Annotated in this window: 48 protein-coding genes and 4 pseudogenes (1 of these 52 running past the window's edge); 14 read left to right on the forward strand and 38 right to left on the reverse strand. The window is 63.0% G+C overall.

Features of this window, described 5'->3' with window-relative positions; all coding sequences use genetic code 11:
• Nucleotides 1-150 precede the first annotated feature (150 nt).
• Both EG244_RS13255 and EG244_RS13260 read left to right on the forward strand, forming a co-directional pair.
• Nucleotides 151-1257, forward strand: a pseudogene (locus EG244_RS13255) (IS3 family transposase).
• A gap of 340 nt (nucleotides 1258-1597) precedes the next feature.
• Entirely contained in the window at nucleotides 1598-3166 is a 1569-nt protein-coding gene (locus tag EG244_RS13260; RefSeq protein ID WP_124965475.1) for a PucR family transcriptional regulator, read from the forward strand.
• Between the two features lie 40 nt (nucleotides 3167-3206).
• Here the strand turns inward: EG244_RS13260 and EG244_RS13265 are convergent, their stop codons facing one another.
• From EG244_RS13265 to EG244_RS13305, 9 genes are all read right to left on the reverse strand, one after another.
• On the reverse strand, nucleotides 3207-3959 hold the full coding sequence (locus EG244_RS13265; RefSeq protein WP_124965476.1) for a fumarylacetoacetate hydrolase family protein: 753 nt from the start codon (nucleotides 3957-3959) through the stop codon (nucleotides 3207-3209).
• Nucleotides 3960-3985: 26 nt separating this feature from the next.
• Complete coding sequence (locus EG244_RS13270; RefSeq protein ID WP_124965477.1) at nucleotides 3986-4804, reverse strand: sugar phosphate isomerase/epimerase family protein; 819 nt, start codon at nucleotides 4802-4804, stop codon at nucleotides 3986-3988.
• On the reverse strand, nucleotides 4801-6009 hold the full coding sequence (locus tag EG244_RS13275; protein ID WP_124965478.1) for a UxaA family hydrolase: 1209 nt from the start codon (nucleotides 6007-6009) through the stop codon (nucleotides 4801-4803). Before EG244_RS13275 ends, EG244_RS13270 begins: the two co-directional genes overlap by 4 nt.
• 14 nt (nucleotides 6010-6023) lie before the next feature.
• Nucleotides 6024-6311: a UxaA family hydrolase gene (locus EG244_RS13280; RefSeq protein WP_124965479.1), complete on the reverse strand. Its 288-nt coding sequence runs from the start codon at nucleotides 6309-6311 to the stop codon at nucleotides 6024-6026.
• Complete coding sequence (locus EG244_RS13285; RefSeq protein ID WP_124965480.1) at nucleotides 6311-7924, reverse strand: dipeptide ABC transporter ATP-binding protein; 1614 nt, start codon at nucleotides 7922-7924, stop codon at nucleotides 6311-6313. The genes EG244_RS13280 and EG244_RS13285 overlap by 1 nt, the downstream gene beginning before the upstream one ends.
• A 1-nt stretch (nucleotide 7925) precedes the next feature.
• Entirely contained in the window at nucleotides 7926-8738 is an 813-nt protein-coding gene (locus EG244_RS13290) for an ABC transporter permease (protein WP_124965526.1), read from the reverse strand.
• Between the two features lie 23 nt (nucleotides 8739-8761).
• Nucleotides 8762-9733: an ABC transporter permease gene (locus EG244_RS13295; protein ID WP_124965481.1), complete on the reverse strand. Its 972-nt coding sequence runs from the start codon at nucleotides 9731-9733 to the stop codon at nucleotides 8762-8764.
• A gap of 109 nt (nucleotides 9734-9842) precedes the next feature.
• Complete coding sequence (locus tag EG244_RS13300) at nucleotides 9843-11408, reverse strand: ABC transporter substrate-binding protein (protein ID WP_124965482.1); 1566 nt, start codon at nucleotides 11406-11408, stop codon at nucleotides 9843-9845.
• Between the two features lie 44 nt (nucleotides 11409-11452).
• Nucleotides 11453-12688, reverse strand: a complete 1236-nt coding sequence (locus EG244_RS13305; RefSeq protein WP_124965483.1) for a M20 family metallopeptidase — start codon at nucleotides 12686-12688, stop codon at nucleotides 11453-11455.
• A 391-nt stretch (nucleotides 12689-13079) separates the two neighbouring features.
• On the opposite strand from EG244_RS13305, the pseudogene EG244_RS13310 reads away from it, so the two are divergent.
• Nucleotides 13080-13387, forward strand: a pseudogene (locus tag EG244_RS13310) (transposase); the annotation flags it as partial.
• Nucleotides 13388-13512: 125 nt separating this feature from the next.
• On the opposite strand, the pseudogene EG244_RS13315 reads toward EG244_RS13310, so the two are convergent.
• The 9 genes and pseudogenes from EG244_RS13315 to EG244_RS13355 form a co-directional block, all read right to left on the reverse strand.
• A pseudogene (locus tag EG244_RS13315) lies at nucleotides 13513-14063 on the reverse strand (transposase); the annotation flags it as partial.
• Between the two features lie 3 nt (nucleotides 14064-14066).
• Nucleotides 14067-14703 (reverse strand): annotated as a pseudogene (locus EG244_RS13320) (IS481 family transposase); the annotation flags it as partial.
• Nucleotides 14704-15026: 323 nt separating this feature from the next.
• Nucleotides 15027-15365, reverse strand: coding sequence for an indolepyruvate ferredoxin oxidoreductase subunit alpha (locus EG244_RS13325; RefSeq protein WP_124965484.1), 339 nt, complete (start codon nucleotides 15363-15365; stop codon nucleotides 15027-15029).
• A 1-nt stretch (nucleotide 15366) separates the two neighbouring features.
• The gene (locus EG244_RS13330) at nucleotides 15367-16146 is read right to left on the reverse strand and encodes an enoyl-CoA hydratase-related protein (RefSeq protein WP_124965485.1); all 780 of its coding nucleotides are present in this window, start codon (nucleotides 16144-16146) and stop codon (nucleotides 15367-15369) included.
• Nucleotides 16143-17306, reverse strand: a complete 1164-nt coding sequence (locus EG244_RS13335; protein WP_124965486.1) for a CaiB/BaiF CoA transferase family protein — start codon at nucleotides 17304-17306, stop codon at nucleotides 16143-16145. Before EG244_RS13335 ends, EG244_RS13330 begins: the two co-directional genes overlap by 4 nt.
• The gene (locus EG244_RS13340) at nucleotides 17303-18670 is read right to left on the reverse strand and encodes an FAD-dependent oxidoreductase (RefSeq protein WP_124965487.1); all 1368 of its coding nucleotides are present in this window, start codon (nucleotides 18668-18670) and stop codon (nucleotides 17303-17305) included. The genes EG244_RS13335 and EG244_RS13340 overlap by 4 nt, the downstream gene beginning before the upstream one ends.
• Before the next feature lie 51 nt (nucleotides 18671-18721).
• Nucleotides 18722-19522 carry an ABC transporter permease gene (locus EG244_RS13345; RefSeq protein ID WP_233589008.1) on the reverse strand — a complete coding sequence of 267 codons (801 nt, stop codon included), beginning with the start codon at nucleotides 19520-19522 and terminating at the stop codon, nucleotides 18722-18724.
• Nucleotides 19522-20313 carry an ABC transporter ATP-binding protein gene (locus tag EG244_RS13350; protein ID WP_124965489.1) on the reverse strand — a complete coding sequence of 264 codons (792 nt, stop codon included), beginning with the start codon at nucleotides 20311-20313 and terminating at the stop codon, nucleotides 19522-19524. Before EG244_RS13350 ends, EG244_RS13345 begins: the two co-directional genes overlap by 1 nt.
• Nucleotides 20314-20315: 2 nt before the next feature.
• A complete protein-coding gene (locus EG244_RS13355) occupies nucleotides 20316-21380 on the reverse strand; it encodes an ABC transporter substrate-binding protein (protein ID WP_124965490.1) in 1065 nt (354 codons plus the stop codon).
• Nucleotides 21381-21520: 140 nt separating this feature from the next.
• Here EG244_RS13355 and EG244_RS13360 point away from each other — a divergent pair, with 140 nt between their 5' ends.
• Nucleotides 21521-22423 carry a LysR family transcriptional regulator gene (locus EG244_RS13360; RefSeq protein WP_124965491.1) on the forward strand — a complete coding sequence of 301 codons (903 nt, stop codon included), beginning with the start codon at nucleotides 21521-21523 and terminating at the stop codon, nucleotides 22421-22423.
• 33 nt (nucleotides 22424-22456) lie between these two features.
• Here the strand turns inward: EG244_RS13360 and EG244_RS13365 are convergent, their stop codons facing one another.
• Entirely contained in the window at nucleotides 22457-23893 is a 1437-nt protein-coding gene (locus EG244_RS13365; protein WP_124965492.1) for an NAD-dependent succinate-semialdehyde dehydrogenase, read from the reverse strand.
• A 346-nt stretch (nucleotides 23894-24239) separates the two neighbouring features.
• Nucleotides 24240-24938: a DUF421 domain-containing protein gene (locus EG244_RS13370; RefSeq protein ID WP_124965493.1), complete on the reverse strand. Its 699-nt coding sequence runs from the start codon at nucleotides 24936-24938 to the stop codon at nucleotides 24240-24242.
• 127 nt (nucleotides 24939-25065) lie between these two features.
• Here EG244_RS13370 and EG244_RS13375 point away from each other — a divergent pair, with 127 nt between their 5' ends.
• A complete protein-coding gene (locus tag EG244_RS13375) occupies nucleotides 25066-25626 on the forward strand; it encodes a carboxymuconolactone decarboxylase family protein (protein ID WP_124965494.1) in 561 nt (186 codons plus the stop codon).
• 500 nt (nucleotides 25627-26126) lie between these two features.
• On the opposite strand, the gene EG244_RS13380 is transcribed toward EG244_RS13375, so the two are convergent.
• The 12 genes from EG244_RS13380 to EG244_RS13425 all read right to left on the reverse strand — a co-directional run bounded on the left by EG244_RS13380 (nucleotide 26127) and on the right by EG244_RS13425 (nucleotide 36032).
• On the reverse strand, nucleotides 26127-26966 hold the full coding sequence (locus EG244_RS13380; protein WP_124965495.1) for a 2OG-Fe(II) oxygenase: 840 nt from the start codon (nucleotides 26964-26966) through the stop codon (nucleotides 26127-26129).
• 536 nt (nucleotides 26967-27502) lie between these two features.
• The gene (locus EG244_RS13385) at nucleotides 27503-28090 is read right to left on the reverse strand and encodes a sigma-70 family RNA polymerase sigma factor (protein WP_124965496.1); all 588 of its coding nucleotides are present in this window, start codon (nucleotides 28088-28090) and stop codon (nucleotides 27503-27505) included.
• Between the two features lie 324 nt (nucleotides 28091-28414).
• On the reverse strand, nucleotides 28415-28798 hold the full coding sequence (locus EG244_RS13390) for a hypothetical protein (RefSeq protein WP_124965497.1): 384 nt from the start codon (nucleotides 28796-28798) through the stop codon (nucleotides 28415-28417).
• Nucleotides 28799-28903: 105 nt separating this feature from the next.
• On the reverse strand, nucleotides 28904-29206 hold the full coding sequence (locus EG244_RS13395) for a hypothetical protein (RefSeq protein WP_124965498.1): 303 nt from the start codon (nucleotides 29204-29206) through the stop codon (nucleotides 28904-28906).
• Between the two features lie 30 nt (nucleotides 29207-29236).
• Nucleotides 29237-29749, reverse strand: coding sequence for a superoxide dismutase family protein (locus EG244_RS13400; protein ID WP_124965499.1), 513 nt, complete (start codon nucleotides 29747-29749; stop codon nucleotides 29237-29239).
• A gap of 60 nt (nucleotides 29750-29809) precedes the next feature.
• On the reverse strand, nucleotides 29810-29980 hold the full coding sequence (locus tag EG244_RS20435; protein ID WP_158617306.1) for a hypothetical protein: 171 nt from the start codon (nucleotides 29978-29980) through the stop codon (nucleotides 29810-29812).
• A gap of 140 nt (nucleotides 29981-30120) precedes the next feature.
• Nucleotides 30121-31944 (reverse strand): sensor histidine kinase, encoded by a 1824-nt coding sequence (locus EG244_RS13405; RefSeq protein WP_124965500.1) that lies wholly within the window; start codon nucleotides 31942-31944, stop codon nucleotides 30121-30123.
• 98 nt (nucleotides 31945-32042) lie between these two features.
• A complete protein-coding gene (locus EG244_RS20690) occupies nucleotides 32043-32240 on the reverse strand; it encodes a hypothetical protein (RefSeq protein ID WP_199737968.1) in 198 nt (65 codons plus the stop codon).
• Nucleotides 32241-32275: 35 nt separating this feature from the next.
• Nucleotides 32276-32812 (reverse strand): response regulator, encoded by a 537-nt coding sequence (locus tag EG244_RS13410; protein WP_124965501.1) that lies wholly within the window; start codon nucleotides 32810-32812, stop codon nucleotides 32276-32278.
• Nucleotides 32813-33111: 299 nt separating this feature from the next.
• The gene (locus EG244_RS13415; RefSeq protein ID WP_124965502.1) at nucleotides 33112-33780 is read right to left on the reverse strand and encodes a CoA transferase subunit B; all 669 of its coding nucleotides are present in this window, start codon (nucleotides 33778-33780) and stop codon (nucleotides 33112-33114) included.
• Nucleotides 33781-33783: 3 nt separating this feature from the next.
• Nucleotides 33784-34515 (reverse strand): 3-oxoacid CoA-transferase subunit A, encoded by a 732-nt coding sequence (locus tag EG244_RS13420; RefSeq protein WP_124965503.1) that lies wholly within the window; start codon nucleotides 34513-34515, stop codon nucleotides 33784-33786.
• A gap of 83 nt (nucleotides 34516-34598) precedes the next feature.
• Nucleotides 34599-36032 carry an aldehyde dehydrogenase family protein gene (locus EG244_RS13425; protein WP_124965504.1) on the reverse strand — a complete coding sequence of 478 codons (1434 nt, stop codon included), beginning with the start codon at nucleotides 36030-36032 and terminating at the stop codon, nucleotides 34599-34601.
• Between the two features lie 104 nt (nucleotides 36033-36136).
• On the opposite strand from EG244_RS13425, the gene EG244_RS13430 reads away from it, so the two are divergent.
• Both EG244_RS13430 and EG244_RS13435 read left to right on the forward strand, forming a co-directional pair.
• Complete coding sequence (locus EG244_RS13430) at nucleotides 36137-37036, forward strand: helix-turn-helix transcriptional regulator (RefSeq protein WP_158617307.1); 900 nt, start codon at nucleotides 36137-36139, stop codon at nucleotides 37034-37036.
• Nucleotides 37037-37303: 267 nt separating this feature from the next.
• Nucleotides 37304-38782 carry an aldehyde dehydrogenase family protein gene (locus tag EG244_RS13435; protein WP_124965506.1) on the forward strand — a complete coding sequence of 493 codons (1479 nt, stop codon included), beginning with the start codon at nucleotides 37304-37306 and terminating at the stop codon, nucleotides 38780-38782.
• 42 nt (nucleotides 38783-38824) lie between these two features.
• On the opposite strand, the gene EG244_RS13440 is transcribed toward EG244_RS13435, so the two are convergent.
• Nucleotides 38825-39661, reverse strand: a complete 837-nt coding sequence (locus EG244_RS13440) for a helix-turn-helix domain-containing protein (RefSeq protein WP_158617308.1) — start codon at nucleotides 39659-39661, stop codon at nucleotides 38825-38827.
• A gap of 106 nt (nucleotides 39662-39767) precedes the next feature.
• Between EG244_RS13440 and pobA the strand changes: the two genes are divergently transcribed.
• On the forward strand, nucleotides 39768-40940 hold the full coding sequence (gene pobA / locus EG244_RS13445; RefSeq protein WP_124965508.1) for a 4-hydroxybenzoate 3-monooxygenase: 1173 nt from the start codon (nucleotides 39768-39770) through the stop codon (nucleotides 40938-40940).
• 1 nt (nucleotide 40941) lies between these two features.
• On the opposite strand, the gene EG244_RS13450 is transcribed toward pobA, so the two are convergent.
• Nucleotides 40942-41871, reverse strand: coding sequence for a LysR substrate-binding domain-containing protein (locus tag EG244_RS13450; protein WP_124965509.1), 930 nt, complete (start codon nucleotides 41869-41871; stop codon nucleotides 40942-40944).
• A gap of 90 nt (nucleotides 41872-41961) precedes the next feature.
• On the opposite strand from EG244_RS13450, the gene pcaD reads away from it, so the two are divergent.
• The 6 genes from pcaD to EG244_RS13480 all read left to right on the forward strand — a co-directional run bounded on the left by pcaD (nucleotide 41962) and on the right by EG244_RS13480 (nucleotide 46147).
• Nucleotides 41962-42747 carry a 3-oxoadipate enol-lactonase gene (gene pcaD, locus EG244_RS13455; RefSeq protein ID WP_124965510.1) on the forward strand — a complete coding sequence of 262 codons (786 nt, stop codon included), beginning with the start codon at nucleotides 41962-41964 and terminating at the stop codon, nucleotides 42745-42747.
• Nucleotides 42744-43124, forward strand: coding sequence for a 4-carboxymuconolactone decarboxylase (gene pcaC / locus EG244_RS13460; protein ID WP_124965511.1), 381 nt, complete (start codon nucleotides 42744-42746; stop codon nucleotides 43122-43124). Before pcaD ends, pcaC begins: the two co-directional genes overlap by 4 nt.
• On the forward strand, nucleotides 43121-43849 hold the full coding sequence (gene pcaH, locus EG244_RS13465) for a protocatechuate 3,4-dioxygenase subunit beta (protein ID WP_124965512.1): 729 nt from the start codon (nucleotides 43121-43123) through the stop codon (nucleotides 43847-43849). The genes pcaC and pcaH overlap by 4 nt, the downstream gene beginning before the upstream one ends.
• Nucleotides 43850-43852: 3 nt before the next feature.
• Entirely contained in the window at nucleotides 43853-44452 is a 600-nt protein-coding gene (gene pcaG, locus EG244_RS13470; protein WP_124965513.1) for a protocatechuate 3,4-dioxygenase subunit alpha, read from the forward strand.
• 53 nt (nucleotides 44453-44505) lie between these two features.
• Nucleotides 44506-45564 (forward strand): 3-carboxy-cis,cis-muconate cycloisomerase, encoded by a 1059-nt coding sequence (locus EG244_RS13475; protein ID WP_124965514.1) that lies wholly within the window; start codon nucleotides 44506-44508, stop codon nucleotides 45562-45564.
• Nucleotides 45565-45733: 169 nt separating this feature from the next.
• Nucleotides 45734-46147, forward strand: a complete 414-nt coding sequence (locus EG244_RS13480) for an acyl-CoA thioesterase (protein ID WP_124965515.1) — start codon at nucleotides 45734-45736, stop codon at nucleotides 46145-46147.
• A 165-nt stretch (nucleotides 46148-46312) separates the two neighbouring features.
• On the opposite strand, the gene EG244_RS13485 is transcribed toward EG244_RS13480, so the two are convergent.
• From EG244_RS13485 to EG244_RS13500, 4 genes are all read right to left on the reverse strand, one after another.
• Nucleotides 46313-46954, reverse strand: coding sequence for a response regulator transcription factor (locus tag EG244_RS13485; protein WP_124965516.1), 642 nt, complete (start codon nucleotides 46952-46954; stop codon nucleotides 46313-46315).
• On the reverse strand, nucleotides 46941-48299 hold the full coding sequence (locus EG244_RS13490) for a sensor histidine kinase (protein WP_124965517.1): 1359 nt from the start codon (nucleotides 48297-48299) through the stop codon (nucleotides 46941-46943). Before EG244_RS13490 ends, EG244_RS13485 begins: the two co-directional genes overlap by 14 nt.
• A gap of 48 nt (nucleotides 48300-48347) precedes the next feature.
• Nucleotides 48348-48851 carry a hypothetical protein gene (locus EG244_RS13495; protein WP_124965518.1) on the reverse strand — a complete coding sequence of 168 codons (504 nt, stop codon included), beginning with the start codon at nucleotides 48849-48851 and terminating at the stop codon, nucleotides 48348-48350.
• A gap of 223 nt (nucleotides 48852-49074) precedes the next feature.
• A protein-coding gene (locus tag EG244_RS13500) for a leukotoxin LktA family filamentous adhesin (protein WP_158617309.1) crosses the window boundary here: on the reverse strand, nucleotides 49075-57671 show its 3' end. Its footprint extends 8662 nt past the window's final position; 8597 of the gene's 17259 nt are visible here — the last part of the coding sequence; its start codon lies off the right edge, out of view; the stop codon is at nucleotides 49075-49077.

Genomic DNA, 57671 nt, shown 5'->3' on the forward strand with positions numbered 1-57671 from the left:
CAATGATTTTTCGCTACCGCAAGCAATTTAGTAGGTCCTGAGCCTGGCTGAGAGAGGAGCGGAAACGGATGAAGGCGAGCAATTTTTCGGAGTTCGTAGGGACCGGGGCCCCAGTGGGGCCGCGTAAGCCCGTAGAACCAGAAAGCGTTCATCATCAAGCAGGGTGAAGAAGGAACTCCGGTTGCGGAGATCTGCCGTAAGGCAGGGATCAGCCAGGCGACCTATTTCAATTGGAAGAAGAAGTATGCCGGCCTTTTGCCGAGTGAGATGAAGCGCCTGAAGCAACTCGAAGATGAGAATGCGCGACTTAAGAAGATCGTGGCGGACCTGACGTTAGATCGGGAGATGCTACAGGACGTGATCCGGCGAAAGCTCTGAAGCCTGGTCGCATGCGCGAACTGGTTCGCGGGATGTGCAGCGATTGGGCGGTGTCGATCCGACAGGCTTGTGGGGCCATCGGATTTGATCGCTCGACGTTCCACTACCACTCCCGCCGCACCGATCAGGCAGCTGTCGCAAAGCTGATCAAAGCGATCTGTGAAACTCGTGTTCGATATGGCTATCGACGCGTTCATGTCTTGTTGGCCCGTGAAGGCTGGGGCGTCAATGTCAAGAAAGTCTGTCGCATCTACAAGGAGTTGGGCATGCAACTCAGGCACAAGACGCCAAAGCGCCGGGTGAAGGCAAAACTGCGCGATGATCGTGCTGTCGCCGTTGGGCCGAACGAGGTCTGGGCGATGGAGTGAGGAGGATAACAAAACAGTCCGGGGGACTGTTTTGCCGACGAACGTGCACGATCAATTGGCGACGGGCAGGAAACTGAGGGTCCTGACTGTCGTAGACACCTTCTCGCGCTACGTGCCGGTTCTGGACGTCCGCTATAGCTACCGCGGCGAAGATGTGGTCGCGACGCTCGATCGCGTCTGCCGCGTCACCGGGTATCCCAAAACCATCCGCGTGGACCAGGGGAGCGAGTTTGTCTCGCGGGACATGGACCTCTGGGCTTACCAGCGCGGGGTGGTCCTTGACTTCTCCCGGCCCGGAAAGCCCACCGACAACGCATTCATCGAGGCATTCAACGGCAGGTTCAGGGCCGAATGTCTGAACCAGCACTGGTTCCTGACACTTGCGGACACGGCAGAAAAGTTGGAGGCTTGGCGTAGATACTACAACGAGGAACGGCCACACGGTGCGATCGGCAACAAGGTCCCGATCATGCTGACGAAATCAGGGGGTGTCATCAGCCCGTCACCCTGAGCGAAGCCGGAAAACTCTGCCTCCGGGCGGTCCATAGTTGGGTAGCGGATCAACAACAACCGGGCGCAAGTCGCGGCCGGAGGAAAGTTCAGTGGCAGGTCACAGCGTCTCCGCGATAAGGGGAAGCCCCATAACGTCGTGATCATTGCAATCGCCAGGCGGCTCGTGGCGATTGCGAATGCCATCCTCAAATCAACACAGAGATGGAGCGCCTGATCCGGAGAGAAACACAGTTGCCAGGCTCAGCCTGTTACTTTTTGTTAACGGACTGACTGGAACCGGAGCCCTGACCAAGGCAGGTTATATCTGCACCTGAGGGAGGGCGCGCGCAGTGCTTCGTTTGAACGATATCTTGAAATGGGAAATGCTGAAGGGCAGCCATATCCTGGCCGGCGACAGGATGATCCGCAATGCCGTGAGATCTGTGACGGTGCTCGATGCCCCGGATGCTATGAACTGGGTCAAGCCACAGGAGTTTGTTGTCACGACGACCTTTCCGCTACAAAGCGACCCAACAGCCCTGGTGGCTTTGCTTGAAGGGCTTTCGCAGCGCAGCGCCGCAGGGCTTGGGGTGAAACTCACCCGTTATTTGCGGGACATCCCTTCAGAGGTCCTGCGCCGCGCTGATGACCTGGGCCTCCCGATCATCTCCCTGCCCGGATCCCTGGCCTGGAGCGATCTGATCCACGCTATTTTTTCCCGGCTGCGCGACAGCGCTGAAGACGCCGAGCTCGGCGTACTGTATCGCACATTCTCGCAGTATCGCAGCCTTCCTGTCAGCTTTGAGGCGATTTCCCATCTGTTGGGGGATTTTCTTCGCGCGCCCTTCCTGCTGCTTGCCGAGACAGAAAGCGGCACGCGCGTGACCGATCGCGGTCTTTCTTATCAGCAACTGTCAGAGTGGCGGGCATTGCTCACGACTTCGGAACATATGCCTTCAGACGGGCCTGATGCAGGACCTAAGTCCCTCCGACCCGACGGATTGCCTTTGATTTCCGTGCGCGAAAAACTCTCTTCAGGGGCAATGGCGCTGGTGGCGATTGAATCCCCCGACAGCCCTGCCGCAGGACGGACTGATCTGGAATGTCTGCGTCTGGTTCGGCCTCTTTTGCAGGAACTGCTGCGCAATGAAGCGGACCAGTCAAAGCTTCAGAACTCCCGGCTGAACCCGTTCGAGCGCGCCTTCGCGGAAGTCGCGGATCCCTCCGTGTCTCTTCCCCTGCGCGAAGAGCTTGCCCGGTCCGTTAACACCTCTGAGAGCCGCTGGCGTTTCATTGAAGCGAGGCTCTTTCTGCACGACAGGCAGAAAGAGCCGATCCTCGATTTTCGTCTGCAGCAGTACATCCGGCGCCATGAGCTTTGCTTCTGGAGCAATCATGCCCAGGACGGGCATTACCGATTTGCTCTCTGCGCGAGGCAGGAACTGCAGGTGGATGAGGCCATTCTGCGCGGTCTGACGGATCTTTTTACCCGCCATTGCAGCGGCGCAGAGGCGCCGCAGTTTGCGCTTGGTGTTTCCCGGCCAGGCGCTTTTCGCGATGCCCTGTCCCTGATGCACGAAGCGGAAACTGCCCTCGCGCTTGGTTCCCGGCTCAGCGGGCCCAACCGGATGACGAACTACCGCGACGTTCTTTTAGCGGATGTGCTGAGTGATCCGGCGGTGAAAACCGCACTGCACCAGGCCTTTCATGCCGAGCTTTCGCCGCTTGAGGGCGCGGCAGAGTTACGCGAAACGCTGCGGGTGTGGCTTGATGAAGGAGAGAGTTTAAGCCGCACAGCCGCACGGCTCGGGCTCCATGTCAATTCGGTCCGCCACCGGCTGGACCGCACCCGCCGTCTTCTGGGCTTTGCTGATTTCAGCACCGCTGACAAAGTCAGATTGTTTCTGGCGCTGCACCTCCGGCCCTGAGCGTCCGCGCAGGGCATCCACCCTGCGCGGCTGATATCTGTCAGACGACCGTGTTTACAAGGGTGCCGATGCCGGAAATCTCCACCTCAATGCGGTCCCCGGTCTTCATCGGGGCCACGCCCGAAGGGGTGCCGGTGATGATCACATCGCCAGGTTCAAGCGTCATTATACCGGAGATGAATTCCACGATAAATCTGGTGGGGAAGATCATATCGGCGGTGGTGCTGTCCTGACGAACCTCGCCGTTCTGCAGCAGGCGGATCGTTTGATTGTCGGGATCGAGATCCGTCTCGATCCAAGGGCCCATGGGCTTATAGGTATCAAAGCTCTTGGCGCGAGTGAACTGCTTGTCTTTGAGCTGTAGATCGCGGTTTGAGACATCATTGGCGCAGGTGTAGCCCAGAATATAGCCATCGACCTCCGCAGCAGAGATATTACGGGCCCGCTTACGGATCACAATCCCGACCTCGGCTTCGAACTCAACGCGCTGCTCATGGCTGTCGAGCACGATTACGTCCTCTGGCCCGATGATCGCCTGGGGCGAGCACATGAACAGCATGGGCTCTTCGGGCAGAGCAAGGCCGGATTCACGCGCGTGCAGCACGTAGTTCAGACCAACACAGACCAGTTTGCCCGGTTTGACCGGCGCCAGCAGTTTCACATCTGTACGCGCAATGGGCGCGCCTGTCGGGGTCAGCGCTCCATAAGGCCCCTCGGGCAGGCACCGCAGGGTTTCGCCCTCAAGGATGCCCCAGTTTTCAGCGCCATTATGGCTGTAGCGAATGATCTTCATGATAATGCCTGTCTGTCAGATAGAGATTAAAGGCCGCGCGCGGCGCGGTATTCAGCGAGCCAGCGGGCCGACTGCCGCATGGCGCTCATTGCGTCGGGGCTCTGGAAATGCTCGGCGGTGATCCAGCCGTCGAAGCCGGTCGCACGCAGTTCATCAAGCGCTGCGCCAATATCCCAGGTCCCCTCCCCGCAGGCGAGGCGGTCGCTGTCGGTAATGTGGTAATGCCAAAGTCTGTCGCCTGCCGCCGCGAGGCTCTCAGCATGGGCCTCACCCTCAATCGTGATATGCGCCATATCGAGCATCAGCCCGACATTCGGACGCGCGACCAGATCGGCGAAGTCGCAGGCCGCAGCCGTGCTCGTGAGGTAATTGGCGTAGAGATGATTGACCGGCTCCAGAACCACCCGCGTGTCCGGCCGGGCATCGGCAACAGTCCGGAAGGCATCGAGGATGAGAGCTTCGGTCGCATCTGCCGGCACGTCATCACGGTAGCGGCCGCGCAGACGCCCGACGTTGACCATGGCCCCAAAACGCGCCGCGAAGTCCATTGCAGATAGCATCCGCTCAATGGCTTCCGCGCGCCGGGCCGGGTCCGGGTCGGCAAAGGACAGCAGGTCCTCACCATAGACCTCGCCGGTGCAGACGGCGGGCATTTCCAGACCAGCGGCCCGGATCTGTGCTTCAAGGCGGTCGTGATCGAAGGCCCGCGGATCGCGGACCAGAAGTTCGACCCCGGAAAAGCCTTCTGCCGCGATTGCGGCGAAAGCATGCTCCGGGTCACCCTGAATGGCCGTGACCTTTGCAGGAGCAACCTCAGGGGTGGCATACATATAGGCAAGTTTCATGCGAGGAACCGGAAGTCGTTGCGTTTTTCCAACTCGGCATGCAGCACTTCTTTGCGCAGCACCGAGACATTCGGGATGGCGAACTCCTGAATGGCGAAATATTCCGCCTTGCCGTGTTCACCGCGGGCGGTGCGCATCACGAGATCGACCAGTTCTTCACCAACCTGCTTCAGCGTTTTCGTCCCTTCAAGAACGTCGCCGGCGCTGATGTCGATGTCATCGGGCATCTCACGCAGGACGCGGTTGTTTGATGCCACCTTCAGCACCGGCGCCACAGCAGAACCCGAGGGTGTGCCCTTTCCGGTGGTGAAAAGGACCATATGCGCGCCCGCGATAACTTTTCCGGTGACCGATGAGATGTCGTAACCGGGGGTGTCCATAATCACGACGCCCTTTTCGCGCGGGGCCTGGCCGTAGTCGACCACCTCCACGATGGGGCGGGTGCCGGCCTTGTAAATGCAGCCGAGCGACTTCTCCTCGATGGTGGTCAGACCCCCTTCGATATTGCCGGGCGAGATGAAGACACCGCTGTCATCTTCGGTGCTCATTGAGAGCTCAATCTCATAGGCCTTGATGCGGCGCATCAGGCTGTCGCGCACTTCCTGAGTGCGGCCGCGCCGGTAGAGCACATTCTCCGCCCCAACCATCTCAGTCAATTCTGACAGGATCACCGTGCCGCCCGCATCGACGATGATATCGGCCGCCTCGCCAACCGCCGGATTGGCGGTAAGACCGGAAAACGCATCCGAGGAGCCGCACTCCAGCGCGATGATCAGTTCGGACAGATCGCCCTCCTCAGCGGGCTGAGCCGCCAGCTCGGCTTTCATCCGGCTGACGATCTCCACCCCGGTCTCAGACGTGGTGCGGGAGCCGCCCGCTTTTTGCACCACCAGCCGCTCAACCGGACGACCGGAGGCTTTGATGGCGTCAAAGACCTTTGAACCAGAGGCGGTTTCACAGCCCAGACTGACCACCAGAACGGCGCCGACATTGGGGTGCAGACCATGGCCGATAAAGGCTTCTTCCGTCGTGCGGTTTTCCTCGACGTCAAAGGTGCAGCCATAGGGATGCATGAAGGTGGCAGCACCGGTACGGTTGGAAATTTCCATCGCCACCCGGTTCACACAGGCCACGGTGGGAATGATCAGAACGTGGTTGCGGATGCCGATGCGCCCGTCAGGGCGGCGATACCCCTGGAATTTCATGGCGTCTCTTCCCTTCAGCCGAAGCGGCGGGCTTTAATCCCGCGGCAGTTGTGAATGTGAACATGGGCACCGGGGGCGATGTCTTCGGTCGCTTCCCCGATCACTTCGCCGTATTTCAGGATCGGCTGATGCGCCTCGATGGCACAGACAGCCAGCTTGTGACCCGCGGGCATATCGCTCAGGGCCGTGATCTCGCGCGGATTGCCCTGGCCGGTGATCAGGACCGCGCTTCCTGCGGACACGCCGGCAGTCAGCGTGGCGACATGATCCGACTCGCGGATCCAGATAGCAGTAACGGACATCAATTGAACTCCCTCTCAGTCTGGCTGAACAGCTGTGGGATCGCTGCCAGCAGGGTCCGGGTATAGGTATGGCGCGGTGCGCGCAGAACCTCGTGGCTGGGGCCGGTCTCGACGATTTCGCCACGCTGCATGACGGCGAGCTGGTCACACATCCGGGCCGCAACACGCAGGTCATGGGTTATGAAGAGCATGGCAAAGTTCAGCCTCTTTTGCAGGCTTTCAAAAAGATCGAGCACCTGAGCCTGGACTGAGACATCAAGCGCGGAAACCGGTTCATCGGCCACGATCAGCTCCGGATCCATCGCCAATGCCCGCGCAATGCCCACACGCTGGCGCTGGCCGCCCGAAAATTCATGCGGATACCGTCGCGCAGCTTCTGCGCGCAGCCCCACGAGTTCCAGAAGTTCTTCCGTGCGTGCCCAGGCTTGCGCGCGAGGCACGCCTTTGGTGATCGGGCCGATGGCGATCGTCTCGCCGATTGATATCTTCGGGTTCAGCGAAGCGAAGGGATCCTGGAAGATCATCTGCACCCGCCCGTCAAAGCGATGGGCCACCAGCGGCCGGCCCTTGACGCGCAGGCTGCCGCCATCGGGTTTTTCCAGCCCCACGACCAAACGGCCGAGGGTGGACTTCCCCGATCCGGACTCGCCAACGATCCCGATGGTCTGCCCTGCCGCCAGGCTCAGCGAGATGCCCTTCAGCGCCTCGACCTGCCGGGGAGCGCGGAAAAGCTTACCTGGCAGACTGTAAACCCGGCGCAGGCCCTCGATCTCCAGCAGTGGTGCGCCGCCCGGATCGGGGCGTTGCTGCGCGGTCCCTGTGGGGATCGCATCAATCAACTGGCGGGTATAGGCCGAGGCCGGGTTGCGCAGCACCTGGGCGGCAGGGCCGGCTTCTTCAATAAGGCCCTGGCGCATGACGATAACGTCATCTGCGATCTCGGAGACCACGCCGAAATCATGTGTGATAAACAAAACGCCGGTGCCGCGGCGCTTTTGCAGATCTGCGATCAGGGCGAGGATCTGCGCCTGTGTCGTCACATCCAGCGCCGTCGTCGGCTCATCGCAGATCAGAAGTTTCGGCTCCAGCATCATCGCACAGGCGATCACCACGCGCTGGCGCTGACCGCCGGACAGGCGAGAAGGATAGCTGTCGCAGATCTCTTCAACCCGCGGCAGGCCGACATCATTCAGCGCCGCAAGGGCGCGGGTGCGCCGCTCTGAGGCAGGAAGATCAAGGTGGATCTCCAGCACTTCTTCCAGCTGTGCGCCAATTTTCATCAACGGGTTCAGCGCGGCCATCGGTTCCTGAAAAACCATACCGATTTCGGCGCCGCGCAGGCGGCGCATCGCAGTCTCAGGAAGCGTCAGAAGATCGCGGCCCTCGAACAGGATGCGTCCCGCCGCAGGACGAAGATGCGGGCGGGGCAGCAGGCCGATGACCGCGTCTGCGATCGTGGATTTTCCCGAGCCGGATTCGCCAACGATGCACAGAGTACGCCCGGGATAGAGCGTGAACTCTGCCCCTTCAACCGCCAGCGGACGGTCGGCGCCAGGCGGCAGGGCAATGTTCAGACCTTCAACGGTGAGAAGCGGGGTGAGGGATGCTGTCATATTATCTCTTCCCCGACTGACTGCCGAGTGCGTCATTGAGAGCCTCGCCGAGGACATTGAGCGCGAGCACGGTCACCGCAATGGCAAGCCCCGGAAATGTCGCCATCCACCAGGCCTGCCGCAGCACAGTGCGCGATGCGCCCACCATAAAGCCCCAGCTCATTCGGTTCGGGTCGCCCAGACCAAGGAAGGAAAGGCTCGATTCCAGCAGGATCGCGGTTGCCACCATAAGAGAACCCATCACGATGATCGGCGAGGCGACATTGGGAAGGATCTGGCGAAACATGATGCGCAGGCTGCTCTGGCCCTGAAGCTGGGCCGCATAGACAAAATCGCGACTTCGGAGCGAGAGAAACTCGGCCCGCACCAGACGCGTCACCGGCGGCCAGGAGACGACTCCGATCGCAAGCACGATCGAACCGGCAGAAGGCTGAAGCACTGCGACCAGCACCAGCGCCAGCGCAAATCCCGGCACAACCTGAAAAATTTCAGTAAATCGCATGAGCGCGGCGTCAACACGCCCACCCGCATAGCCCGCAACCGCGCCGATCAGCACCCCGATTGAGACGGCCACGGCGGTGGAAACCAATCCGATCACCAGGGAGACCCGCCCTCCCCAGATCAGACCGGCGAGAATATTGCGCCCGTTTGTATCGGTCCCCAGCGGGAAGCGCAGATCCCCCGCCGGTCCGAGGAAAGGTCGCCCGCCCATGGCCCAGGGGCCTTTGGGATAGATCAGAGGCGCAGCGACAGCGAGTGCGACAATGACCAGAAGGACCAGTGTGGCCAGCCAGACATCCGCTCGCGAGAACATTTTGTGCAGAAGGTTCGGCCGGGTCACAGGGCAATCCTCGGGTCGACAAGGGTATAGATGATATCGGTGATGATGTTGAAAATGATGGCCAGTGCCGCCGTGATCAGGAATGCCCCCAGCAGAAGGCTGTAATCCCGCTGCATCAGGGCATCGAACATCAGCCGCCCCACGCCAGGCCAGGCGAAAACCGTTTCCGTCATGATCGCCCCGCCGACCATATTGCCGGCCTGCAGGCCCGCCAGGGTGACCACCGGCAAAAGCGCATTGCGCAACACATGGCGCAGCTGGATCCGGGTCTCGCCCGCTCCCTTGGCACGGGCCGTTTTCACGAAGGCCATCTGCGACATGGCGATCATATTGGCCCGCGTCATGCGGGTATAAATCGCCACATAGAAAAAGGAGAGCGCCAGCGTCGGCAGCACCAGATGGCGCATACGGTCCAGGAGTGCCTCTAAGCCGTGATAGTCGGCACCGATGCTCTGATAACCAAAAGCTGGCAACCAGCCGAGCCGGATCGAGAAGATCAATACCGCCATCAGCGCCAGCCAATACATCGGCGCGGCATAAAAAATCAGCGCCAGAAAACCGATCAGCCGGTCCGTGAGGCTGCCGGGCTTGCGTGCGGCCAGCACGCCCAGCGTTACCCCCACGACAAGCGAGAACACAAAGGCGCATATCGTCAGCACGAGGGTGGCGGGCAGACGCTCCAGGATCAGGCTCGCGACGCTTGCCTGCTGACGGTAGGAATAGCCCAGATCAAGCCTGGCGATGCCAGAGATATAGATCCACCATTGTTGCAGGATCGGCAGATCGAGCCCGTATTGCAGCCGGACGACCTGTAGAAATTTCTCGTCCACGGCTCCCGCTTCACCCGCCATAACGGCGGCCGGATCGCCGGGCGCGGCGCGGATCAGGAAGAAGTTGAGGGTTGCAATCGCGAAAAGGGCGAGAATCCCCTGACAAATTCTGCCGATCAAAAAGCTGAGCCGGTTCACACCGTCTTCCTTATCTGCACGTCGTCGTCAAAGTGCCCTCGGGACCTGTCAGGGCCCGCAGGCAGCGGGTCACGGGCGGCGCCGCAAATCGCGCGCCGCCCGCAGCAGATCACTCAATCCGGGCGCGGCCGAGGCTGTCGTTCAGCCCCACGGCGGAAGAGATCAGGTTCTTGATGTTTGCGCGGTGGATGGTCGGCCAGATCATCTCAAAGAGCCAGGCGAGCGGCACCTCTTCGGCGATCAGCGCCTGAGCGTCCTGATAGATCCTCGCGCGTTTTTCTTCGTCCACTTCACGCGCACCGGCATCAAAGAGTGCGTCGAGATCAGCGTTCGAGAATGCAGAAACGTTGTTCCAGGGCGAGCCCTTGATGATGTTGGAGGTCGTGTAAAGACGCGCAACGCCGAGCGCCGGATCACCGTATTGCGACATGTAAGAGAAGGCGATGTCATAGTCTTTATCGCCCAGACGCTGGTTCCAGCCCGCCACATCGGTTGCGGTGAACTCAACGTTAATGCCTGCTTCCGACAGGTTCTCCCGGGCGATCTCGGCCAGGCGCTGCCAGGTTTCACCATAGGGCAGCGGCAGCAGGCGGATCGGGCTGCCGTCGTAGCCTGCCTCTTTCAGCAGCTCTTTGGCTTTCTCCACATCGCGCGGGTATTGCCTGATGTCTTCGGTGTAATATTTCGTCGAGCTGTTCCACGGCGAGGGGGCCACTTTGGCATAGCCGAAGAAAGCGATGTCGCGCATGGCTTCGCGATCAAGCGCGAACATCAGCGCCTGACGCACGCGCTTGTCGGAGACCCATTTCGAGGTATTGTTCAGCCACAGGAAGCATTGAGAGCCCTGAAATTCCCAACCCTTGGTGGTGATCTCGGTATTGGGCAGCTGCGACAGCCGCTCAATGTCAAAATACTCCACCGAACCGCCGGGCAGGACATCAACCTTGCCGGTCTCATAGGCGGTGGCGCGGCTGGCGCCATCGGGGATCACGTGGAAATAGACGGCTTCGATGCTGGGCAGACCCTCTTCATGATACTGCTCATTTGCGACGAGCTTCAGGAAAGAGCCCTTCTGCCACTCAGCAAATTTCAGCGGACCGGTCCCGATTGGGGCCGAGTTGACCGGGTTGCCGGCGTAATCCGTGCCCTCATAAAGATGCTTGGGCAGCATCGGCATCGAGCCGACTTCGAAGCTCTGGATGAAGGGCGCAAAGGGGTGCTTCATTTTGAAGTCCACCTTGTAGGGCCCGTCTGCGGTGATGCTTTCGACCGCCGTCAGGAAGTTGCGAACCCGCGGGTGGGTTTCACGCAGCATCTTATCAAGGCTGAAAACTACATCTTCCGAGGTGAACGGCTTGCCGTCATGCCACAGAACGTTTTCTTTCAGCTTGAAGCTGTGGGACATGCCGTCAGCGGCAGACTCCCAGCTTTCAGCCAGCAGCGGATGGGGTTTCAGATCAGCGTCAAAGCGCAACAGTCCTTCAAAGATATTCCCCCCGACCATCTGGCTGGGAACGTTCTGAAAGATGCCGATCATGATACCCGGAGGCTCGGGCTGCACGACCACATTCAGCACTCCGCCCTTCGCCTGAGCGGCAGCCATCAAAGGAACACCGCTCAGTACCGCAGTGCCGGAGGCCGTTGCAGCCAGCTTTAAAAAGGCACGTCTGTCCATATTGATCTCCTGTTGGTGAAAGTCCCCGTTTTGCCGGGGATCGCTTAAATATCGGCCGCCACTGCAGACCGGGTTACCGGCCGGTACAGAGTGAAAAGTCGGATGGCGATTTCGCGGTACAGGCTCACTGCGGTCTCCAGAGCCTCAACGCTCAGACTTTCGTCGGTCTGATGAGCCTCGGACGGCTCGCCCGGCCCGATGATGACGACAGATCCGCCCAGATTTTGCAGGAGAGACGCATCCGTGAAATAGCTCGCGCCCCCCGCTGCCACTTCGGGCAGGCCAAGAGCGGCGCAGGCTTCCGCGACAGCGCGCAGGCTCAGATCATCCTCCGGCGTGTCAAGCGCCGGCAAAGAGGCAATAACCTCAAAGCTGATCCCGGCGCCCGGCTGCTGAGTGCACAGATCACGAGCAAGATCCCTCGCAATGCCGAGAACGCGCTCGATATCCTGCCCGGGCAACGTGCGGATATCGAATTCGGCGATGGCAAAATCAGGGATAACATTGGTCTGCACGCCGCCTTCAAGCCGCGTCAGACAAAGTGTCGTGCGATCGAGCTGCGGGTCACTCCCCAGCCCGGCCAGCGCGTCGCGCAGAACTGCCGAGAGATTAGTCAGCAGATCAATTGCATTAATGCCCATCTGGGGCATCGAGCCATGACCTGTCCTTCCCCGTGCCGAGACACGCAGCCAGAGGGCCCCTTTGTGGCGGCGCACGATCCGGTTGTTCGTTGGCTCGCCGATGATCATGACATCAAAGCGCGGCAGACTACCGTCTTTGACCATCAGCGCCGCCCCCTCAGAACCGGTTTCTTCGCCAAATGTCAGTGCATAACTGAGCCGTCCGGGAAACTCCCGCTGATCTGCGAGATCAAGAAAAGCTGCCAGCATCGCGGCGTTGCCGCCTTTCATATCCGCAGCGCCACGCCCGCAGAGGCGCCCGGCGCGCACCTCCGCGCCGAAGGGATCACAGCTCCAGGGCTTAGCCCCCAGCGGGACAGTGTCGATATGACCGCAGAATACAATATGCGGCCCCGGTGTCGCACCATGACAGGTGGCAATAAGATTAGCCCTCCCATCCCCGGCCGGGTGAACGCGGATATCTGCCGCTTTCGCGGGAAGCAGCCCGGCCAGTTGTTCTGCAAAGGCCTGTTCGCTCCCGGTGAGGGCGACTGTCTTCCGCTGAATCATCCATTGTGCCCATGCCAGCGCCCCCTCGGGCGCGACCGAAGCCGCGCGGGCTGCAGGGGTCTGATCTGAGTTGGGCGAATAGGCGGTCAAACTGGCTCCCCCTGACGGACGTACAATCAGAGTGAGCCGGGAAGACTGAGGCGTCTATTGGAAATTTCGACAATCTACTACGGTCTGAAATGTAGGAATCTCTAATTCAAAAGGGAATGTTCGTATTGCAACCTGGACCATCGCCCGGATTTTTTTTCCCGCGATCTTTGATGAAGTCGCCAAGTCCTTGTGCAGCCGGCATATTTGATTGCCACCTCGGATCTGTGCGCGATGAGCACTTAACCAAACCAAAAGAAAAATTGCAGCATTGGCAGGCCAATGAATTGCGCTTGCCAGGCCATAGGCTTGGGCAGGCTGCTGAAAAAGTCAGGCCTGGACGCTGTTTGAGGAACATGGGTCACCCTTCGCCCCTCAAGTGCGGGGGATGGTCATGCGTGGAGCCGACGAAGCAAGCGGGTCGTTGTTCAGCCAGATCGATCTGGAAGCGCGGTTTCCTGCGGCCCTCCTCTGCGCAGGATCCGGCAGGTGGTGAATGCGGCTCTGGTCAGCCTGGATGGCGCATTGGCAGCTCTCTACACCGACTTCGGCCGCCCCTCGATCACGCCAGAGCGGCTGATCCCGGCAAGCCTGCTTCAGATCCTCTTTTCGAGCCGTTCAGAGCGGCAACTCATGGAACAGATGGAATATAACCTTTTGTTCCGCTGGTTTGTGGGTCTGGGGATTGATGACCCGGTCTGGGGTTGACCTGCCACTGAACTTTCATCCAGCTGCGACTTGCGCCCGGTTGTTGTTGATCCGCTACCCAACTATGGACCACCCGAAGGCAGAGTTTTCCGACCTTTAAAGTGAGGCCCTAATCCGGATCACCCGAGGCTGGAGTTTTGGGGTGTTTGGCCGGGGCTCGGGCCGGAAGCGGGCCCCGGATTTTCCAGTTCGCAGGGCGTCTTATCGCCAATGGCGCCATGCGGTCGTTCGGTGTTGTCGTCGCTCAACCAAGTCCCCATCTTTTCCTTCGCATCTGCAAGCGTCATGAACCAGTGAGCGCTGAGACACTCCGCGCGGAAGCGGCCGTTGAACGTGAGGAGGGATTAGGAAACAGCCCGGGGCACTGTTTCCCCCGACGCAGGATGAAGGCGTTATCGATGGGCTTTCCGGGACGTGAGAAGTCGAGGGTGACCCCCTTGGTACAGGCCCGGAGATCCAGGTCGCGGGAGATGAACTCAGATCCCTGATCGACCCGGATCGTCCTGGGGGAGCCGCGTTCAGCACAGAGCGGCTCAAGGGTCTCAACCACATTCTCAGCCCGATAGCTGAAGCGCGGATCAACGACCGGCGAGAAGCGCGAGAAAATATCGACAACGGTCAGAACCCTGATCTTCCGGCCTGTCGCCAACTGGTCATGGACAAAGTCCATGGTGTTCAGTCCCTGCATCTGGTGGATCGGACTGAGGATGAAACGTTCCGGCTCTGAAGTCCGGATTTTGCAGATGTATTCGTAAGGCGTCAGGCCGTTCAGGGTCTTCAGGCGGCGTGCGTAGTTATAGGCAGCCATGTCGTCGCCAAGGTGCGCCCTGAGTTGCTGATGATCCTGATAGTGGAAGCGCTTGACGTTCAGCAGGAAAACGATCCCCCGGATCGTTTTCTGATCCTCCTCATACCTCCGCCGTCTGCACCTCGGCTATATCGATGTGGAAGAAACCGATCGGGGTGCGCTTGAACTTCTGCCGTCTGGGCTTATCGCTGCCGACATCCTCCAGCTTTGAGATCCCGTGGCGCTGCAAACACCGATGAAGAGCCGACCTGCTCAGATGCGGGATGCCGGGCTGGAGGGCATAGAGACAATCGTCCAGGGGAAGCAGAGTGTGGCGCCGGAAGGCCACGACAATAGCCTCTTCTCCCTCGGTCAGAACGGTCGAACGGGGCTCCTTTGGCCCCGTCTTCTGAACTTCAACGGAGGATCGCTTACGCCATTTGGCGACAGTCTTCGGATTGATCCTGATTCCCTGCTCAACTCCGCGAGCACTCAAGCCTGCCTTTGAACCAATGGCAGGCAGGCTTTCGTCTTGCGATCATTCAGGCCTGCCGTTGCGCCGATGGCGGGCAAGCCCTCATTATTGCTGCTCGGACAGCGGGCCCTCGCCATGGTCACTCGAACCAGTGGCGTGCCATGGCTCGATCGGCGCGCTTCCATGACGAATTTGTCCCATAGGACATCCTTCCATTCCCTTGAAAAGATCTCACCATCAAACCGTGGAATCAAACACATAGAGAACAGGGGGGCTACTGGCCCTGGCCGGTCAAACTGCAGACAGCCGCCTCCATACCCTTCGGGGCAGGATCGCGGCGGTCTTCGACACCAGAAGAATGCGGCCCGGCGTCAGACGGAGGGTGCCGCATCCTTTGCCGGCCAGGTCCGAACCGCTTCGGGATCGCGGCGCGGGGCCATGCCGCGCCGCCAGCCGCCGGGGCTTTCGGTGCCGCCGTCCCCGGCAAAGGCCTCGCGGTTCAGCGCCTCAAAGATCTGCAGATCGGCGGGCAGTTCATCGGCGTAGCGGATCGCATCAACCGGGCAGATGCTTTCGCACATGCCGCATTCAATGCATTCATCGGGGTGGATGTAGAACATCCGCTCGCCTTCATAGATGCAGTCGACCGGGCAGGAGGTGGTGCAGATGCCGTCTTTGATGTCGATGCAGGCCTCGCCGATCACCAGCATCTCAGCGGCCTTTCCAGACCGGCGCGCGCTTCTCGTTGAAAGCGGCGACGCCTTCGTGCTGATCCTCTGACTGCAGCGCGGTGACCAGTTCGGGAAGCTTTGCCGCCGCCGCCTCGCGCGCTGACATCTGCGCGGTTTTGCGGATCATCGCCTTGATCGCGCGCAGCGACAGCGGCGCGCAGGCGGTGATATCCGCAATCCAGCGGTCCACCTCGGCGTCAAGCTCTGCCGCGGGGACCACGGCATTGATCAGCCCATAGCGCGCCATGTCCGCCGCCGGGACCATGCAGCCCGTCAGCATCATCCCCGCCGCGATATTGCGCGGGATCAGCCGCTGCAAAAGCACCATGCCGCCATCGAGGGGCAGGCGTCCGACGCGCGCTTCGGTCAGACCAAAGCGCGCATGCTCGGCAGCGATGACGATATCGGCGCCCAGAACCATCTCCATCCCGCCGCCCAGAGCAAAGCCATTGACCCTTGCGATCACCGGCACCTTCAGCGTGTCGCGAAAGGTGATGCCGCCAAAGCCCATGGGATTGCCATCGGCCCAGTATTCGACGCCGCTTTTCGCCTTATCGCCGGATTTCATATCCGCGCCCGCCGAGAAGGCCTTTTCGCCCGCCCCGCTCAGCACGACACAGCGGACCGAAGGATCGCTTTCCAGCTGCTGCCAGATCGCTTCCAGCTGCGCTGAGGTGGCCAGATCCACCGCATTCATCCGCTCGGGGCGGTTGATGGTGACGCGGGCAACGCCACCTGTGATGTCGAGATCGACGCTCATGCCGGCTGGCTTTCGCGCGCCTGGGCCAGTTCGGCGAGTATCTCCGCCGTATGCTGGCCAAGGCGCGGCGGCAGATGGCGCAGGACGGGCGTCACCTCGGAGAGATGCACCGGGGTCGCCATCTGGGTGACCTTGCCGTAATGCGGCAGATCCATTTCCAGAAGCATGCCGTTGATGCGGGTCTGCGGATCCTCCAGCGCCTCACCAAGCGAGCGGACGGGCGCGCAAAGCAGGTCTTCTGCCTCAAGACGCTCCAGCCAGTAGCCACGGGTTTTGGTGGCGATCCGGTCGCGGAAGGTCTTTTGCAGGAAGGGTTTATTGGCGCGCTGGCTGGCGAGGTCGGGATATTGCGGCGACAGATCTTCCAGCTCCAGCGCCTTGCAGATATCGCGCAGCGGGTTTTCTTTGAAGGCGCCCACGATCACCAGACCGCCGTCGGTGGCGTCAAAATAACCCGTCAGCGGCATGGCCGCCCAGTTCAGCACCTCGCGGTGCGCGTTCCACTGCGCGGCCTCCTGCATCTGCATGGCCAGAATGGAATCGTAGAGCGAGACGCCAACTTTCTGGCCGCGCCCGGTTTTCTCGCGCATCAGAAGGGCGGCCATAATGCCCTGCACCAGATGCATCCCGGCGGTGTAATCACACAAAGTGGTTGGATAGATCGAACGCGGGACCGAAGGGTCCGAGGTCTTTTCCATCACCCCCGTCATGGCCTGGGCCAGCACGTCCTGGCCGCCCTTATGGGCATAGGGGCCTACCGGGCCAAAGCCGGTGCCCGAGGCGCAGATGATCCGCGGGTTCAGTTTCGACAGCGCCTCATAACCAAAGCCCAGACGATCCATCACGCCCGCGCGGAAGTTGTCGACCACGACATCCGCGGTGCGGCACAGATCGAGCAGCGCCTGTTTGCCCTCGGGCGTTTTGCTGTCGAGTTCCACCGAGCGTTTGTTGCGGTTGAGCGAGGCATAGACCACATTGTTCATCGACTTCTCATCCGAGAGGCCGAAGAAATTGCGCGAGAGATCCCCCGCGCCGGGACGCTCAATCTTGATCACATCCGCACCGAAATCGCCCAGAACCTGGGTGGCGCAGGGGCCAAGCATAACTTGCGTGAAATCAATCACCCGCACGCCGGAGAGGGGAAGGGTCGGGGCAGTCATTGGGCAGTCTCCATGGTCTCAACCAGCGCGTTCGGCGAGGGAACGTCACCGGGGTCGGCGCCCTGGGCGCGCATCTGTTTCTGAATGGCCCGCGCATCGACATCGCGCAGCGCCACATTGCCCGCAATCGCCAGCGCCGCCGCGATGCCTGAGGCCTCACCCTGCGCCATGCAGGGCGGGATTTCGCGGGAAAGCTTCTGCGCTTCGCTTTCGACCGAGTAATGACGGCCCGCAACGATCAGGTTGTCGATGCCCTTGGGCAGCAGGGCGCGGTAGGGGGTATAGTAATCGCGGCCCCGGCAGACGCTGTCGGCAAACCAGCGGCGCTTGGTCAGATCGTCTTTTGTCACCACATATTCGCCCTGCAAAAGGCGGGTCTGGCGGATGCCCATCTGCTCGGCAGCGCCCAGCATTTTGGCATTCTCAAAGCCGGGGATGTTCTCACGGGCGAAGGCCAGCAGCTTCATCATCCGCTCGCGGCCCTCATATTCAGAGGCGACCATATGCTCGGGCGACATGCCGTCATAGCCAGGCATATGCGGGCAGTTGCACCAGACGATCCCCGGCAGCGGCGTTTTCAGCCACCACATGCCCCAGGCCCCGCCGATCACGCGGCGTGCGGCACGGTCGAGGGCTTTGTATTCCTCGGGATGGCTGTATTCAAAAGCCTCCGCCTTCGCGGTATCCACATCGCAGAGCCGGAAAACCGTGGTGACGATGAACTGGCCCTGCAGATAGCTGGCCCCGGCGGAGGCGCCGACATCGAGATCCCCGGTCGCATCAATGACCATTTTCGCGCGGATCGCCTGGCGACCCATCTTGGTCTGCGCGACCACGCCGGTCATCTTGCCGCCCTCCATCAGGGCCTCAGAGAACCAGGAATGGGTGCGCAGCTCTACCCCCGCTTCGCGGACCATATCGAGCGAGACGCGCTTCCAGCAGTCGGGATCAAAGGCAACTGCGTGGATGATCGGCTGCGGCATCCCCGTTGAGTGGAAGTCAATCGCACCCCAGCGGGACCATTTCTTCCAGGCCTCCCAGTCGGTGCGGCAGTCCTCGGGGGGCGGATAGATCGCGCCGTCCTGGGCCTTCATGCGTTCGGTGAATTCCGAGACGATGCCGGTGGTGACGATCTCGGTCCCGGCGTTGACCATGTCATCCAGCACCAGAACCATCCCGCCCGAGGCCATGCCGCCGAGGTGGTGGTACCGCTCCAGCAGCACGACCTTACAGCCATTGCGCGCGGCCGAGACGGCGGCAGAGGTGCCTGCCGGGCCAGCGCCCACAACGACCACATCGCAGTCTGCAACGACCGGAACCTGACCGGCTGCAACAGACACAAATTCTCTGTGACGCTCCGACATGCGAAGGCCTCCCATGGTAAATAAGAATGATCTGGCGAGGGCGGTGCGCTGTTACCAGCGCACGATCAGCCGCTCGGAGAGTGACACAAGCGCGAACATCAGCACCGACAGCCCCGAGGACAGAAAGACGGTGGCGTAAAGAACCGCTGAGCGGAAGTTGAAGGTGCTGTCGAGGATCAGCGCCCCAAGGCCTTTATCCGCGCCGACCCATTCCCCGACGATCGCACCGATCACACAGGTGGTGGCCGCGATCTTCAGCGCCGAAAACAGAAAGGGCAGCGAGGAGGGCAGACGGATCTTCCAGAAGACCTCAGATTTTGAGGCCGACAGGATCCGCGCCAGTTCCAGCGACTGGGGGCTGACCGATTGCAGCCCGCGCACCATATTGACCAGCGTCGGGAAGAAGCAGATCAGCGCCGCAATCACCACCTTCGCCGTCAGCCCGGCGCCAAAGATCAGCACCAGGATCGGCGCCATGGCCAGCACCGGGATGGTGTTGATGAAGACCGCGATGGGGAAAAAGGCGCGCTCTGCGGTGCGCGAATGCACAAAGGCCACGGCCAGCATGATCGCGATGGTATTTCCGGCGATAAAGCCGAGCACGCTTTCATAAAAGGTGGGCCAGAAGTTCGACGCCAGCAGCGGCCACTGATTGACGAAAACCATCGCCACATCTGAGGGCGCGGGCGCGATGAAGGGCGGCACTTTAAAAATCCGCACCCCGAATTCCCAGGCCAGCAGCAGGGCGATGCCGGTGCAGATGGGCAGGGCGGCTTTCAGGAAACGCTCGCGGCGGATGGCGGCGAGTTGCGGATCGGCGGCGCTGTCCGCGGCGCGGTCAATGACGGCCATCAGCATTGCTCCAATATGTCGCGCAGCCGTGAGGCATAGCGGATAAATTCAGGGCTTTCGCGGTCACGGATCAGCCGCGGATAGGGCAGATCAATATCCACCACTTCCTTCAGACGACCCGGGCGGGCTTTCAGCATCAGAACCTTCTGGCCCAGGAAGACCGCCTCCGGAATGGAGTGGGTGACGAAGAGAACCGTCACGCCGGTCTCCTGCCAGATGTTCAGAAGCTGCAGGTTCAGGTGATCGCGGGTGATCTCATCCAGCGCGCCAAACGGCTCATCCATCAGCAGGATGCGCGGCTGGCACACGAGGGCACGGGCGATGGCCACGCGCTGGCGCATCCCGCCCGAAAGCTCATGCGGCAGCGCATCTTCACGCCCCTTCAACCCCACCAGTTCCAGCAGCTCTCGCGGGGTGCGGCCCCCCGTGGGCAGACGGATGCCACGGGATTTGCCGATCTCAAGGGGCAGCTCGACATTCTTCAGCGCCGAGCGCCAGGGCAGAAGCGTGGCGTCCTGGAACACGAAGGCGAATTCCCGCGCGAGACGCGCTTCCTCCACCGTCTTGCCAAGCACCTCCACGCTGCCCGAAGCGGCCGGGACCAGATCCGAGACAAGGCGCAGAAGGGTGGATTTGCCGCAACCCGAAGGCCCGAGGACGGAGTAAAAGGCCCCCGCCTCAATCTCAAGCGACAGATCTTCAATGGCCGTAAACTGCCCAAAGCGCACCGAGGCCCGCTTCAGCACGGCCGCCTTCGGGGTCACCCCGGCTGCGGAGAGGTCCAGACCCATGGTCATGCTCCGAATTTGGCCCGCACATCGGCGGTGGCTTCAAGGATTTCCATCGTCATGATGTCGTCAACCGACGGCACCGGGCCCTGGAACTGGCCGAGCGCGGTATATTGCTCGATCTGTTTTTCCCAGTTTTCCCGGGTCATCTGACCCCAGCCATTGGCTTTGGTCTGCGCGTTGAAGCAATATTCATCCATCAGCATGTCGACGGTCGCCAGCTCATCCGCCAGCACCATATTGGGATAGCGCTTCACCAGCATCTCAACCGCTTCTTTGCGGTTCTCAAAGGCCCAGGCCCAGCCGCGTGCAGAAGCGCGCATCATGGCCACAACCTTGTCCTTGTGGTTCGTCAGCATATCGTCGGTGGTGTAATAGGGGTTGGCATAAAGCTGCACGCCCGCATCCCAGAGCGTCAGTTCCACCCGGTCGGGCCCAAGCGCCACCAGCACCGGCGTATTGGTGCGCCAGCCGGTCACCACATCGACCTGACCGGTCAGCAGCGGTGCCACATCCGAGCCCATCACCGAGATTTCAAGCTGGTCTTCTTTGATGCCATTGGCCGCCAGAAGTGCCTGCAGCAGCACCCGCGCGGTGCCATTGGTGGCAACTTTTTTGCCGATCATATCTTCCGGTTTGGCCACCGGTTTCGACTTCATCGAGAAATAAGTGAAGGGGTGGCGCTGATAGCCTGCCGCAATACATTTGATCGGAATTCCGGCGGAACGCGCCAGCATCAGCGAGGGCGAAGAAGAGTAGGAGCCCAGATTGGCTGACCCTGAGGCAACCGAGGCGATCCCGTCGACGTTCGGCCCGCCCGGAACGATCTCAAGTTTGAGACCTTCTTCGGCGTAAAAGCCCTTCTCGTCGGCGGCAATTTCACCAAGAATTCCGTTAGATGCGAGCCAGCCCAGCTGCAGGCGGCAGGTATAAAGATCCTGCGCCCCGGCGGGCAGAATGGTCAGAAGACTGCCACCGGTAAAGGCACCTGCAGCGGCAAGCGAGGTCCCCAGAAAGCGGCGGCGGGTGGCGGAAAAGTCGGAACGGTTACGCGAAACGGGATCGGTCATCCTAAGATCTCCTGTCGGGGGTGCTCCGGCTCTTCGGCCTGGACTGGTGAAAACTGTGGCAGTATGTCGCGGCCGGGCATAGAAGCAATCTTGTCCAGCAGTGGTGCATTTTTTGCACCACGATTCGGGAGTGTGCCGCCATGCATTCGATATTTTTGCGCTATCTTGATGAGACCGCGAGACAGGGATCGATCCGAAAAGCCGCAGCGGTGCTGAACGTTTCATCAACCGCGGTAAACCGCAAAATAATCGCTGTAGAAGAGCAGCTTGGCGTCAGATTGCTCTCGCGCACGGCCGAAGGGGTCGAGCTGACGGCAGCGGGGCGGATCGTGCTGGAACATTGCCGCCGCACGCTGATGGAATACCGTCAGGTGCAGCTTCGCCTGGGCGATATCCGCGATCTGCGCGCAGCACATATTGGCATCGCCACCATCGATTCGGTCTCGATGGAGTTCCTGCCCCGCGTCCTCGATCTCTTTCAGCAGGAACATTCGGCCACCAGTTTCACCATCAACCACTGCCAGCCCGAGGAGGTGATGTCCGCCGTTGCCGCCGGAGAAGCGGATATCGGCGTGTCTTTTCTGCTCGATCTGCACCCTGATGTGCGCGCCGTGGCCCGCCGCGGGGCGGCGATCGGCATCATTTTGCGCGCGGATCATCCGCTGGCAGAGCGCAGCAGCCTGAGTGTGCATGACATCGCCGATTACACCCTGGTGCGCACCACGGATGCGCGGGGGCGTCATTCGATCATCGATCAGGTGGTCACGGATTCCATGGTGCAAAGCCAGGCGACGCTGTTTACCAACTCGCTGCCGCTGGCGCGTCAGATGATCCTCGCCGGGCGCGGGATCGGGCTTTACACGCGGCTGGGGTTTCTAAGCGAGCTGGAGAGCGGCAGTCTGCGCTTTGTGCCGCTGGATGCGCAGCAGTTGAATGATCTGCGGATCGGCGTGCTGATCAGCTCAAAACGCCCGCTGGAGCCTGCCTCTGCGGTGATGTGCGACATGATCGCAGACCGGCTGAAGCGGCTGAACCTTGGCTGAGTCCCGGGCGGGTTTCCCCGCCCGGGCAAAGGCTTAGAGCGCCTGAGTCACGAAACGGGTGTCAAGATAAGCCTCAACCGCTTCCGAGCCGCCTTCGGTGCCATAGCCGCTGTCGCCGATGCCGCCGAAGGGCACTTCCGGCAGCGCAAGGCCCAGATGGTTCACGGTCAGCATGCCCGCGCGGGTCTCATTGCGCAGCCGCATCGAGGTTTCAGACGAGGTGGTAAAGGCATAGGAGGCCAGACCAAAGGGCAGGCGATTCGCCTCTGCCAGCGCGTCATCGACGCCCTGAACGCGGTTAATCACGGCGACCGGGCCGAAGGGCTCTTCGTTCATGATTGCAGCATTGACCGGCACATCGGCCAGCAGCGTCGGCTCATAATAATAGCCCTTATTGCCGATGCGGCGCCCGCCGGTCAGCAGCTTGGCGCCCTTCGAGATGGCGTCTTCCACCATCTTCTCAATCGCCGGGATGCGGCGCGCATTGGCCAGCGGCCCCATGTCCACGCCGTCGTCCATGCCATTGCCGATTTTCAGTTTTTCGGCGGCCGCTTTGAAGTCGGTGATGAACTCATCGGCCACGCCGTCCTGCACCAGAAAGCGGGTGGGCGAGACGCAGACCTGACCGGCGTTGCGGAATTTATGCATCGCCATCAGGGAGATAGCCTGCCCCATATCGGCATCGTCAAAGATCATGACCGGGGCGTGACCGCCCAGCTCCATGGTCGCGCGCTTCATATGCAGACCCGCAAGGCCCGCGAGCTGCTTGCCGATCGGGGTTGAGCCGGTGAAGCTGATTTTCTTAATCACCGGATGCGGGATCAGATATTCCGAGATCTCGGCGGGCACGCCGAAGACCAGGTTCACCACACCCGCAGGCACGCCCGCATCGACAAAACAGGCGATCATGGCCGCAGGCGAGGCCGGAGTTTCTTCCGGAGCCTTAACGATGATCGAGCAGCCGGTTGCCAGCGCGGCCGAGAGTTTGCGCACGACCTGGTTGATCGGGAAGTTCCAGGGCGTGAAGGCCGCGACCGGACCGACCGGATCTTTGATGGTGATCTGCAGCACATTGGAGGCGCGGGCCGGGATCACCTGACCATAGGTGCGGCGGGCTTCTTCGGCGAACCAGTCGATGGTATCGGCCGCACCCAGGGTCTCCATGCGCGACTGGCCAAGCGGTTTGCCCTGCTCCAGCGTCATCAGAACGGCGATGCCCTCGGCGCGGTCGCGCAGAAGCTGCGCCGCTTTGCGCATCACCTTGCTGCGGTCATAGGCGGAGACCTTTTTCCAGGTCTGGAACCCGCGCTCTGCCGCCTCAAGCGCGGCGTCGAGGTCGTCGCGGCTGGCATGGGCCAACTGCCCGATGACTTCTTCGGTGGCGGGATTACGAACGGCGATGGTGCGGCCGTCCGATGCGGCGCGCCAGACGCCATTGATCAGAAGCTGCGTGTCAGAATAGCTTGTCATGGAAAACCTCAGGGACCGCTTGGCGGTGCATGATCGGAAATGGGCACCGCCTGACTCAGAGGGTCCTGGCGGAACGGCGTCATGTGACAACAGATCGCAGGGGATCGCAAGCGAAGTCTGCCAGAAGCTGCGAACTTGCTGAAACACCCCAAAATCACGCAAGGATGAGGCGGCGTGAGCGCCTCGTGACGTGCAGACGGGCATTGCTGTGCTATTATAGTTAAATCAACTGGTTTCAACGCATCGCGTTTCAGGTGGCTTCGGTCCCGTCACAACATGCTCAAAGCCGGATGTGATGGGACAGGGCGTCTTCTCAGAAGGCGCCTTGTTTCCGTTTAAGGCCAGGCTATCGCCGCCACTCGGGCGCAGCCCGCGCCGCTGTCAGATCGCGGCTTCGACAATTGCTGCAGACCGGCCCCTCTGTGTCGCGGGTCATGGTGGTGCTGCCGCAGTTGCGACAGCAGAGGGTGTCGCCGGGCCCGGGTGCTTCTGACGGCTGCTCTTCCAGCGGCGGAACAATCGCCAGCCCCATCACAGGCCGATCCGCCGGAAAGAGCGAAATCTCACCCGAAGGCTCCATCCAGACACCGCTCAGAGAGCCCAGGTTCTGCACGCCGCGCAGCCGCAGCATCTCTGCCAGCTCCGCCGTGCCGATCTGCCGCGCGGTGATCCCGTCACAGATCATCACCCCATCCGTCAGCAGACGCCTCGGCTCGCCATCAATCAGGGCCTTCGCCCCACGCCAGCGCCGGATCACCAGATCAATCAGTTTATCAAGCAGGACCAGCATCAGAATCACCAGCATGGCGTGAAACAGCGGAACCTCGGCGTAGAACATCGCATCTCCCACCGCCGAGCCAAGCGCAATGACCAGCAGAAACTCAACGAGCGACAGCTGCGAGATGCTGCGCCCGCCGATCCAGCGCAGCAGAGCGATGCTCCAGATCCAGATGACCGCGATGCGAAAAAGGATCTCAGCATAGAAAAGCGGCGGATGCTGACCGGCAAAAAGCCGTTGGAGATCAAAGGGAAGAACCGGGTCCATACTGTCTCCTTCTCAGCCGGTATAACCCCGCCGGGGCCAGGAGCGTTCCGGTGCCACGCTTCGGATCCTGCGTGACATTTCCTGCCGCTGCTGCAGGATGGCCAAAGCACCAGGGAGGAATGCAGCCATGTTAAACCCGCTGAGCGATCCGGACTGGCCGGACGAAATTGCCGATCTGAGAGAGGGGTTTGCGGGTCGGCTGAACGTCTATCGCACCATGGCGCATCATCCCGATCTCCTGCGTGCCTGGAGCAGCTTTCGCAATCACTGCGTGCTCGGCACTGCCCTGACCCCGGCGCAGAGCGAGGTTGTGATCCTGCGCTGTGGCCTGCGGCTGCGCTCGGATTATGAATGGCAACATCATATCATCCGGGGCCGCAAAGCGGGGCTCAGCGATGCGCGGATCCTGTCGCTTTGCGGCGCGCTGAGCGGTATGGCGGCGGAGGATGCGGTGCTGGCCGCAGCCGTGGATGAACTTTTTACGGACAGCCGGCTGACCCAACCGCTCTATGACAGGGTGGTGGCGCTGGCGGGGCAAAAGGGGCTGCTTGATGTGATGGCGACGGTGGCGCATTACACGCTGCTCGGCTTTATTCTCAACAGCTTCGGGGTGCCGCTTGATGAAGATATCGCGGCCGCGCTGCGCGATGCACCGCTTGACGGGGCGCGACCGGCAGACGGGCAATAGCCGCAGGTTTCAGGTCCCTGAGGGTGTTTTGCACCCGTTCTGCCTGAAGGCGTTGCTTTTATTTATAAAAGTCCCATCTCAATCAGACAGCGGGCTGCAGTGCCCCATGTGAGGGGGTGAGACATGTTCAGGATTTTCAGCATGAGGGCCGGTCAGGCGCATGCGCCGCCCCGGCTCGGGTAGCTCTGTCAGACAGGGCACGGGCCGGGGAGCGGATCAAATTTCTGTTTGTTTGAAAGGCCTGACCCATGCACCGCGCATTTTTACCTGCTCTTTGCCCCGCCTGCGGAGAAAATGTTCCCCGCGCCGCCGCCCACCGCTGCCCGCATTGCCTGTTGCCCTTCGCGGCCGCCGCCGGACCCCGTCCTGGCCCTGCGCCAACAGCCCCCGTTAAACCGGGCCGCAAAGAGGGCTGAGCCCCGACGTTCCGCAGCGATTGAGGGGTGTCATCTGCACGGAAAGAGCCCCTGAGGCCTGTCCGTGCAGAAGAAACGCTTCGCTCAGATCCGGACGCCCAGCTTTCTGAGCGGTCCGAGCACACGCCGGAAGAGCACAGGCGGCAGATAATTCTCCAGCCGCGCATAGCGACGGGCTTCAATATCGACATGATCTGCAGTGCCGGGGCGCGGCTTGAACAAAGTCGAATGGGATTTGCGGCCTTCATGCCAGGTCGCGGTATAATAATAAAGCGCCAGCGACATACGTGGCAGACCGTCAGGATGCGCCACGGTGGATGGATTGCCGTGCCAGGTATCTGAGCCGGTGTTGAAACAGACCATGCGATTATAGAGCGGCACAAAGGACTTAACCATGGCGGTCATATCCGTGTTCCAGATCTCAAAGGAGCCGCCGTAGTCCTCTTGCCAGTCTTTATTCAGATAGATCAGCACGTTAATGCGACGTTCCAGATTGAGCGAGCGGTTGTGGTTGAAATCCGCATGAATATCGAGATGCCCGCCATTGGCCACGATATGCACCCCGCCGCCGTGGAAATACGGGTCGGGGATCAGACCCTTGATGCCGGTCATCTCTTCGAGAAACTGGATGAAGGGGCGTGAATTAAGGACATAAAAGAGATTACGGGTATAGGAAGGCAGCCGCTCAGGGATATAGCTCGACTTCAGGTTTTCCTGCGGGCGGCTGAAGCTGGTCTCGCTTTCGGGCAGCGACTTCAGATCTTCCAGCACACGCTCAAGCACTTCCGGGGGCAGGAAATTTTCAAATGAGCCGTAGGGATAGGGCTGCTGCGAGCGATAGGCTTCTGCCGCTGCCGCACCGGCAAGCTTTGCACCCTCGCCGTCCATCTGAAGGGTGTCGGGATCAATATTCAGAACCGCCATGGAACGCTCCAGTGAATCGCCAAACTTAATATCCGCTCCTGCCCCGCCTCTTCCGAAGCGATGCAGAGAAAGAACGCCTGTAATGCCGTTAATCGTGCGGCAAAGTCGCGCCAGTGTCCATGGGATTTTCCGCCGTGGCTCTTTCAAAGCCGCCGGCGGCACGCCCCAGGGGTGCCGCCACAGGATGCTTCAGGGCCGTGCACCGCGCCAAATGCCGCTCTTATGTCGCCAAAGGGCTTTGAGCTGCATCGCGCGTGTCTGGTGGTGATGTCACAAAAGCCGCGTAAAGGCGGGCACTTCCGCGGCTGCGGGATCGATCAGCCGGGCATGAAGTTTGGCTGATCCTTTCGGTTCGCGTCACGGATTTTATGACGCGGCAGGCGGGTGAACTCAGGCCCCATCCGGCGTTCCAGAGGCGCTGGCGCGGATGCCCCGGGCTCTCCCGCTGATCGTTGCGGGTAAAAATCGGAGCGCCTCTGCAAATTTGCTGCGGGCGGCCGTCGGCAGCCTGTGTGCCCGCAGCATAGCGCGCGGGGTCAGCGGGTGAACACATCTCCGAGTTCTTCGCGCAGTTTGGCTCTGGCACGGTTTATGCGGCTTTTGACGGTGCCAATATCGCAGTTCAGGATGCGCGCGGCGTCGATATAGCTGCTGCCCAATACGGTCACCAGGATGAGCGCCTCAGAGTAATGGGAAGGCATGCGGGCAAGGGCGCGGCCGGTTTCCTGGCGGGTGATCGACCAGATCTGGCCATCGGGCACCGCGACGGGCAGGCTGGCCACGCAATCGGTGGCGCCAGGAAGCTCGCGGCGTCGCAGGGCATAGGCTGAGTAGAAGCAGTTGCGCAAAATGGTGAAAAGCCAGGCCTTGAGGTTGCTGCCGGGGCGGAACTGGGCGATCGCACCGATCGCCCGCACCAGGGCGTCCTGGACAAGATCATCGGCCATGGTCGCATCGCGGCACAGAGAGCGGGCATAAATGCGCAGCGCAGGAATATGGGCCAAAACCTCATCGGCTTTAATCTTTGCCTGGGTGCGGTCGGCATGGCTGCGGGTGTGGGGCGGCTCTGTCGCAGGCGCCTGGGGCTCAGCCTCGGCAGAGGTGGCGACTTGGGAACAGGTCATGGGTCCTCCGTAACATCGACTGCGGGGGGCGGCAGCAGCCGGTGGCGGTGACTGCACGGCTCTGCCCTGTGACAAGGCAACGTTACGAAGGGAGGGCTGTTCCGCCCGACGGGGCGTTTGGTTACAGACCTGGCGGATTTTTGCCTGCACTGCGCGACAGGGGGTATTCCTGACTGCCAAAGCGGGACGGGGCTTAGGGAAATGCGACCTAATTATGCCTGCGCGGCCGGATCCTGAGGTTTACGGCCTGCGCATCAGCAAGTCAGAGAACGACCTTGAGAAATCAAAGCGGGGGCCGATAGCCCCCGCTCTGGTCCGATCCGCTCAGCGGGTGCCGGGATGGACGGGTAAAGCCCCGATCTCATCTTTGGTGATCGTCACATAGCCACGGGTTTCCCCGGCAGCATTGCGAAAGATATGCAGATGGCCGGGCTCAAGCTGCACGGAATGGCCCTCCTGGCCAAGCCAGGTGCCGACATCTGCAACAAGGGTCCCCGGCTCACCGGCGGTGACACTCAGCTTGCCGATCTCATTGCCGCCCTGATCATAGAGCGCAAGATTGTTCAGATCATCGGCCGTCAGTGTGCTGAACTCCACAGCGGAATAGCCGTCCGGCAGGGTGACCGCCGTGGTCGTGCCCTGAGCAAAGGCCGGCAGGGTGGTGAGAAAGGCGGCGGCAAGCGCCGCGGTCATGGTCTTACGGATCATCTTAATCTCCTGTTGAAGGGCTTCAGGTGAAGCGGTGGTGCAGGCCAGAGGTTTCAGGCATCCGGCTGCGGGATCTGCGGGCGATGGGGGCAGCGGGGATCCGGCTCAGTAATTTCCCGGCGGATCGCTGGCAGGAAAGGACTCGTCGATCGTCTCATCGAGGATGTCCCAGGTCTCGGGCGGCAGATCCATTTCGCGCCGTCCGGCGGGGCGGATGTAGTCGGGATCGTCGCGGGTCTCGGGCGGGGCATCAATGCCGGGATCGGGCAGATCGTCGGGCAGACTGTCGGGCGGCGTCTGCGTCGGAAATTCAGGAAGCTGCGGCACTTCATCGGGACCCGGCGCGGGCATGGGGATTTCCGTCGGCGTATCGATCTGCGGGCGGTGGGGATCGGGGGTAATGGTCATCACGGGACTCCTTTAAGGAAACTTCCGGTCTCAGGGTGCGGGGATCACGGCGCAGGCCAGCCGCTTTCCGGCATCGCCTGAGGGCTGAGTTTTGTAGTCATCGGCCTTTGCGTGAACGATCAGCGCGCGGCCCTGAATCGTCGCTTCGCCCGCCTCCCAGGTGACCAGGGGGGCGAAAACCTCAACCTCGACACGGCCCTCTGCGTCAGAACGGATATTGGGCAGATCGCCCGCGTGGGGTCCGGTTTCACTCAGCCAGCCGTGCTCAACATTGCCGGGGTTGAAGTGGCCGCCTGCGGCTTCGTGGCCCCCGGCGTGATCACAGGCCGGGTTTTGATGGATATGCAAAGCCAGCCAGGACGAGGGCGGCATCCCCTCCAGCTTTATGCCTAAGAGGACCCCGCCTTTGGCGGGCGTCAGCTGCGCAGTGCCGGTGGCCGCTTCGGAGCCTGCCTGGAAAGGGACCTCCGTCTGCGCCGCAGCAAAGCCAAAGGGCGCGGCCGAAAGGCTGAGGGCAAGGCAAAGCGTTCTGCAGGTCATCATATCCGTCTCCCGAATGTTCAAAGGGAATCCGAAGGGCCGGTGCCCTCCGGAGGAGGGGGCTCAGCGCGGCTGCTGACGGCTGTTTTCGGTGGGCGGGCTGTCTGGGTTCCGGCCCTGACGGCTGCGCTGCGGATCACTTTGACCAGACTGCTGGCCGCGGCCGCCGCCGGACGGATCCTGCCGGCGGTTTTCGGACGGTTGATCGCGCGGGGTCTTGGGATCCTGTGCCATTGGTCTCTCCTCCTGTGCGGCGCTGCTTTCACGCACCGACAAAAGAGAAACGGCCCGCGCCCCCGAATGTTTCCGGGGGCGCGGGCCCCTGGGCGGAACTGTGCCGCCGGACCCCAGGTCGGGCGGCGGGTCTTCGCGCCTCAGGCGCAGAGACGGCTGCGGGCCTCACTGTCTTCGCGGGGGCCGCGCAGCAGAAACTCTGCGGAGAACTCAACGCCCTCAGGCGGAAAGCTCAGCGAGATATCGGCCTGCAGCGTTGAGGCCAGAAGATCCCGGATCAGCACAGAGCCAAAGCCGCGCCGCGCGGGCCGCACCACTCCGGGACCGCCGCGCTCTTTCCAGGTCAGGCGCACTTTCGGCGCAGAGCCCGCGACCCCTTCGGTGATCTGCCAGCGGATTTCCACCCGCCCCTCCGGCACCGAGAGCGCCCCATATTTCAGCGCATTGGTGACCAGTTCATGCAAAGCCAGGGTGACCGAGAGCACCGCCTCGCCCGGCAGGGCCATCGGCGGGCCTTCGATGGTAAAGCGCTCGGTCTGGAAGGGGTCGAGCACCTCTGCGATCAGGGCGGCGGCGGAGACACTGCCCTGCCCCTGCCGCGTCAGCAGATCCTGCGACCGCGAGAGCGCGTAAACGCGTTTGGTGAAGACCTCATAATCGGGCAGATCATGTTTGCCGAGCGTCTGCCGCGCCAGGGCCAGAACGGTCGCGAGGATATTCTTCACCCGGTGTTTCATCTCAAAGAGCAAAAACTCGCGCAGCCGCGCCGCCTCAATGCGCGCAGAGATATCGCGGGAGATCTTTGATGCGCCAACGATCTCACCCGCCTCGTCAAAGATCGGCGAGACCGTCAGCTCGACCGCGATTTCGCGCCCGTCGCTGCAAAGCCGCGTGGTGTCATAAGGCTCAATGCGGAACCCTTCGCGGATGCGCTCGATGATCCGGCTTTCTTCATCGCCGCGCCCCTCTGGCAGCAGGCGCAGCACGGAGGTTCCGATCACCTCCCCGGCGCGCCAGCCATAAAGTCGCTCCGCGCCGCTGTTCCAGCTGGTGATGACCATATTAAGATCCATCGCAAGGATCGCGTCATCAGAGCCCTCAATGATCGCCGCGAGCCGGCGCAGCTCCGTTTCTTTGCGGCGGCGCTGCGTGATATCGCTGGTCAGCAAACAAAACGCCCGCCCGGAGGGCTCGCGGCTGTCTTCCACAATGCTCAGCGACTGCGAGACCCAGATGGTCCGCCCGTCGGAACGGCGGTAGCGCAGCTCCGTCACCTCCCCCTCGCGCTGCGGGTTCAGCCAGGCATCCTGCCAGTCCCGGGGGTCAATGACCTCGCGCAGGTTGCGGCCGGTCAGATTATGCGGCGTCTCTGCCAGCATATCGGCGAAATGGCGGTTCAGGGTGACAATGGTGCCATCCTCGCTCACCGTGCAGAGCCCTGCGGCCACGCCCGAAAGAACCGCCCGCATCCGGCTTTCATTTTCGCGCAATGTCCGGAGCGCCTCCACCCGGGAGGTGGTTTCCGACACGATGCAAAGCACCGCCTCAATCGTGCCGTCGCAGCCTCTGACGGGCGAGAAAGAGATATCGAAATAGACCGTTTCCGGATAGCCGTGACGCTCAATGTAAAACCGGCGGTCTTTCTCGGAGATGGTCTCACCGCTGCGCCGGACGTGGGTCAGCAGACCCTCAAGATCATCCCACAGCTCACTCCAGCTTTCAGAGGCCGGGCGGCCTAGGGCGCGCGGGTGCTTGGCGCCAATGGTGGGGGCATAGGCATCGTTATAAAAGGCCAGGAACTCCGGCCCGGCAAAAAAGCAGATCTGCGCTTCAGAGGCGAGGCTGATGGTCAGCACAGATTTCAGCGCCGCAGACCACTCGGCAAAAGGCTTCGCCCGGCCCGGGGGCGGATGATCCGCACGCATAAAGGCTGACAGTATCTGAGAGGCTTTGATGATCGTCACTCCTGTGTCCGACTGCGACAGCCTGACATATGCATGAAAGTTAATATACCAGGAGAACCCCTTACTTCGGCACGGTGCGCAGGGCGAAACGGCGCCTGTCAGCCCTCCCGATCCGCGAGCGCGCGCCCGAGACGCAGGGCGAGAACATAGAGGCGCTCGGGGATTTCTTCGCTCTCAGGCAAAGAGAGCGACGCAGACAGCCCGGGGGGGATGAGATCCCGGCCCGGGACCACAGCCGCCTCAGACTGACCGGGATCAGGGTGCAGAATTTCTGCAGATTTTTCGTCCTGAGACATCACGGCACCTTTCTGCGCTGCACAGACCATCCCGCTCATACCATCCGCTGCCGCCGCCAGTCTCCGAAGAGCGCCGAGACTTCCTGTCTCAGCCACTGGTCCGGGTCCTCTCCGGCTTCGGGAGGGCTGGTCTCATAATGCCGGATTGCGCGCTCCATGGCGAGTTCCAGAATATGGTCGGCGAGTTTATAATCGCCGCAGATATCCCGCGCCATATGCCGCCAGGCCGGAAGACGCTGCAAAACGCGCATCCGCCGCTGACGCCGCCCGGCTTGCTGCCTGCGCAGGGTTTCCAGCAACTGGCTGGTGGGCGCGGGCTTGGCACAGCGCGGCACCCGTTCCAGCCCGCCCGCCAGCGGCTCTCCGGCACTGCCGGAGTAAAAGACCACCGCCACACCCTGTTCCAGAAGCCGCGACGCGAAAGCAAAGGAGCGCTCGGACCCGATGCCGATATCAACAATCGCGCCATCAAGCGGTCCGTCAAAGGCGCTGGCCGCTTCGAGGGTGGTAAAGGGTCCGCAGACGTATTGCCCGAGCGCCGTGAGATCCGCAGCAAGCTGCCAGGCGATCATCGGATTATCCTCAAGAACCAGAAGACGCAGAGAAGGCTCCGGCTGGGGATCCTGTGCGGGCCAGACGCCGGGACAGGTTCCCACTGTGGGGCAAACTCCGCTCATAGGTCTCTCTTTCGGGTCAGGTTCGGGGGATCGGGCTCCGTGTCATGAAAAACGCCTTCGCAAACAGAATGTTCCCTCAGGTTGCAAATTTTTTTCCAAACTGCGGGAACCGCATCGGGCGGCGAGCTGTGCCAGCCCCCAAAAGCAAAACGGCCGCCCTTGAGGGGCGGCCGTTTCAGGCAGGACGACAGAACTCAGAGCTCCGGGACCACCAGATCCGTCACCGGACCATCAATCACCAGCTCCGCCCCGGTCAGGGCCTGAAGCTCTTCCAGCGACATGGAGGCCAGCTTTTCGCGCAGCACGAAGCGGCCCTCCACAATGTCGATCACCGCAAGCGAGGTATAAACCCGGGTCACGCAGCCCACGCCGGTCAGCGGCAGCGAGCATTGCTTCACCAGTTTCGGCTTGCCGTCTTTGGTGACGTGATCGGTGATCACGGCGACGCGTTTGGCACCATGGACCAGATCCATCGCACCGCCCACCGCCGGAACCCCCTTCGGGCCGGTCGACCAATTCGCCAGATCGCCATTTTCGGCGACTTCATAAGCGCCAAGGATCGCCACATCGAGGTGACCGCCGCGCACCATGGCGAAGCTGTCGGCGTGGTGGAAATAGCTCGCACCCGGCTTCAGGGTGACGGCCTTTTTGCCCGCGTTGATGACGTCCCAGTCTTCCTCGCCCGGAGCCGGGCTTTCACCGAAGTTCAGAATGCCGTTCTCGGTGTGGAAAATCGCCTCGCGGCCCTCAACGGTATATTGCGCGACCTTCTCGGGGAAACCGATGCCCAGGTTGACATAGGCGCCATCCTGAATGTCCTGCGCAGCGCGCCAGGCGATCTGATTGTTCGACAGCTTCTGCATGGCTCAACCCTCCAGCGGATAGGTGGCTTTGGCGCGGTTCAGGTCTTCTTCCTGAACGGCATTGGCAACCTCAACGATCTTCTGAACGAAGATGCCGGGGGTGTGGACGTTCTCGGGGTCGATCTGACCGGGGGCCACGATCTGTGCCGCCTGAACCACGGTCACGGCCGAAGCCATAGCCATGACGGGCGCAAAGTTGCGGGCCGCAGCGCGGAAGGTCAGGTTGCCGTGCAGATCCGCGGTCTGCGCTTTGATCAGCGCGTAATCGGCCTTCAGCCAGCGCTCGCGCACGTAAGAGCGGCCCTCAAAGACCTCAACCGGCTTGCCTTTCGCCAGATCCGTCCCAAAGGAGGTCGGCGTGTAGAAAGCCGGGATCCCGGCCCCACCGGCGCGGATGCGCTCTGCCAGCGTGCCCTGGGGCACCAGTTCCAGCTCAATCTGACCGGCGAGATAGCGTTCGGTAAAGACCACCGGATCCGCCGAGCGCGGGAAAGAGCAGATCAGCTTTTTCACCATGCCCGCTTCGATCAGCGCGGCGAGACCCACATGGCCGTTACCGGCATTGTTGTTCACCACGGTCAGATCTTTGGGGTGACCGGTCGCTTTAAAGCGGTCGATCAGCGCATGGATCAGCTCGATCGGCCCGCCGGCGCCGCCGAAGCCGCCGATCATCACCGTCATTCCATCTTCAATGCCTGCCACAGCAGACGCGAGGTCTTTGACTGTTTTGTCCATGAGATTCCTCATCCGTCGGGAGGTGCCCGAAGCTGCCATCCCAGATAAGGCCCGGGGCGGCAGGGGGCAATGCGAGCTGTGCGTTACACGACCGTTGTTCGACTATCGCACGAATGCGGCCCGATCGACGTCCAGTGAACTTCGGTAAACTCCTCAAGGGCCGCAGTGGTGCCAAAGCGGCCATAACCGCTGTTTTTCACCCCGCCCACCGGCAGCGCCGCATCATCCAGCACGGTGGGCTGGTTGATATGGCACATCCCGGCATCGATCCGCGCGGCCAGCGCCTTGGCACGGGGAAGATCCCGGCTCCAGATGGCCGCACTCAGGCCAAAGGCGCAGTCATTGGCCAGCGAGACCGCATCCTCATCGCTCTCGGCCCGGCAGACCACCACCAGGGGGCCGAACAGCTCTTCGTGCCAGACCCGCATTGAGGGGTCGGCACCGTCGAGAACCGTGGCCTCCATCAAGACCCCGGAGGCGGTCCCCCCGCACAAAAGCTCTACCCCCCGCGCGCGGGCTTCCTGGATCAGATCGGAAAGCCTGCGCACCGAGGCCGCGCTGATCACCGGCCCCATCGCGCCGCTTTCCGGCGTCATCCGGCGGGCATGGCTGAGAAAGCGCGCAAGGAAGTCATCGGCGATCGCCTCAGCGAGGATAATCCGGTCAGTGCTCATGCAGACCTGCCCCTGGTTGACAAAAGCCCCCCAGGCGGCGGCCTCTGCGGCGGCGTCAAGATCCGCATCTTCCAGCACGATCAGCGCGGCTTTGCCCGAGAGCCCCAGCAGACAGCGTTTCAGCGCGCCCGCCGCCATCTGCGCCACCTCGCGCCCCACCCGGGTCGAGCCGGTGAAATTCACCCGGCGCACGACAGTGTGGCTGATCAGCGCCTCCACCACCTCGCGGGCATGTTCGGGCGCATGGGTCACCACGCTCAGCACCCCCTCGGGCAGACCGGCATCGCGCAACAGCCGCCCGATTTCCAGATGGGTGCCCGCGCAAAGCTCTGACGCCTTCAGGATCACGCTGTTGCCGCAGGCCAGCGCCATGGCGATCGCGCGGATGCCAAGCGCCAGCGGCGCATTCCAGGGCGCAATGCCAAGACAAACCCCCGCCGCCGCGCGCCGCAGCAGATGCCCGCCCACTTCGCTCTCCCCCAGAAGAGGCGAGGTGGCGAGATCCGCAGCGCAAAGCAATTGCGCCCTGCCCTGCGCCAGATTGAACTCGGCCCAAGGGACGGTCGCGCCGATCTCCTCGCGCATCAGGCGGCGAAAACTCCCGGCCCGCGCGTCCAGCAGATCCACCGCGCGGCGCAGGATCGCCGCCCGATCCGCCCCGCGGGTCTCAGACCAGGCGGGAAAGGCCATGGCCGCCTGATTGGCGATCCGCCGCGCCTCGGCCGCGCGCAGCGCCGGAACGCGCGAGGCGATGCTGCCATCGGCCGGGTTCAGCCGCAGGCATTCGCCCCCCAGAACCACATGGGCACTGCGGGCGGGATCGGGGAAAGTCGTGTCAGCCATGAGACGTCCTGCAGATTGCGCCCGACCAGGGCGGGTCAGGCCATTCCATTCTGACGCATGGCATGTCATTTTCATACAAAGCAATTGTCAGAAAGTGCAGGCGCATGGCCGCTATGATCCCCGCAGATGATCTGAGCCGCCTGCTGCGGGCCGAGCCGCTGCCCGCCGGTCTGCGCATGCGCCAGATCCGTCCCGGTCGCGGCAGCTATGCCGATTATCTGCATCTGGTGCTGCTGAGCTCGGGGCGTCTTGACCTCGATCTGGCAGAGATCACCCATGAGGTCCGGGCCCCGGCGGCGCTGATCCTGCCCGCGCAGCCCGATCAGCTGCTACGGCTTGACGCGGGCTCAGAGGGCTATCTTCTGGGTCTTGCGCCGCAGCTTCTGGGCGAGGTCCTCGGCCTTGATCCCGAGATGGAGCGTATGCTGCCCCCGGGGGGCGGTCCGGTCCTGTGCACCGATCTGACCCCCGAAAGCGCGCCCGAGCCCGAAGCCCTGGCCCGCGCCATCCTGCACGAAAGCGCCGCGCCGCGCATCGGCAGCCGCACCGCCATCCTGTCCTGCCTGCGTCTTTTGGTGGTGCAACTCTGGCGCAACGCGCACCAGCACCTCGATCTTCCGGCCACGGGGAGCGATCTTCAGCTCATCGAATCCTTCCGCCGCGAGGTTGAGGTGCATTTTCGCAACCATCTTTCCGTGCGCGGCTATGCCGAGCGGCTGGGCGTCAGCGAGGCGCGTCTGCGGCGGCTCTGCCTGAAGAGCCAGGGCAAAACTCCGCTGCAGCTGATCCACCGCCGCATGATGCGCGAGGCCCTGGCCTGGCTGCAGCATTCCGCCCGTCCGGTGGCGGATATCGCGCAGTCCCTCGGCTTCACCGATGCGGCAGAGTTCAGCCATTTCTTCAAGCGCAGCAGCGGCCAGTCGCCCAGCCATTACCGCGCAGATCTGTCGCGCGGTGGCGAGAGGCGCGACACCGCCGAGGCCTCTTTCGCGGATTGGCCGTGACTTTCTGCCGTTACGTCATTTTAATATTGATCGAAAATCACATGCCTGTGACAATTTTTAACATTTAACCTTCATCTTCCGCCCACTATTTCATCAGTGTTACCGGAGGAAATCCGCCTGGAGGGCAGTTTTGGTAACAAACAGGCGGTCTTCTGTGCAGCAGATCGGCACCGCAGACGTTGGGGAGTATCCCGTCTGCGATGACCGTGATGGACCGTCTGAATTTGGGAAGAGCGCCTGGTGACAGGTCGAGACAGGAGATGCCGGATGAGCACCACCACCCCCACCACCGCCTATCAGGGTCTGGACCTGCAATTTATTGCAGGCGAATGGCGCCCCGGCTCGTCGGATCGCACCGCCGATAACCTGAACCCCTTTGATGGTTCGGTTCTGGGTACCACCAAACTCGCAAGCCGCGCGGATGTCGATGCCGCCTATGCGGCCGCAAAAGCGGCGCAGGTCGAATGGGCCGCCCGCGCGCCCGCCGAGCGGGAAGCGATCATCCGCCGCGCCGTGCAGATCTTTGACGCCCGCGCCGAGGAAATCCGTGGCTGGCTGGGCCGCGAATCCGGCTCAACGGTCATCAAATCGCATATCGAGCATGGCGCTGCCCGCACCATCACCGAATATTCCGCTGCCTTCCCGGGCAAAATCTCGGGCAAGCTGCTGGCCTGCGAGCCGGGCATGGAAAGCCGCTACTACCGTGAGGCGCTTGGCGTCATCGGTATCATCAGCCCCTGGAACTTCCCGCTGCATCTCTCGGTGCGCTCGGTGGCTCCGGCGCTGGCCTGCGGCAATGGCGTGGTGCTGAAACCGGCCTCGGATACCCCGATCACCGGCGGCACCCTGGTTGCCAAGATCTTCGAAGAAGCCGGCGTTCCGGCGGGTCTTCTGAACGTGGTGATCGGCTCGGGCGCGGAAATCGGCGATTATTTCGTTGAGCATGAAGTGCCCTCCTTCATCTCCTTCACCGGCTCGACCGATGTCGGCAAGCGCGTCGGCCAGCTGGCCACGGGCGGCAAATTCATCAAGCGCGTGGCGCTGGAACTGGGCGGCAATGCGCCGCTGGTCGTTCTCGATGATGCGGATGTCGATGCGGCTGTGGGCGCGGCCACCTTCGGGCGCTTCCTGCACCAGGGTCAGATCTGCATGTCGACGAACCGCGTGATCGTGGACGCAAAGATCTATGACGAATTCGTCGAAAAGCTGACCGCCCGTGCCTCGAAGATCACCTATGGCGATCCGCTGAACCCGGCGACCAACGTGGGCCCCGCGATCTCCAAAGGCCAGCGCAACGGCGTGGTTGCCAGGATTGAGCAGGCGAAGGCCGATGGCTCGCGCCTGGTGGTCTCGGGCCCGCTTGAGGGCAATGTCATCGCGCCGCATATCTTTGTGGACGTGGATCCGGCCTCGGCCCTGGCGCGTGAAGAGACCTTTGGCCCGGTCCTGCCGGTGATCAAAGCCCGCGATGAGGCCCATGCCCTGGAGCTGGCGAATGACACCGAATATGGCCTGTCGAGCGCGGTCTATACCCGCAACATCCAGCGCGGCGTGACCTTCGCCCGCCAGATCGTCGCCGGCATGACCCATATCAACGCCATCACCGTAGGCGATCACGCCAATGCGCCCTTCGGCGGTGAGAAGAACTCGGGCCTTGGCCGCTTTAACGGAGAGTGGATCATGGAAGAGTTCACCCGCACCCATTGGATCACCATCCACAATGAAGGTCCGAACTTCCCGTTCTGATCTGATGGAACCCCGGCCGAGAGGCCGGGGTTTTTCTTTGGCCTACGCCAGAAACTGCTGGCGATAGACCGAAGGCGTCAGCCCCGCCACACTGCGGAAGCGGCGCGAAAAATAGGAGGGATCCGTATAGCCAAGCCGATAGCCGATCTCTGCAATCGAGAGCTGCGTGAAGGCCAGCAGGCGGCGTGCCTCGGTCATCCGGGCCGCCTCAATATAATCGCTGACGCTCACCCCTGAAGCGGCGCGGCAGATCCGGTTCAGATGCCCGGTGGTGATGCCCATGGCGCGGGCGTAATCCCCGACCCCGCGCGTGGCACTCAGATCTTCGCGCAGAAACCTTACGAAATCGCCCATCCGCCTTTGCGTGGCGGCCTCTTCTGCGTCATCCTCACTCAGAGCGGCCTGCGCGACTGAAATCAGCACCGCCTGCCCCAGAGAGGCAAGAAGAGATGCCCGGAAAGTGCCAGTATCTTCAAAGGCCTGCACTAATGCGACCAAGAGTCGCAGGAACGCTGCGTCACATGTCGCCCGCAGGGGCCGCGTCAGCCGGGCTGCCAGATCCCCCGAGGCCGCCGGAAGCGCCTCCGTCAGGGTCAGCGGGAAGGAAAACACCCCACCTTCCGAGCCCTGCCGAAAGGCGAATCCATGCACCGCATGCACTGGAATATAGAGTAACTCTCCGTCCTGAAGCCGGTGCGTCTGACCATCGATCCGCACCTCGGCCGCACCGCGTTCCATATGGAAAAGCTGCACCATATCGGTATGCCGATGTGTGCCGATTTTCCAGTCATGCAGCCGTGCCCGATCGCGGATCCGCTCATGGTGGATCACATCGGGAAAGGCAGAGGTTTCGCCGAAGAGCTGAAAATTCGGGATCAATGTTTGCGCGTACATGCACGAATAGTACCAGTTTATGCCGCCTGCGTCCATTAGCACCGGCGGGCTCAAAGTTCTATGTAACGCTCAGGTAAAGGAGCGAGGATCTATGAAAACTCAGGTCGCCATCATTGGGTCGGGCCCGTCAGGGCTGATGCTGTCGCAGCTGCTGAACCGTGCCGGGATCGACACGGTCATCCTCGAGCGCTCCAGCCGTGAGCATGTTCTCTCGCGCATCCGCGCCGGGATCCTCGAATGGGGTACCGTCAATCTGCTCCGCGAAGCCGGCGTCAGCGCGCGTCTGGACCTTGAGGGCATCCCGCATGACGGCACTATCATTTCCGATGGTGATCTGATGGTTCACATTGATTTCAAAGAGCTGACCGGCAAGCGCGTCATGGTTTACGGCCAGACCGAAGTGACCCGCGATCTCTTTGAAGCCCAGGACAAAATGGGCACCACGATCATCCATCAGGTCTCGGATGTCGAAATCCACGACCTCGATGCCACTCAGGCCCGCGTCGATTTCACCACCCTGGAAGGCGAGCGTAAAAGCCTGACCGCGGATTGGGTTGCGGGCTGTGACGGCTTCCACGGCGTCAGCCGCAAGACCATTCCCGCTGAGAAGCGCCAGGAGTTTGAGCGGGTTTATCCCTTCGGCTGGCTGGGCATCCTGGCTCATACCGCGCCGGTCAATGATGAGCTGATCTACGCAAATTCTGAGCATGGCTTCGCGCTGGCCTCGATGCGCAGCGAGACCCTGGTGCGCCACTACCTCCAGGTGCCGCTGACCGACAAGCCGGAAGACTGGTCGGACGCGCGCTTCTGGGCTGAATTCAAGCGCCGCATCCCGGCTGAGGCGGCTGCTAAAGTCGTTGAAGCGGCCTCGATCGAGAAATCCATCGCGCCGCTGCGCAGCTTTGTGTCGGAGCCGCTTCGCTGGGGCCGCCTGTTCCTCGTGGGTGACGCCGCGCACATCGTGCCGCCGACCGGTGCCAAGGGTCTGAACCTTGCGGCTTCGGATGTGTATTACCTGTACAACGCCCTGGTTGAGGCGATCCAAAAAGGCTCGCACAAAGGCGTTGACGATTATTCCGCCCGCGCGCTGAACCGGATCTGGAAGGCCATGCGCTTCTCCTGGCAGATGACCACCATGCTGCACCGCTTTGATGATGAGGACGGCTTCGCGGCACAGATGCGCAAATCGACCCTGCGCCATCTGGCGGAATCGGAAACCGCACGCAAAGATCTGGCGGAAAACTACGTGGGCCTGCCCTACTGAGTTACGACATCAGGCTTTCCTGACGGATCGCGGCCTTCTCCAGGGCCGCGATCACTTCTTTCAGCAGCACCGGCGTTTCCCCATCCTGCGGACGGCGTGAGACCCCCACCGGACCGCCCAGAAGCTCGTTCTTCAGCGGTAAAATGGCCAGATGGCCCGCCACCACATCGGCCCGCACCACCCCTTCTGAGATGAACCAGACCGTATCGGACTGGCGGAGCACCTCGCGCCCGAAGGGCAGCGAGACATTCTCAAAGGCGGGCGCAGGGGTGCCCAGCCCCGCATTGTGCAGCCAGGCCCGCACCGATCCCGCGATCACCGCCCCCGTCGGCGGCAGCATCAGCGGATAGCGGCGCAGATCATCCGGCACCCAGCCCGCCGCCCCCGCCAGAGGATGGCCCGCCCGCACCACCGGGATCACTTTTTCCCAGTAAAGCGGCGCGAATTCGATGCCCTCAGCATTCCCGGCAGGGGGCATGCGGCCAACGATCAGATCAAGCTGCCCCTCGCGCAGCAGCGACAGCAGCAGCCAGTTCGGTCCGGTCATCACCTCAATCAGCACCTCGGGACGGGTTTTTCGCAGGGCAAGCGCCGCCTCGGGCACCAGACCAGAGGCCGCCGTCGGCAAAACCCCCAGCCTGATCCGCGCCTGGGCCGCCGCCGGGCTTTGCACCGCCCCTTGGGCGCGCTGCAACTCGGCCATCGCGCCCCCGGCATGGGTCTGAAACACCTGCCCCGCCGGGGTGAGAGCCAGTTTCCGCCCACTGCGGTCAAAAAGCGTGACCTGAAGGATCTCTTCCAGCTCGCGGATCGTTTTGGAGGCAGCGGGCTGGCTGATGCGCAGATGATCCGCCGCCGCCGAGAGAGAGCCCAGCCGTGCGGTTTCCAAAAAGCACGACAGATGTCGCAGGCGCAGCAGCGGGTGCAGCATCTCATAACCCCGGAGTTATATGTTTTGCCGAACATTATAATTTAAAACGACCAGTGGCCATGGCATAAGAAACAAAGCCGGAGGTTTGCCATGCAGTTTCTCACCCGTCCCGACGCGCAGCTTCACATCCGCGACGAAGGTCCGCGCGATGGCCGCGTGGTGGTTTTCGCCAATTCGCTCGGCACCGACCTGCGGGTCTGGGACCCGCTGATCGCGCTTTTGCCCGCCGGACTGCGGATCATCCGCTACGACAAGCGCGGCCATGGCCTCTCGGATGCAAGCCCTGCGCCCTATAGCGTGGAGCTGCTGGTGGAGGATGCGGAGGCGCTTTGCGATCATCTCGGCGTCAGGGATGTCACCTTCATCGGCCTGTCGATTGGCGGGCTGATCGGTCAGGGTCTGGCGGCAAAGCGGCCTGATCTGGTGAAGGCGCTGGTCCTGATGGATACGGCGGCAAAAATCGGCTCGGCTGAGATGTGGAACGCCCGCATCGCCGCCGTGCGTGAGGGCGGCCTTGCCCCCATGGGCCCCGCGATCATGGAGCGCTGGTTCACCGCGCCCTTCCGCGAAACCCGCCCCGAGTTTGCGCTTTGGACCAATATGCTGACCCGCACCACCGTTGAGGGCTATGTCGGCTGCTGCGCGGCCATCGCCGGGGCCGACCTGACGGAAAGCACCCGCGCGCTGACCCTGCCCGTTGAGGTGCTCTGCGGCGATCAGGATGGCTCAACGCCCCCCGATCTGGTGCGCGCCACGGCAGAGCTTTGCGGCGCGCCCTTCCGCCTGATCCCGGACGCCGGCCACATCCCTTGCGTTGAGCAGCCCGGGGCCACCGCCGCACTGATGAAAGATTTTCTCGAAAGGACCGCAGCATGAGCCGTTATGACAAAGGCATGGAGACCCGCCGTGCCGTGCTGGGCGATGCCCATGTCGACCGCGCGGAAGCCAATAAAAGCGCGTTCTCAACGCCTTTCCAGTCGCTGATCACGGAAAGCGCCTGGGGCACCGTCTGGGCGTCCGACAATATCTCGCGCCGTGAGCGGTCGATGATTACCCTGGCACTGCTGGCCGCGACGGGTAACTTTGAAGAGATCCCGATGCATATCCGCGCCACCGCCCGCACCGGTGCGACGAAGACGGATATCATGGAAGCCTTCCAGCATGTCGCGATCTACGCGGGCGTGCCCAAAGCCAATCACGCCATCAAACTGGCGGAAGCGACCTATAAAGAGATGGAGGCAGCTGACAAATGAGCGACCAGGGCCCGCTGATCCCGCGCAACCGCGACATGCACCCGGATCCCTATTTTCCGGATTACAAAACCTCGATCCTGCGCTCGCCGAAACAGGCGCTTTTGTCGATGGAATCGGGCCACTCGGAAGAGACCGGCCCGACCTTTGGCCATTCGCTGATCGGGGCGCTGGACAACAACCTGATCCTGAACTGGTCAAAAGACGGCTCGCCTGCGATCGGAGAGCGCATCCTTGTGCATGGCCGCGTTCTGGATGAGAACGGCCGCGCCGTGCCGAACACCCTGGTTGAGATCTGGCAGGCCAATGCCGGTGGCCGTTACCGTCACAAAAAAGACAGCTATCTCGCGCCGCTTGATCCGAACTTCGGGGGCTGTGGCCGCACGCTGACCGATGAAAATGGCCGCTATCAGTTCCTGACCATTCGCCCCGGCGCCTACCCCTGGCCGAACCGTGGCAATGACTGGCGTCCGATGCATATCCACTTCTCGGTCTATGGACACAGCTTTGGCCAGCGCCTGATCACCCAGCTTTACTTTGAAGGCGATCCGCTGATCGACCGCTGCCCGATTGCCGCCACCGTGCGCAACCGCTCGCAGCTTGAGACGCTGGTGGCGCCGCTTGATATGAACAATTCGCGCCCGCATGACTTCCTGGCCTATAAGTTCGACATCGTGCTGCGCGGCCGCCGTCAGACCATGTTTGAAAACAAACTTGAGGGGATGTGAGCCATGGTTCAGAAACTCGATTTCCTGGTTGAGACGCCGTCGCAGACCGCAGGCCCCTATGTCCATATCGGCCTGATGCCGACCTATGCGGGCAATCCGGGCTATTACCACGAAGAGGTCGCCGTCTCGCCGATCGCTGAGGGCGCGCAGGGTGAGATCATTGAGATCACCGGTCAGGTCTTTGACGGCTCGGGCTGGGCGATGCGCGATGCGCTGATTGAAAGCTGGCAGCCCGATGCGGCGGGGATCTTCCCGGGCCAGCCCGGTGCCGATCCGGCGGTCTCGGGGCTTTGCCGTTTTGCGGCAGATGCGGAAAGCGGGATTTTCACGCTGCGCACCGTCAAGCCGGGCGCTGTGATGGCCCGCGGCGGTAAGCTTCAGGCCCCGCATATCTCGCTTTGGGTGGTGGCGCGGGGCATCAATGTCGGCCTGCAGACCCGCATCTATTTTGAAGATGAGGATAATTCTGCAGACCCGCTGCTGGCGCGCATTGAGCTGCGCCCGCGTGTAGAGACGCTGATCGCCAAAAAGACCGCTCCGGGCAAATATCGCTTTGATATCCGCCTGCAGGGCGAAGGCGAGACTGTCTTTCTCGATATCTGAGCCTGCAGCGGCCCGGTCTCCGGGCCGCTTCCTTCCTGTAGAAAGGCCCCGCCATGAGCCATGTTTTCACCCATCCCTGGCTGGCAGGGCTTTTCGCCGATCCCGAGACCGCCGCTCTCTGGAGCCCTGAGGCACAGCTTGTGGGCATGCGCCGTTTTGAGGCCGCCTGGTCACGCGCCCTTGGCCGCGCCGGTCGGGTTGATGCTGAAAGTGCCGAAGCTGCCGCCCGCGCGATTGAGGCGATGAGCTTTGATCTGGCCGATCTGCGCGAGGGCACCGGCCAGGACGGGGTGGTCATCCCGCGTCTCGTGGCGCAGATGAAGGCCGCCGCAGGTCCGGCAAAGGCGGCCGTTCACTCAGGGGCCACTTCGCAGGATGTCATCGACACCAGCCTTGCGCTGTCGATGGCGGCCAGTCTTGATCTCTTTGAAACCCGCCTTGCCGAATTGAACGCGGCGCTTTTGCGCCTCAGCGCGGAATTTGGCGACAGCCCCCTGATGGGCCGCACCCGGATGCAGGCCGCAACAGAGATCACCGTTGCCGACCGCATCGCCCCCTGGCAGCAACCGCTGGAGGCGCATCTGCAGCGCCTGCGCGAGATGCGCCCGCGGGTTGCCCGCGTCCAGATCGGCGGCGCCTCAGGCGATCGCCGCGCCCTTGCAGCGGAGGCCGATCAGATCACCCGGGAGGTCGCAGGCGCCCTTGGCCTTGCCAATCCGCCCCGCGCCTGGCACGCGATGCGCGACGGGGTGGCAGAATTCGCAGGGCTTTGCGCGCTGATCAGCGGCACGCTGGGGAAGATGGGCCAGGATATCGCCCTCATGGCGCAGCAGGGCATCGGTGAGATCAGCCTCTCGGGGGGCGGCAGTTCTTCGGCCATGCCGCATAAGCAAAACCCGGTGCTGGCGGAACTTCTGGTCACTTTGGCCCGCTATAATGCCGGAAGCCTTGGCCAGATCCACCAGGCCATGGTGCATGAGCAGGAACGCTCAGGGGCTGCCTGGGCGCTGGAATGGATGGTGCTGCCGGGCATGGCGGAAAGCACCGGCCGGGCGCTGAGCGTGGCTCAGACGCTTTGCAGCCAGATCCGCCGCATCGGCACGCCCGCCTGAGGCTTGATCTCTGCGCGCAATAATCTTGCGCGCAGGATAATTTCAACATTCAAGACCCGAATGTAAAAATATGTCGCGTCATCGTGACGCTTTGGCATCTTGTGATCACTGCATTACGTAGCGTCACATCAACCGCCCCGGCGGAGCCCGCGTCCTCAGGGAAAGAGCCATGGACCTTCTGACACCCCACGCTGCCCCCGCGACCGGCCAGGAAATCACCCTGCGCACCATCGCGATGCCCGAAGACACCAATCCGGCGGGGGATATCTTCGGCGGCTGGCTGCTGTCGCAGATGGATCTGGCAGCCTTTGCGCGCAGCTCTGAGTTCTGCGGCCACCGCACCGTGACCGCGGCCGTGCGCGAGATGACTTTTCGCAAGCCGGTGAAAGTCGGCGATACGGTGCTGATCCATACCGCGATCCTGAAGACCGGCCGCACCTCCATGACGCTGCAGGTCGAAGCCTGGCGCCGCCACCGCCAGACCCCACCCGAAAAGGTGACCGAAGGCGTGTTCATCATGGTGGCCGTGGATGACGAAGGTCACCCCCGCCCGCTCAGCCTGCCCGCCGATCTTCCGGCATAAAGAAGGGCCGCGACAGATCGCGGCCCCCCGGCCCAGGCTTTGGCCCCGTCGGGATGTCTTCGCGCGGGCACCCGATCGCTGTCACCCTCATGAGGTCGGGGCGCATCCGGCAAGCCCGGCATCACGCCCCGGACGGAAGACTAGACTGCACAGGCTCTTTCGCCCTCAGGCGAGGTTCAGCCCGATCGCAATCCGCGCGGCATCCACCCGGCTGGTGATGCGCAGTTTGCGGTAAAGTTCCTTGGTGTACTGCCGCACCGTATGCTCTGAAATCGTCAGATCCCGCGCAATCTCGCCCGAGCGTTTGCCCTTGCCCAGAAGGGCCAGAACTTCCGTCTCGCGCCGCGACAGCTGCCGCAGAACATCCGGCGAAACCTCCAGCCCCGCCGGAGCGCCGGCCTGACGCATATCTTCCAGACGCTGCAGGCGGTTCTCCAGCGTCACCTGCAAAAGCGTCAGATCGACGGGCTTCAGCAGGTAATCATCCGCCCCCGCCCGCAGCCCGCTCAGCATGTCCTCGCGCCCCACAAGGGCCGTCAGCAGCAAGACGGGCGCACTCTTGAGGACGGCCGGATGGGCGCGCAGACGGCTGACCATCTCCAGCCCCGACAGGCCTGGCAGCATCACATCGCAGATCACGCAGGAGACGCTGGCGGGGGGCAGCGCCTCAAGGACGGCCAGCCCCGCCTCGCCGCTCTCCGCGCCGAAGGCCTGGTAGCCCAGGGCCTCCAGTTCTTCGACAAGTTCGGTGCGAAAATCGGCTTCATCCTCAATGCAGAGAATGCGCAGAGGGTCAGGGCGCGACATGGCGGCTCTCCAGAGGCAGACGGAAGGTGAAAACAGAGCCCTCGCCCAGCACCGAGGTGAAGCTTAAGTCCCCCCCGTGCAGCGCCAGAACCGTGCGCGACAGGTTCAGCCCCACGCCCGACCCAAAGAGGTTGACCGCATTGGACGCGCGGTGAAACCGCTCAAAGATCCGCGGCTGATCCTCTTCGGGGATGCCGATGCCCTGATCGGTGACCGCGCCGTAAAGCGCGCCGCCCTCGCTGCGCAGCTGCAGGGTCACGGGGGAGGCCGGGTCGGAATATTTCATCGCATTGCTCAGCAGATTTTCAATGACCTGGGCGATCAGCACCGGATCACCCGGACAGGGGGGCAGATCATCGGGGGCCTCGACAGGGATCGGGCGGGCATAGCCAAGGCGGCGCATATCGCGGATCACCGTCTCGCAAAGCACCTTCATATCAATGGCTTCGCGCTGGTCGCTGATCTCAACCCGGTCGATGAGCGCCGCACGGCTGACACTGCTGAGGAGTTCGAGAAGCCGCGAGGTGGCCATAGTCACGCTTTCGGCTTTCTGGCGCACCTGGGCGGGGGTGAACTGATGCGCGCGCCGCTTCAGCCGCTGGCCGATCATATTGATGACTGACAAAGGCGTGCGGAACTGATGCGACACCGTGGTGATGAAGCTGCGGTAGATCTCTTTGGCGTGCCGCTCTGTGGCGAGGGCCTCGTGCAAAGCGCTGGTCCGCTCGGCCACGATCCGCTCCAGCCCCTCCTGGTGTTGCTGCAACTGCTCCGTCACCCGGCGCTGGCGCACGAGCGAGCGTAAAAGCCAGGCCCCGAGTGCCAGCCCCAGGGCCATGCCCGCCAGCGATGAGGCCAGCAGCCGCTCGCTGGCCGTGCGCATGGTGTCATACTGCCGCCCGAGAAGATCACGCTCTTCGAGCATACTGGCATTGGCGAGGGTGGAGCTGGCGCTGGCCAGCCGTTCCATCTCCCGCGCAAGGGTCTGGCGGCCGGCGGCCGGAAGCTCCTCCGGAGCGACCCGCAGCGCGATGGCCAGCCGCGCGAAAGAGGCGTAAAAGGCGTCGAACTCGGCCTCCCGGTTGTGGCGGCGGAAGAAATCCCGCAGCGGCTCTTCCGAGATCACCCGCACCCGGCTTTCCAGCATATCGAGCCGAAAGGAGAGGTCGTCCCAGTTTCCATCGGTGCGGGTGCCGCGCTCCAGCAGCAGCGAGACGGTCAGAGCTTCGCGGGTCACCTGCGAGAACATCCAGACCATATTCTCGCCGGTGTTATCCGAGATCTGCCGCGCAATGGTGCGCAGCTCGCTGAACGACAGCACCATCAGCACCAGAAAGCTGGCCACACTTCCCAAAGCGAGCAGATATATCCCGGCGACACGTCTCACGGGGCGTCAGACGACGATGATCACGGCCAGCTGCCAGGCCCAGCGGTGATCATAGCGCAGATCCTGCAGCACCGGGTTGTCGTCGCGCGGATAGACCAGCCAGAGCGGGCCTTTGTCCGAGCGCAGCATCGGGCTGCCGTCCATAGAGCGGGCAAGAAGCGGGTTGAAGATCGCACAGTCTTCGGCGGCGATCTCAACCTCATATTCATTCAGCGCCCGCAGGCGCAGCCTGCGCCCGGCCAGCGCGGCCTCATCAAAGCCTGCGGCGGCCAGCAGATCTTTCAGCGCGACGCCTTCAAAAAGCCGCGCCCCCTCCGTCCAGGCGGTATGGGTGCGCAGTTGCGACTGCGGCAGCGCGGCAAAGTCTTCTTCCCTGAAGCGCGTCTCACCCTGGCTGCTCTGCACCCGCAGCAGGAGCGGGCTCCGGGCCTGAGTTGCGGAGGGAACGGCCAGGCCTGCCGCCGCCAGGATCAGCAGGCGGCGGCGGGAAAACGCAGAAATCGTGTTCACAAAAGCCTCATATCTTACCAGGCCCGCGTCCCCTTGAGGACGGGGGGCCAAAATTCTTCCCGTAACACTACACCGTTTAATGAAAAAGCGACGAGCGAGGCTGGCCTCTCCGGGATCGCAGGTTCGCGGACGCAACGGGGCATTCTGGCACAAAGCGCCGGCGATCGCGAATGAAAATGGCGGGGAATCCCCCGCCATTCTGCTGAAATTCCAACGTTTTACGTCAGCCCTGATCCGGCCCTTTCACCGCGCCAAGAATCAGCGGAGCCCGGTCAAGCCCGCGGCGAAAGCTCTGCCAGCCAGGGCTCAGGCGGAACTGGAGAAGCGGCTGCGCCTCGCCTTCGCCATCAGAGCCAGCGGCCGCCCCTTCGCCCGGCGTGGCAAGGGGGAAGGTCCCCGCCCCGGCGGCCAGGATGCTCAGCCGCTCGGTCAGACCCCGCGCGGTCTCTTCCGACAGCACCTCGCGACCGTTCAGCACAAAGCCTGCCCGACGGGTCTCCAGCGCCAGAACCGGATCCGCCGCCAGCACCGCGCCGGTGCCGAGATCGACATTGACCCGGGCCTGCGGACCCAGCCACAGCTCCAGCTGGACCTGGCCGTCGATGCCCGCAAAGACCCGGCTCAGACGCAGCTCCTCGTCGCCGCGGATGATGCGCTGGTCAAGCTGGGCGTCCTGCTCGGCGAATTGCACCTGGTTGCCGCGGTGGACCAGAACGGCATCCTGGCTGACCGGCCCGTCGAAGTAGATCGAGCTTTGATCGCGCAGCCCGCGGTCGAGGCCCTGGCGCAGATCTGCCAGATCCCCGGCCGTCGGATCACCGATACCCTGGCCCGCCACGGTCTCAATGCGGGAAACCGGACCGATGTCATCGCCGTTGTCGCGGACGGTGGCATCGATATGGCCATTGGCCTGCGCCGCCGTCAGCACCGCGTCGATCTGATCAGAGGTCATCTCAACCCTTTCGGCCCGCGCAAGGCCCAGGGTGATCGCGCCGCCTGCCGTCACATCGAGCCGCGCCGCAGCCCCGAGATCCTGCCGCCCATAGGCCGCAAGCCCTGCAAGCCCGAGGCCCGCCTGATCCGCGCCGGTCACCGACCCGATGCCAAGCGCCGTCACCGTGACGTCACCGCTGGCGCTGATCTGCGCGAGATTGCGGCCCTGAAGCGCCGAAGCGGTCAGATCGCCCGCGCTGGCCGTCAGCCGCAGATCGGTCCCGGCAATCGCATAGCGGATGTTCAGCCCCGCCGTGCCGGTCAGATCAATCGCCCCCCCCGCATAGGCCGTCAGGCTGCCGAGCGTCGGCGTGGTGATCTGCCCGCTCGTGCCCGAAAGCCCGGCGATATGGCCGCTCAGCGCAAAGAGCTGCAGCTCATCCGCCGTCACCGGAGCCGCGCCGATGTTGAGATGGCGGTTCGCCGTCATCACCACCTGCGAGGCCCGCATCGCGCCGCCCAGCGTCAGATCATTGAGCACCAGAAGATCCAGCACCCGACCCGCGCTCAGCGCCTCGGTCAGCAGATCGCCTGCGTCGGTGATGTGAAGCTCCCCCGCAACATCCGCCGTCAGAACATCCAGCGCGGTTTCCAGACGCTGCGCGCCCCTGCCCACATCATGGGTCGAGATCAGCTGCAGACGCGCGCCGGTGATATCGGTGCCCGAAGCCGCCGACAGATCCAGCGCACCGCGCAGATCAAGGCGCAGATCCCCGGCGCCAAAGCGGATGACATCCGCCCCGACCAGCGCAAGTCCGGCCTCTGCCCCGATCTCACCACCCGTCGCCAGCGAAAGACGCGAAAGGCGCGTGTCCGCCAGAAGCTGCGCATGCGCGCCGCCCGTGGTCGTGGTCAGGCTGACCAGACCGCCGGTCCCGGTCTGCAGGATCTGCAGCGCCACCGAAGCGCCCCCCACCGAGGCCGCCGAGAGCGTCAGATCACGCTGGCTCAGATGGCCGGTGCTTTGCGCGCGCTCAACCGTCAGATCGCCCGCGACGTTCAGATCGAGCGCCCCCGGCGTGACCAGACGGCCCGCCAGCGACAGATCTGCCTCTGCCCGGATCGCCATGGTGCCGCTCACCGCCGCGGCGGCGATGCGCGCATCTTCAAAGATCCGCACCCGCAGATCGCCCGCCGTCCCGGTCAGGGTCAGCGTCCCCAGGCTGCCGTCGGTGCCCCGTTCCAGCTCAAGCCCGAGAGCCTGCGACAGCGTGCCGATCGCGCCCGCGCTCAGCAGGATATTGCGCGCCACGATGCGCGGCGTGGCCGTGGCAAAGGCATCGGTCATCGCGCCGGTGGCGGTCAGATCGACGGTCGCTTCGGAATAAACCTCCGCCAGCGTCAGCGCATCCTTGGCCGAGAGGCGGATATCGCCCTTCGCCCGCAGGTTGGCCCGCCCGCCCGCGGTGATTTCGACGCTCAGGCGACGCGCTGCGCTGCCGATTGCGCCCTCTGCGCTTTCCAGCACCAGATCTCCGGCGGTGATGATATCGGTGCCGCTGGTCCGGCTGCCCTCAATGGCGCCCCCGGCCCGCAGCGTCACACCGCCGCCCGAGGTAATGGTGCCCAGCCGCAGCCCGTGCTCCGAGCCGATAAAGACACTGCGCCCGGCGGTCTGCGAGCTGATATTCAGCACGCCGCTGCCCAGACCCGTGGCCGCATCACGGCCCCCCGTCAGCGCGACGTTCAGATCGTCAAAGCGGCGCAGACGCATGGTGCCGGTGGCCGCGTCATGGGTGACGTTATGGGCGAGAGCCCGGCTCAGAAGCAGCAGGTTTTCAGTGCTGATCGGCTGCAGCAGATCGATCACGACATCATCGAGATCCTGGCCCACGCCGTCTCTCGCCATGAGAGAGACCGAGCCGTAGGCGCTGACATTGCTGCCTTCATTGCCCTCCTGGGTTGAGGTGTTACGCCGCACCACCGCGGCCGAGATCGCCCGCAGCATCTGCCCCTGATCAAAGAGCGCCGCCGTGGTGATGGCCTCACGCTCTGCCGCATCTGCGGTATAGGTCCAGCCGGTCTGCCGGGCGCTTTCGCCGTCAAGGCTGCGCCAGAAGGCCTGACGCTCTGCGGTCCAGGCGGTGATGTCTGCATCCAGCGTATCGGTGCTCAACCCGCGCTCCCGCAACTCGCTGCGCTGCGCCTCCCAGGCGGCCAGCATCTCCGCACCGGGGCTGAAATCACCCGGCAGGTTGCCATTGGCCTGGTCGCGCGTTTCCCAGTAGTCGCGGTACATCCGCTCGCGCTCGGCCTCATGGGCGGCGATCATCGCCGCCGTCCGCTCACCCGAAGCCGTAAGACCCAGCTCATTCGCCCAGATCTGCGCCAGCTCCGCATTGGTGCGGAAATCGGTGCGGGCATCATCGAGCCCGTCCGTGATCGCCCCGCGGGGCGCCCGCAGCGTCACATCGCCCGCCTGCGAGATCACCCGCGCCACACGCAGATCACCTTCAGTTTCAGTGACATCAATATCGCCCGACGCCATGGCCGAAAGCCGGCCCGCCCCCTGCAGATCGATCCGAAGGCTCTCGCCCGCGCCGATGCCGCCGGTGGTCGAGGTCAGGGTGATGTCGCCACCCGTGATGCGGGTTCCGGCCTGCTGCAGCAGATCGCCCCGCGCCGCAAGCGACACCGCCCCGACCGAAGAGACCAGATGATCAGAGCGCGAGGTGGTGATATCGCCCACCAGCAGATCGCCGCGCACCGAAGCCAGATGGATGCCATCCGCCGCCCGCGCCGTGACGGCCTGCCCCGCCACCAGCGCGAGGTTCAGGGCCTGGCCCGCGCTGCCGATGCTGCCGCCTGCCGCGCTGAAGTCCATCGCCTGGCCCGAGAGCACGACATTGCCATTGCCCGCCGTGATCGACCCGGCACCCGAGTGCACCTGCGCCGTGCCGCCGTAGTTATTGACGATGCCGCCAAAGACCACCGAGCCCGCCGCATTGATGTCGATCGTCTGCGCCCCGGTCAGGGCATCCGCACCGCTGAAGACGATGTCGATGGCGTAATCTGCCTTCACCCGGTGCTCAAACTGCTCAACAGTGGTGTGCGTTTCGGTCCAGGTGTAATGGCGATAGCCCGAGCCCGCTTTCAGGATCGAAACGGAATCGTGGGTCTTTTTCTCAGCGCTTTTCTGTGTGGCGCTGCGGTCCAGAAGTTTGCCCTCAACGGCATAGGCGTAATCCGTGCCCGACAGACTGCCGCTGAGATAGGGCGCCTGCGCCACCACATTGACCGAAGGCGCGGTTTCATGGGTAATTCTGGTGACGGTATTGTCCCGATCCACCACACCACCGACCAGGATCAGCTCTTCGCGCCGTTTGGTAATGGTCGTTGTGGTCTCGGTGACATTGGTAAAGATGTAATCGCGGTCGGCCTTGGTGGCATAGGTATAGGCGCGGTCATCGCCGGCCTCGCGGGTGTATTCGCGCAAAACCAGCTGCTGACCGGCGGGGCGGGCGTAGTCATAATCCCAAAGCGAGATTTTGCCCTTGGCGCCCTTCGCCTGGCCGCTGGCATCCAGCTCTCCGCCGATCATCACCCGGCCAAGTTCCAGCGTATGCGCCGAGTGGCTCGCAACCTTCAGCGCGCTGAAGCCATCGAGCACCTCAATCCGGCCGTTTCCGGTCGAGAAAATATCGCCCACAATGGTCACATCGCCGCCAAGCGCCACGATATCGGCCACTTTGATACGCTTTGCCAGCGGATCCCAGGAGATCGCGGCATTGCTGGAGATATGGCCCATGGCCGCGGCCAGCCCCTGACCGGTGACCGGATCATAAAGCAGGATATCCGTGGTGCCGCTCAGCGACTGCAGCACCTGATCAAGCCCTGCGTGAAGGGTGATGTCATAAGCGCCCACACCCGCCCGCAGGGTGCTGTTGACGTTCACCATATCGGCCGAAATGAAGATGCTGGAATTGGCGAAGATGCCGCCGCTCTCGCTGGCGCGGGCGGGACGGAAGGCCGGGATCAGCAGGCTTCCGGTGCGGTAGGTGACCGAGGATCCCTCGTTCAGTCCGCGGACCCGCGCCCGGATCGCCGCCTCAACCGTGTTGAAATAAGCGCTGTGGGCGTCTTCGGGGTTCGCACCACCCGTCGAGCGCACGCCGGGCTGATATTCCATCGAGACCGAGCGCGCACCGGAGACGTTGATATCCGCCGCCCGCATCTCGCGGTAAATCGAGACATCGCGGCCCGAAGACCAGACCTCACCGCCAAGGTTGAAGACATCCCCCTGATGCAGCAGCCGCCCTTCGGCAGAACCCGCCTCAACACGGATCACGGGCTTTGCCGGATCGCTTTCCGCGCTGACAAGCGTCAGTTGCGGCGCAGTGCCACCCTGCGAGAGATCGGCCAGCATGGCGTTGTCTCTGATACGGGTGCCGTTGAAGCTGATGGCGCCGCCTTCGTAATTCTCAATCGTCAGATTGCCGACGGCGAGGGTGGCGGTGCTGCCCGGAGTGGCCTTCACCTCAATCAGCGCATCACCCGGTGCCACCAGGCTGCCGTTTCCGGCCACATGGGTGCCGCGCAGATGGATGTTGCCTGCCGAGGCGCGGATATCGCCCACGGTGATCTGCACGCGGTTGGCATCGCCGCGGATCTCATCAATCGCGGCCAGAAGACGCGCGCGCTCCATGGTCCAGGCGGCTTTGGCGATCTCATTGGAGGCGAAGGCCGGGGCATTCAGCCAGCCGTTGACCTCGGCCAGACGGTCGCTCAGGGCTTTGGTCGCCGCCGTTCCGGTCCCGGTGTCCCAGGTGGTCTGCGCATGGGCCAGAAAATCATCCGCGTAGTCACCGTAATGCGCGGTGTTCGCGGCATCGAAGTAAAGCACCTGGATATTGCGCGCGCCGGCCCGCAGATTGCCGTTCAGCGTCAGACCGTGGTTGCCCTGATCCACCGAAGTGCCGGATTTGATATCCAGCGAGACCGGATCACCGCCAAAGATGCCGCTGACCGCCGAGGCGATCTCGGCCATGACCTGGCGGTAAAGATCGGTGCCGCGTCCAAAACCGCGCACCAGGCGGTCGCCGCCTTCCGCCGCCACAACGATATCGCGCACGGCTTTGACATCGGCCCCGGCCGCGATCTCCACCGAAGAGACATCGCGGGCAATCGCATCGGCGTTCGGATCGGTTTTGATGGGGGCTGCGGTTTTGTTGTAAAGCCGCGTCTCGGCCTGCAGATCAAAGGTCTGCAGCTGCCCGCGGGCATAGCCCGCCAGCAGCTCGACATCCTGCGCCGCAAAGAGGCTCGCGCCCGCGCCGACCTGCACCCGGGCGGCCCCGGTGAAATCCGCCAGCGTGCTGCCGGAGGCGGCCCCCGCCAGACCGGTGGTCGAGACATTGGCATAGGCGAGGATCGTCACCTGATTGCCCGCCGACAGCCGCAGGCCCGCGTTGGAATAAAGCTCCGCATCCCGAATGCTCAGGATCGCATCCGAGCGTTCAGCGATGATCTTCAGATCGGCTTTCGGGATGGCGATGCCGCCATCGGCATGCAGTTCCGCCCGCTCAAGGATGTCGTATTCGTTCAGCGCCGCCAGCGACAGAACGCCGTCCAGCCCCGCCTCTGCGCCCATCTCAATCACCGCGCCATCGTCCAGCGTAAAGCGGTTGTCGACCGAAGTGCGCAGGGTCGAGGAGACCGCCGCGCCGCCCGCCAGACCGCCCGAGCCGCCATAGATCGTCGCCTTGCCGTCCAGCGCCCCGCGCGTGATGCGGGTCACTGAGGCCAGATCGGCGCTGCGCCGCGCGGTGAGCGTGGTCCCCGCGCCAAGGTGCAGGCTCTGCGCGATGCTGACGCCCGCGGTCTGCCGCGCGCCCGAGGCTCCGGCCAGATTGGCGGTGGTGGAGGAGACATAGCTCAAAAGCTCCGGACGGCTCGCGGTGATCAGCGAAATATCCCGCCCCGAAAGCGTAAAGCCCCCCGAAACCGTGCCGATCAGCGCCGAAGTCGCCAGACGCGCCTGGGTTTCAGCCGAGGCCGCAGAGCCTGCAAAGACGCCCTGCGAACCGGCGCTGACCCGGGTGGTATAGCCCGGCGCATTCAGCGTGTTGATCTTCACCCCGTCGCGCGCCAGCAGCAGATCACCGCTGCGCAGCCCGTCAAGCGTCAGGCTGACCGCGGCTTCCTCCCCCGATTTCTGGCCCGCAAAGGCTGTGACAGCCCCGGCCGCCACAACGCCCCCGGCTTTGCCGTCGCCGTTTGCCTGAAAGCGCAGCCCCTCGGCGAGCGTGTTGATGCTCAGATCGCCGTCGCTGGCGACCAGATCGCCGCGCAGGTTCGCCGCGACCTGATAGCCGCCCTTCGCGGTCGCATCCGCGCCGCCGCCCGCCCCAATGCCGCCCGCAGAGGAGCTGGCGGTGGCCCGCGCCCCTTCACCGCGCAGCGCGGTTTCAATCAGGATCGACCCGGCGCGGATCACGCCTTCAAAATCCGCTGTGACCTTTGCCGACAGCTCCGCCGTGGCCAGCGAGATGCCGGTTGCCACCGCGCCAAGCGCTTTGCCGCGCGCCACTGCGCTGAGATCGGGCGCGGCCTCCGTCACCAGCGACACCCGATCGCCCGAGATCGTCACGCCAAGCGCCGATGTCTCGGTGACCGAGGCCGCGACCGCGCGGGCATCGACACCGCTGGCCCCTAAGTAAGCACCGCCCGCCCCGGCCTCTGCCGTGACCGACTGGCGGGTCGCGTTCTTCGCCGAGACGCTGATCTGACCGCCCGAAAGGCTGCCCTCTGCGCCGCTTTCGCCCATACGGATGCGGACAAGCCCGCGGTCACTGACATGCGCCACCGCCGCGCCAATGCCGACAAAGCCGCCGCCTGCGTGGTTTTTCACCTCCAGCGTCGCGGCCAGATCGCGCAGCGCGGAAAGGGACACGCCTTCCCCGGCCTCGCTGTTCAGACCGCCGCTCAGATGGCTGTTGGCCCCGATGGTAATCGCGGCAGAGCCCGCAACCTCTACCCGTGCCACACCCACGGCAATGGCCGCGATGCCCGCCCCTGCCACGGTATGCGCGGTAGCCGAAATCCCGTCCGCGGCCTGGCCCTCACGCACCGAGATCTGCAGATGGCGCTGTGCCGCAACGGTGCTGTCGCGCCCAAGGCTGACCTGCGCCCCGGCGCCGGCATGGATCAGCCCGGTGCCGCTTGCGAGCCCGGCAATGCCGCCCGCGCCAAACGCGCCGGTGCTTTGCGTCACATCCGTCAGGCTGACCGCGCCAAGGGTGACATCGCGGCCGCTGATCTGCGCCGCATCGCCGATCACCACCCGCGCAGTGTCGGCCCCAAGGCTGCCATCAAGGTTCAGCCCCGCACTGCGCGCAAGCCCTGCGCCCTGCGCATCCCGCGCCCCTGCACCGGCCGCCAGACCGGAGGCATTGTCATCGCCCGCCGCGGCAAGGGCTGCCTGCACTTCTGCGACAGCCGCCTCTTTGGCGCGGCGCTCATCCTCTTGCACGGGTTGCAGCGTGCCGCCGATATCGATCGTGCTGACCGCCGCCGAGATCCCCGAGATCCCGGCTGCAGACCCCGCCGAGACCCCGACATCAATCTGCCGCGCCGATGAGGCCGAAAGCGCCACATCACCGCCCGCAATCAGGCTGGCCCCGCGTCCGATACTGACCTCAGCCGAGGTCGCAAAGCGCTGCACATCCACCGCAATCCCGGTTGCTGCCAGACCCGCCGCACTGATCGCGCCGGTGCGGGTGGCGCTTTCCAGCCGGTCCCTGACGCTGATCGAGAGGTCTCCCCCGGCCTCAAGGCTTTGATCCGCACCGATGCGGACGCCCGCCTTGGAGCCCGCAATCAGCGTCT

Origin of the sequence: Falsigemmobacter faecalis, from assembly GCF_003863335.1 — a bacterium.
Lineage (GTDB): Bacteria > Pseudomonadota > Alphaproteobacteria > Rhodobacterales > Rhodobacteraceae > Wagnerdoeblera > Wagnerdoeblera faecalis.

Coding starts and splice junctions, on each gene's coding strand:
- EG244_RS13265 (WP_124965476.1), bottom strand. CDS start 3,959: ATGAAGATCATTCGCTACAGCCATAATGGCGCTGAAAACTGGGGCATC.
- EG244_RS13270 (WP_124965477.1), bottom strand. CDS start 4,804: ATGAAACTTGCCTATATGTATGCCACCCCTGAGGTTGCTCCTGCAAAG.
- EG244_RS13275 (WP_124965478.1), bottom strand. CDS start 6,009: ATGAAATTCCAGGGGTATCGCCGCCCTGACGGGCGCATCGGCATCCGC.
- EG244_RS13280 (WP_124965479.1), bottom strand. CDS start 6,311: ATGTCCGTTACTGCTATCTGGATCCGCGAGTCGGATCATGTCGCCACG.
- EG244_RS13285 (WP_124965480.1), bottom strand. CDS start 7,924: ATGACAGCATCCCTCACCCCGCTTCTCACCGTTGAAGGTCTGAACATT.
- EG244_RS13290 (WP_124965526.1), bottom strand. CDS start 8,738: ATGTTCTCGCGAGCGGATGTCTGGCTGGCCACACTGGTCCTTCTGGTC.
- EG244_RS13300 (WP_124965482.1), bottom strand. CDS start 11,408: ATGGACAGACGTGCCTTTTTAAAGCTGGCTGCAACGGCCTCCGGCACT.
- EG244_RS13325 (WP_124965484.1), bottom strand. CDS start 15,365: ATGCTGGTGATCGGCGAGGCCTGCATCGACATCAAAGACGGCATCTGC.
- EG244_RS13330 (WP_124965485.1), bottom strand. CDS start 16,146: ATGAGCGTCGATCTCGACATCACAGGTGGCGTTGCCCGCGTCACCATC.
- EG244_RS13335 (WP_124965486.1), bottom strand. CDS start 17,306: ATGACTGCCCCGACCCTTCCCCTCTCCGGCGTGCGGGTGATTGATTTC.
- EG244_RS13340 (WP_124965487.1), bottom strand. CDS start 18,670: ATGTCGGAGCGTCACAGAGAATTTGTGTCTGTTGCAGCCGGTCAGGTT.
- EG244_RS13345 (WP_233589008.1), bottom strand. CDS start 19,522: ATGGCCGTCATTGACCGCGCCGCGGACAGCGCCGCCGATCCGCAACTC.
- EG244_RS13350 (WP_124965489.1), bottom strand. CDS start 20,313: ATGGGTCTGGACCTCTCCGCAGCCGGGGTGACCCCGAAGGCGGCCGTG.
- EG244_RS13355 (WP_124965490.1), bottom strand. CDS start 21,380: ATGACCGATCCCGTTTCGCGTAACCGTTCCGACTTTTCCGCCACCCGC.
- EG244_RS13360 (WP_124965491.1), top strand. CDS start 21,521: ATGCATTCGATATTTTTGCGCTATCTTGATGAGACCGCGAGACAGGGA.
- EG244_RS13365 (WP_124965492.1), bottom strand. CDS start 23,893: ATGACAAGCTATTCTGACACGCAGCTTCTGATCAATGGCGTCTGGCGC.
- EG244_RS13370 (WP_124965493.1), bottom strand. CDS start 24,938: ATGGACCCGGTTCTTCCCTTTGATCTCCAACGGCTTTTTGCCGGTCAG.
- EG244_RS13375 (WP_124965494.1), top strand. CDS start 25,066: ATGTTAAACCCGCTGAGCGATCCGGACTGGCCGGACGAAATTGCCGAT.
- EG244_RS13380 (WP_124965495.1), bottom strand. CDS start 26,966: ATGGCGGTTCTGAATATTGATCCCGACACCCTTCAGATGGACGGCGAG.
- EG244_RS13385 (WP_124965496.1), bottom strand. CDS start 28,090: ATGACCTGTTCCCAAGTCGCCACCTCTGCCGAGGCTGAGCCCCAGGCG.
- EG244_RS13390 (WP_124965497.1), bottom strand. CDS start 28,798: ATGATCCGTAAGACCATGACCGCGGCGCTTGCCGCCGCCTTTCTCACC.
- EG244_RS13395 (WP_124965498.1), bottom strand. CDS start 29,206: ATGACCATTACCCCCGATCCCCACCGCCCGCAGATCGATACGCCGACG.
- EG244_RS13400 (WP_124965499.1), bottom strand. CDS start 29,749: ATGATGACCTGCAGAACGCTTTGCCTTGCCCTCAGCCTTTCGGCCGCG.
- EG244_RS20435 (WP_158617306.1), bottom strand. CDS start 29,980: ATGGCACAGGATCCCAAGACCCCGCGCGATCAACCGTCCGAAAACCGC.
- EG244_RS20690 (WP_199737968.1), bottom strand. CDS start 32,240: ATGTCTCAGGACGAAAAATCTGCAGAAATTCTGCACCCTGATCCCGGT.
- EG244_RS13410 (WP_124965501.1), bottom strand. CDS start 32,812: ATGATCGCCTGGCAGCTTGCTGCGGATCTCACGGCGCTCGGGCAATAC.
- EG244_RS13415 (WP_124965502.1), bottom strand. CDS start 33,780: ATGCAGAAGCTGTCGAACAATCAGATCGCCTGGCGCGCTGCGCAGGAC.
- EG244_RS13420 (WP_124965503.1), bottom strand. CDS start 34,515: ATGGACAAAACAGTCAAAGACCTCGCGTCTGCTGTGGCAGGCATTGAA.
- EG244_RS13425 (WP_124965504.1), bottom strand. CDS start 36,032: ATGGCTGACACGACTTTCCCCGATCCCGCCCGCAGTGCCCATGTGGTT.
- EG244_RS13430 (WP_158617307.1), top strand. CDS start 36,137: ATGGCCGCTATGATCCCCGCAGATGATCTGAGCCGCCTGCTGCGGGCC.
- EG244_RS13435 (WP_124965506.1), top strand. CDS start 37,304: ATGAGCACCACCACCCCCACCACCGCCTATCAGGGTCTGGACCTGCAA.
- pobA (WP_124965508.1), top strand. CDS start 39,768: ATGAAAACTCAGGTCGCCATCATTGGGTCGGGCCCGTCAGGGCTGATG.
- EG244_RS13450 (WP_124965509.1), bottom strand. CDS start 41,871: ATGCTGCACCCGCTGCTGCGCCTGCGACATCTGTCGTGCTTTTTGGAA.
- pcaD (WP_124965510.1), top strand. CDS start 41,962: ATGCAGTTTCTCACCCGTCCCGACGCGCAGCTTCACATCCGCGACGAA.
- pcaC (WP_124965511.1), top strand. CDS start 42,744: ATGAGCCGTTATGACAAAGGCATGGAGACCCGCCGTGCCGTGCTGGGC.
- pcaH (WP_124965512.1), top strand. CDS start 43,121: ATGAGCGACCAGGGCCCGCTGATCCCGCGCAACCGCGACATGCACCCG.
- pcaG (WP_124965513.1), top strand. CDS start 43,853: ATGGTTCAGAAACTCGATTTCCTGGTTGAGACGCCGTCGCAGACCGCA.
- EG244_RS13475 (WP_124965514.1), top strand. CDS start 44,506: ATGAGCCATGTTTTCACCCATCCCTGGCTGGCAGGGCTTTTCGCCGAT.
- EG244_RS13480 (WP_124965515.1), top strand. CDS start 45,734: ATGGACCTTCTGACACCCCACGCTGCCCCCGCGACCGGCCAGGAAATC.
- EG244_RS13485 (WP_124965516.1), bottom strand. CDS start 46,954: ATGTCGCGCCCTGACCCTCTGCGCATTCTCTGCATTGAGGATGAAGCC.